This window comes from Bacteroidota bacterium (genome assembly GCA_016718825.1).
Classification (GTDB): Bacteria; Bacteroidota; Bacteroidia; order J057; family JADKCL01; genus JADKCL01.
This window is the reverse complement of record JADKCL010000065.1, coordinates 173,015-230,685: the sequence shown is the minus strand read 5'-3', so window position 1 is coordinate 230,685 and position 57,671 is coordinate 173,015. Positions and strand designations below refer to the sequence as shown.

Annotated in this window: 54 protein-coding genes and 1 pseudogene (2 of these 55 running past the window's edge); 25 read left to right on the top strand and 30 right to left on the bottom strand. The window is 50.0% G+C overall.

Features of this window, described 5'->3' with window-relative positions; translation table 11 throughout:
- The 6 genes in view from IPN95_29985 to IPN95_29960 are tightly spaced (at most 53 nt apart) and all read right to left on the bottom strand, a layout consistent with a single transcriptional unit that may run on beyond the window.
- Window positions 1-443, bottom strand: the 5' portion of a protein-coding gene (locus tag IPN95_29985) for a hypothetical protein (GenBank protein ID MBK9453543.1). 430 nt of this gene lie to the left of the window's left edge; 443 of the gene's 873 nt are visible here — the first part of the coding sequence; it begins with the start codon at window positions 441-443; its stop codon lies off the left edge, out of view.
- A gap of 1 nt (window position 444) precedes the next feature.
- Window positions 445-2,169, bottom strand: coding sequence for a hypothetical protein (locus tag IPN95_29980; GenBank protein ID MBK9453542.1), 1,725 nt, complete (start codon window positions 2,167-2,169; stop codon window positions 445-447).
- Between the two features lie 33 nt (window positions 2,170-2,202).
- Entirely contained in the window at window positions 2,203-2,556 is a 354-nt protein-coding gene (locus tag IPN95_29975; GenBank protein MBK9453541.1) for a hypothetical protein, read from the bottom strand.
- A gap of 46 nt (window positions 2,557-2,602) precedes the next feature.
- Entirely contained in the window at window positions 2,603-2,839 is a 237-nt protein-coding gene (locus IPN95_29970) for a hypothetical protein (protein ID MBK9453540.1), read from the bottom strand.
- Window positions 2,840-2,892: 53 nt separating this feature from the next.
- The gene (locus tag IPN95_29965) at window positions 2,893-3,540 is read right to left on the bottom strand and encodes a hypothetical protein (GenBank protein ID MBK9453539.1); all 648 of its coding nucleotides are present in this window, start codon (window positions 3,538-3,540) and stop codon (window positions 2,893-2,895) included.
- 1 nt (window position 3,541) lies between these two features.
- Window positions 3,542-4,231 (bottom strand): hypothetical protein, encoded by a 690-nt coding sequence (locus tag IPN95_29960; GenBank protein ID MBK9453538.1) that lies wholly within the window; start codon window positions 4,229-4,231, stop codon window positions 3,542-3,544.
- Between the two features lie 515 nt (window positions 4,232-4,746).
- Between IPN95_29960 and IPN95_29955 the strand changes: the two genes are divergently transcribed.
- Window positions 4,747-4,950 carry a hypothetical protein gene (locus IPN95_29955; GenBank protein ID MBK9453537.1) on the top strand — a complete coding sequence of 68 codons (204 nt, stop codon included), beginning with the start codon at window positions 4,747-4,749 and terminating at the stop codon, window positions 4,948-4,950.
- Window positions 4,951-5,671: 721 nt separating this feature from the next.
- On the opposite strand, the gene IPN95_29950 is transcribed toward IPN95_29955, so the two are convergent.
- From IPN95_29950 to IPN95_29905, 10 genes are all read right to left on the bottom strand, one after another.
- Window positions 5,672-6,223: a hypothetical protein gene (locus tag IPN95_29950; protein ID MBK9453536.1), complete on the bottom strand. Its 552-nt coding sequence runs from the start codon at window positions 6,221-6,223 to the stop codon at window positions 5,672-5,674.
- Between the two features lie 209 nt (window positions 6,224-6,432).
- Window positions 6,433-6,738, bottom strand: a complete 306-nt coding sequence (locus IPN95_29945) for a hypothetical protein (protein MBK9453535.1) — start codon at window positions 6,736-6,738, stop codon at window positions 6,433-6,435.
- Between the two features lie 198 nt (window positions 6,739-6,936).
- The gene (locus tag IPN95_29940) at window positions 6,937-7,266 is read right to left on the bottom strand and encodes a hypothetical protein (GenBank protein ID MBK9453534.1); all 330 of its coding nucleotides are present in this window, start codon (window positions 7,264-7,266) and stop codon (window positions 6,937-6,939) included.
- 1,230 nt (window positions 7,267-8,496) lie between these two features.
- A complete protein-coding gene (locus IPN95_29935) occupies window positions 8,497-8,895 on the bottom strand; it encodes a hypothetical protein (protein MBK9453533.1) in 399 nt (132 codons plus the stop codon).
- Window positions 8,896-9,319: 424 nt separating this feature from the next.
- The gene (locus IPN95_29930; GenBank protein MBK9453532.1) at window positions 9,320-9,808 is read right to left on the bottom strand and encodes a hypothetical protein; all 489 of its coding nucleotides are present in this window, start codon (window positions 9,806-9,808) and stop codon (window positions 9,320-9,322) included.
- On the bottom strand, window positions 9,798-11,270 hold the full coding sequence (locus tag IPN95_29925) for a hypothetical protein (GenBank protein MBK9453531.1): 1,473 nt from the start codon (window positions 11,268-11,270) through the stop codon (window positions 9,798-9,800). Before IPN95_29925 ends, IPN95_29930 begins: the two co-directional genes overlap by 11 nt.
- A 33-nt stretch (window positions 11,271-11,303) precedes the next feature.
- Window positions 11,304-11,522 carry a hypothetical protein gene (locus IPN95_29920; protein MBK9453530.1) on the bottom strand — a complete coding sequence of 73 codons (219 nt, stop codon included), beginning with the start codon at window positions 11,520-11,522 and terminating at the stop codon, window positions 11,304-11,306.
- Between the two features lie 771 nt (window positions 11,523-12,293).
- On the bottom strand, window positions 12,294-12,803 hold the full coding sequence (locus IPN95_29915; protein MBK9453529.1) for a hypothetical protein: 510 nt from the start codon (window positions 12,801-12,803) through the stop codon (window positions 12,294-12,296).
- Between the two features lie 184 nt (window positions 12,804-12,987).
- The gene (locus IPN95_29910; GenBank protein ID MBK9453528.1) at window positions 12,988-13,251 is read right to left on the bottom strand and encodes a hypothetical protein; all 264 of its coding nucleotides are present in this window, start codon (window positions 13,249-13,251) and stop codon (window positions 12,988-12,990) included.
- Window positions 13,252-13,307: 56 nt separating this feature from the next.
- On the bottom strand, window positions 13,308-13,445 hold the full coding sequence (locus tag IPN95_29905; GenBank protein MBK9453527.1) for a hypothetical protein: 138 nt from the start codon (window positions 13,443-13,445) through the stop codon (window positions 13,308-13,310).
- 66 nt (window positions 13,446-13,511) lie between these two features.
- Between IPN95_29905 and IPN95_29900 the strand changes: the two genes are divergently transcribed.
- Both IPN95_29900 and IPN95_29895 read left to right on the top strand, forming a co-directional pair.
- Window positions 13,512-14,273 (top strand): metallophosphoesterase, encoded by a 762-nt coding sequence (locus IPN95_29900; GenBank protein ID MBK9453526.1) that lies wholly within the window; start codon window positions 13,512-13,514, stop codon window positions 14,271-14,273.
- Window positions 14,273-14,494: a hypothetical protein gene (locus IPN95_29895; GenBank protein MBK9453525.1), complete on the top strand. Its 222-nt coding sequence runs from the start codon at window positions 14,273-14,275 to the stop codon at window positions 14,492-14,494. The genes IPN95_29900 and IPN95_29895 overlap by 1 nt, the downstream gene beginning before the upstream one ends.
- Window positions 14,495-14,499: 5 nt before the next feature.
- Here the strand turns inward: IPN95_29895 and IPN95_29890 are convergent, their stop codons facing one another.
- On the bottom strand, window positions 14,500-14,742 hold the full coding sequence (locus tag IPN95_29890; GenBank protein ID MBK9453524.1) for a hypothetical protein: 243 nt from the start codon (window positions 14,740-14,742) through the stop codon (window positions 14,500-14,502).
- Between the two features lie 103 nt (window positions 14,743-14,845).
- Here IPN95_29890 and pfkA point away from each other — a divergent pair.
- Window positions 14,846-15,825 (top strand): annotated as a pseudogene (pfkA, locus tag IPN95_29885) (6-phosphofructokinase).
- Here the strand turns inward: pfkA and IPN95_29880 are convergent.
- From IPN95_29880 to IPN95_29865, 4 genes are all read right to left on the bottom strand, one after another.
- The gene (locus tag IPN95_29880) at window positions 15,822-16,268 is read right to left on the bottom strand and encodes an SRPBCC domain-containing protein (protein MBK9453523.1); all 447 of its coding nucleotides are present in this window, start codon (window positions 16,266-16,268) and stop codon (window positions 15,822-15,824) included. The pseudogene pfkA and the gene IPN95_29880 sit on opposite strands and share 4 nt — an antisense overlap.
- Before the next feature lie 229 nt (window positions 16,269-16,497).
- Window positions 16,498-16,791 (bottom strand): hypothetical protein, encoded by a 294-nt coding sequence (locus tag IPN95_29875; protein MBK9453522.1) that lies wholly within the window; start codon window positions 16,789-16,791, stop codon window positions 16,498-16,500.
- A gap of 18 nt (window positions 16,792-16,809) precedes the next feature.
- Window positions 16,810-17,016: a hypothetical protein gene (locus tag IPN95_29870; protein MBK9453521.1), complete on the bottom strand. Its 207-nt coding sequence runs from the start codon at window positions 17,014-17,016 to the stop codon at window positions 16,810-16,812.
- A 113-nt stretch (window positions 17,017-17,129) separates the two neighbouring features.
- Window positions 17,130-17,819, bottom strand: coding sequence for a hypothetical protein (locus IPN95_29865; GenBank protein MBK9453520.1), 690 nt, complete (start codon window positions 17,817-17,819; stop codon window positions 17,130-17,132).
- 220 nt (window positions 17,820-18,039) lie between these two features.
- Here IPN95_29865 and IPN95_29860 point away from each other — a divergent pair, with 220 nt between their 5' ends.
- Both IPN95_29860 and IPN95_29855 read left to right on the top strand, forming a co-directional pair.
- Window positions 18,040-18,699 carry a hypothetical protein gene (locus tag IPN95_29860; protein ID MBK9453519.1) on the top strand — a complete coding sequence of 220 codons (660 nt, stop codon included), beginning with the start codon at window positions 18,040-18,042 and terminating at the stop codon, window positions 18,697-18,699.
- Window positions 18,700-18,773: 74 nt separating this feature from the next.
- A complete protein-coding gene (locus tag IPN95_29855) occupies window positions 18,774-20,747 on the top strand; it encodes a peptidylprolyl isomerase (GenBank protein MBK9453518.1) in 1,974 nt (657 codons plus the stop codon).
- 134 nt (window positions 20,748-20,881) lie between these two features.
- On the opposite strand, the gene IPN95_29850 is transcribed toward IPN95_29855, so the two are convergent.
- Both IPN95_29850 and IPN95_29845 read right to left on the bottom strand, forming a co-directional pair.
- Complete coding sequence (locus IPN95_29850; protein MBK9453517.1) at window positions 20,882-21,757, bottom strand: CHAD domain-containing protein; 876 nt, start codon at window positions 21,755-21,757, stop codon at window positions 20,882-20,884.
- Between the two features lie 266 nt (window positions 21,758-22,023).
- Window positions 22,024-23,232: a sterol desaturase family protein gene (locus tag IPN95_29845; protein ID MBK9453516.1), complete on the bottom strand. Its 1,209-nt coding sequence runs from the start codon at window positions 23,230-23,232 to the stop codon at window positions 22,024-22,026.
- A gap of 93 nt (window positions 23,233-23,325) precedes the next feature.
- On the opposite strand from IPN95_29845, the gene IPN95_29840 reads away from it, so the two are divergent.
- From IPN95_29840 to IPN95_29825, 4 genes are all read left to right on the top strand, one after another.
- On the top strand, window positions 23,326-25,143 hold the full coding sequence (locus tag IPN95_29840; GenBank protein MBK9453515.1) for a T9SS type A sorting domain-containing protein: 1,818 nt from the start codon (window positions 23,326-23,328) through the stop codon (window positions 25,141-25,143).
- A complete protein-coding gene (locus IPN95_29835) occupies window positions 25,140-26,285 on the top strand; it encodes a hypothetical protein (GenBank protein MBK9453514.1) in 1,146 nt (381 codons plus the stop codon). The genes IPN95_29840 and IPN95_29835 overlap by 4 nt, the downstream gene beginning before the upstream one ends.
- 70 nt (window positions 26,286-26,355) lie before the next feature.
- Window positions 26,356-28,605: a hypothetical protein gene (locus IPN95_29830; protein ID MBK9453513.1), complete on the top strand. Its 2,250-nt coding sequence runs from the start codon at window positions 26,356-26,358 to the stop codon at window positions 28,603-28,605.
- Window positions 28,606-29,751, top strand: a complete 1,146-nt coding sequence (locus tag IPN95_29825) for a glycosyltransferase family 4 protein (protein ID MBK9453512.1) — start codon at window positions 28,606-28,608, stop codon at window positions 29,749-29,751. It begins immediately after the preceding gene.
- 209 nt (window positions 29,752-29,960) lie between these two features.
- On the opposite strand, the gene IPN95_29820 is transcribed toward IPN95_29825, so the two are convergent.
- Both IPN95_29820 and pckA read right to left on the bottom strand, forming a co-directional pair.
- Window positions 29,961-30,434: a demethoxyubiquinone hydroxylase family protein gene (locus IPN95_29820; GenBank protein ID MBK9453511.1), complete on the bottom strand. Its 474-nt coding sequence runs from the start codon at window positions 30,432-30,434 to the stop codon at window positions 29,961-29,963.
- A 136-nt stretch (window positions 30,435-30,570) separates the two neighbouring features.
- Window positions 30,571-32,178, bottom strand: a complete 1,608-nt coding sequence (pckA, locus tag IPN95_29815) for a phosphoenolpyruvate carboxykinase (ATP) (protein MBK9453510.1) — start codon at window positions 32,176-32,178, stop codon at window positions 30,571-30,573.
- Between the two features lie 98 nt (window positions 32,179-32,276).
- Between pckA and IPN95_29810 the strand changes: the two genes are divergently transcribed.
- Window positions 32,277-32,984, top strand: a complete 708-nt coding sequence (locus IPN95_29810) for a 16S rRNA (uracil(1498)-N(3))-methyltransferase (protein MBK9453509.1) — start codon at window positions 32,277-32,279, stop codon at window positions 32,982-32,984.
- Window positions 32,985-33,740: 756 nt separating this feature from the next.
- On the top strand, window positions 33,741-34,052 hold the full coding sequence (locus IPN95_29805; GenBank protein ID MBK9453508.1) for a hypothetical protein: 312 nt from the start codon (window positions 33,741-33,743) through the stop codon (window positions 34,050-34,052).
- Between the two features lie 3 nt (window positions 34,053-34,055).
- Here IPN95_29805 and IPN95_29800 read toward each other — a convergent pair whose 3' ends face one another.
- Both IPN95_29800 and ndk read right to left on the bottom strand, forming a co-directional pair.
- The gene (locus IPN95_29800) at window positions 34,056-35,612 is read right to left on the bottom strand and encodes a hypothetical protein (GenBank protein MBK9453507.1); all 1,557 of its coding nucleotides are present in this window, start codon (window positions 35,610-35,612) and stop codon (window positions 34,056-34,058) included.
- 439 nt (window positions 35,613-36,051) lie between these two features.
- Window positions 36,052-36,471, bottom strand: a complete 420-nt coding sequence (ndk, locus tag IPN95_29795; GenBank protein MBK9453506.1) for a nucleoside-diphosphate kinase — start codon at window positions 36,469-36,471, stop codon at window positions 36,052-36,054.
- 210 nt (window positions 36,472-36,681) lie between these two features.
- Between ndk and IPN95_29790 the strand changes: the two genes are divergently transcribed.
- The 8 genes from IPN95_29790 (at window position 36,682) to IPN95_29755 (ending at window position 45,564) form a co-directional block, all read left to right on the top strand.
- Window positions 36,682-37,725 carry a bifunctional oligoribonuclease/PAP phosphatase NrnA gene (locus tag IPN95_29790; GenBank protein MBK9453505.1) on the top strand — a complete coding sequence of 348 codons (1,044 nt, stop codon included), beginning with the start codon at window positions 36,682-36,684 and terminating at the stop codon, window positions 37,723-37,725.
- Between the two features lie 4 nt (window positions 37,726-37,729).
- A complete protein-coding gene (locus IPN95_29785; GenBank protein MBK9453504.1) occupies window positions 37,730-38,230 on the top strand; it encodes an FKBP-type peptidyl-prolyl cis-trans isomerase in 501 nt (166 codons plus the stop codon).
- Between the two features lie 45 nt (window positions 38,231-38,275).
- Entirely contained in the window at window positions 38,276-38,998 is a 723-nt protein-coding gene (locus tag IPN95_29780) for a hypothetical protein (GenBank protein ID MBK9453503.1), read from the top strand.
- Between the two features lie 4 nt (window positions 38,999-39,002).
- Window positions 39,003-39,878 (top strand): lipoyl synthase, encoded by an 876-nt coding sequence (gene lipA, locus IPN95_29775; protein MBK9453502.1) that lies wholly within the window; start codon window positions 39,003-39,005, stop codon window positions 39,876-39,878.
- Window positions 39,879-40,171: 293 nt separating this feature from the next.
- The gene (locus tag IPN95_29770; protein ID MBK9453501.1) at window positions 40,172-42,886 is read left to right on the top strand and encodes a T9SS type A sorting domain-containing protein; all 2,715 of its coding nucleotides are present in this window, start codon (window positions 40,172-40,174) and stop codon (window positions 42,884-42,886) included.
- Window positions 42,887-42,997: 111 nt separating this feature from the next.
- Window positions 42,998-43,489 (top strand): histidine phosphatase family protein, encoded by a 492-nt coding sequence (locus IPN95_29765; GenBank protein ID MBK9453500.1) that lies wholly within the window; start codon window positions 42,998-43,000, stop codon window positions 43,487-43,489.
- Window positions 43,490-43,531: 42 nt separating this feature from the next.
- Window positions 43,532-44,542 (top strand): NAD-dependent epimerase/dehydratase family protein, encoded by a 1,011-nt coding sequence (locus tag IPN95_29760; GenBank protein MBK9453499.1) that lies wholly within the window; start codon window positions 43,532-43,534, stop codon window positions 44,540-44,542.
- Window positions 44,543-44,682: 140 nt separating this feature from the next.
- Window positions 44,683-45,564, top strand: a complete 882-nt coding sequence (locus IPN95_29755) for an SDR family NAD(P)-dependent oxidoreductase (GenBank protein ID MBK9453498.1) — start codon at window positions 44,683-44,685, stop codon at window positions 45,562-45,564.
- Between the two features lie 130 nt (window positions 45,565-45,694).
- Here the strand turns inward: IPN95_29755 and IPN95_29750 are convergent, their stop codons facing one another.
- Window positions 45,695-51,517 (bottom strand): lamin tail domain-containing protein, encoded by a 5,823-nt coding sequence (locus IPN95_29750; GenBank protein MBK9453497.1) that lies wholly within the window; start codon window positions 51,515-51,517, stop codon window positions 45,695-45,697.
- Between the two features lie 72 nt (window positions 51,518-51,589).
- On the opposite strand from IPN95_29750, the gene IPN95_29745 reads away from it, so the two are divergent.
- From IPN95_29745 to IPN95_29725, 5 genes are all read left to right on the top strand, one after another.
- A complete protein-coding gene (locus IPN95_29745) occupies window positions 51,590-52,597 on the top strand; it encodes an aspartate-semialdehyde dehydrogenase (protein ID MBK9453496.1) in 1,008 nt (335 codons plus the stop codon).
- A 92-nt stretch (window positions 52,598-52,689) separates the two neighbouring features.
- Window positions 52,690-52,923 carry a cytochrome b5 gene (locus IPN95_29740; GenBank protein ID MBK9453495.1) on the top strand — a complete coding sequence of 78 codons (234 nt, stop codon included), beginning with the start codon at window positions 52,690-52,692 and terminating at the stop codon, window positions 52,921-52,923.
- 198 nt (window positions 52,924-53,121) lie between these two features.
- Window positions 53,122-53,772, top strand: a complete 651-nt coding sequence (locus IPN95_29735; protein ID MBK9453494.1) for an NUDIX domain-containing protein — start codon at window positions 53,122-53,124, stop codon at window positions 53,770-53,772.
- Window positions 53,773-53,819: 47 nt separating this feature from the next.
- Window positions 53,820-54,452, top strand: coding sequence for a hypothetical protein (locus IPN95_29730; protein ID MBK9453493.1), 633 nt, complete (start codon window positions 53,820-53,822; stop codon window positions 54,450-54,452).
- Window positions 54,453-54,547: 95 nt separating this feature from the next.
- Window positions 54,548-55,177: a hypothetical protein gene (locus IPN95_29725; GenBank protein ID MBK9453492.1), complete on the top strand. Its 630-nt coding sequence runs from the start codon at window positions 54,548-54,550 to the stop codon at window positions 55,175-55,177.
- 8 nt (window positions 55,178-55,185) lie between these two features.
- On the opposite strand, the gene IPN95_29720 is transcribed toward IPN95_29725, so the two are convergent.
- On the bottom strand, window positions 55,186-56,676 hold the full coding sequence (locus IPN95_29720; GenBank protein ID MBK9453491.1) for a TolC family protein: 1,491 nt from the start codon (window positions 56,674-56,676) through the stop codon (window positions 55,186-55,188).
- Between the two features lie 11 nt (window positions 56,677-56,687).
- Window positions 56,688-57,671, bottom strand: the 3' portion of a protein-coding gene (locus IPN95_29715) for an ABC transporter permease (protein ID MBK9453490.1). Its footprint extends 372 nt past the window's final position; 984 of the gene's 1,356 nt are visible here — the last part of the coding sequence; the start codon falls outside the window, past its right edge; its stop codon occupies window positions 56,688-56,690.

The window sequence follows — 57,671 nt, the reverse complement described above, 5'->3', positions numbered from 1 at the left end:
TATACCATGAGACATGAACCATTGTTGGCGATGGCGATTGTGCGACAATAGACCGCAGAAAAAGTATATTGGAGGTCGCGCTTTCCATTAGACAGAAAGGTGTTTACGGTAAACTTTTTTGTGTTACCAATGGTGTCTTTTTGTGTGACAAAGGCAAACCGCTTCCCATCATCACTGATGCAGAAATTACCTAGCAAATACCTTCCAGTCATGCTGAAAATCGAATCAAATCGCAAGATTCCATCTAGGCCAACGGTAAACATGCGCACTTTGAGGTGCTTTTCATCTCTTTCCAGCTGCTGAATCGCTACAACACCATCATCAATGACTCCAAAATCAGTGGATTTAGCATTCGATGACAGGTCAAGACGCCAATTTGATTGGCCGTACAATGGGCAAAGCGCTATGACCCAGACGAAGAATGCGATAAATTTGACAGCCATGTTATCCGAGATTTGGAGGCCAGACAGCTTGGCCTTGATAATCATAGAGTTCTGGCCAAGGATATTCATAAGCTGGGCTGGGAAATGTGGATCGAACTGGTTTAGGAATTCTAACGCGAGATCGATAAGGTTTGCCATTTTCGATCATGCGATCAAAGGCCATTTTTTTCTCAAAAAGTCCACAACCAGCATTGATGATATTTGAAAATCGTTTCAGAATCGAATTTGCTTCTGTTGAAGCTGCCGATCCAGTACTTGGGTTAATAGGAAGAGGGGGCGTAAGCACTTCAATTCCGTCAATTGACGTGAAGACATTGTCTGCCGGAAAGATGCAGCCTTGTGCGGCAGCGGTTCGTGGACTGCCGGGGCCAGCCCCAAAAATTGAAACGGTACGTGTAGAAAATGTGCTAAAAACTAACGATGTGCTTTGCAATCTTACAAAGTTGATATTGACAGTTCCGGAATTTGTATTGCACGAATAGGAATAATTGGTACCCGTGCTTGGGTTGGTGGTAGAGTTGAAATTAAAGTATGTTCCGAATTGCCATTTACCAGTTGCTAAAGTGTCTTCCGAAATTTGTGGGTTGGTTGCATTTTCGTAAAAAAGTACTTTTTGAAGATGCTCCCACACTTCTTTTGGGGTGGCGACGTCAAGATCAAGTAGCCCAGGCATTTGGGGTAAAGCTGTATCGCCAACTTGGATCGTATCAAATGAGTTTGCAGATGAATTAGATGCTGGTGTTGTTCCGAGTAGTTTTTGATATGGTTTTCTTTGATCGGTTGCATCCAGGAAAATAATATCCTCATTGCTAGTTCCAAAATTGACTAAGCTACTGTTTTGCCAAAAATTCTGTTGGACGGTAATATGTGTATTCAATATATCCAGCAACAACGTTGACGCTTGTTCAGAAAGTCTCGGGTTCTTGGGATTCTCTTTTTGGGCCTTCTTCATTAAATATTGAAGTATCGGCCTCTTGGTAATCTCTTCTGCCACCCCAACGAGCATGGGAATGGACCGATGGAATTCGGAATCCATAGGTGAATGAGAAATTTTTGACGCTAGTGCGGCATGCATTATAAACATCTCTCCATCTGCATTGTCAAACTCCACCTGTTGCCCAGACCAAGCCAACTGATGTAAAGCACGGTTCAATGGTTCCTCCCCTTGCTGTGCAGCATTTTGAAGCACCCTAACCGAATCAGGTTGCAAAAACGGCTTTAGAATTGCCGCAACGCCCAAGCCTGCCATCAAGCTTGTGCCTGCAGCGCCTGCGCCAGCCGCAGCACCAGCTCCAGCAGGCGCTAGGGGAGCAGCGAGAGGGGCAGCTAAGGTCGTATCGACAAGTGTTGGGAGAAGGCTGCCTTGTCCCGCCATAGCGCTAAGGCCTGCCTCAGCAGATGTTCCCATGCCAGTACCCACACCTCCGCCAATGCCGCCGCCAGCTCCAAGGCTACCGCCTGCTGACCCTGCACCACTGCCAATGCTTCCGCCTGCACCTGCACCCGCACCTCCTCCAGCGCCCACAATTGCAGGTGCAACCAAAACAGCTGCCAAAATCGCTAGCTGCAACATGGCCTCCTTCTGGATTTGCTCCTTGGTCTTGGGGTGAAAAAATTCATTGCCGTGCCCCCAACCATAGCTGTGGCCTGCCTCTGCCCAAGGCAACCTAGAGGCCATTTGACCTCCAGGTGCCCAAGGATTATTGATTCCGTCGAAGAGTCCCATGTTCTCTAAAGATATAAAAATAGTGCGAGTAAATCAAGGTGCTGGATTCAGGATCAAGTTCAACTCATCCATGGAGCAGCAGGAACCAAACATCTTTTTGTAGGCGTCGGCTTGCAAAACAGGGTCTGTGATCGCGGCAATCGTTGCAAGTGCAGCTGTGATCTTGGCGGCTTCCTGACTCGTTTCGGCCTCATAACGGCTATTGCGCAGTTCAGCAGCACGGGATGCCTCCTCTTGCAAGCGCATATTGTAACAATCCAAGGCTTCTCCTTGACCGAGCAATGCGTCAACGATCACTGAATCAGTTTTCAGGATGTGGCTCTGAACCGAAGTGATAATTCCAGGAACCGTGATCACCAATCCACCAGAAGTATAGCTGTCAACCAAGTCTTTGCGTTTCCGCCAATATACAATGGAGGGGATTGAGGTTGCATCAGCACAGTCCGTAATGGTTTTCTGTGATTTTTTCTGCAAACGGCATCACCGTGCCTTGGTAATTGGCAATGTTGCAGAAGTGAAGAAGGATGGCCTTGCGCACTTCGTCCTTTTGAGCAGCAGTGTTGAATACTTCGCTGAGGAAAATCTCGAGTTCAGAGAGCCTGACAACCCGTTGGCCACCGGGGAAACCGTTCGTGAAAACAATGGAGGCATCGTTGATCCATGTGACCACAACATATTCTTGGAGAAGTTGTCGGAATACGGAAATTGAGAACCCGGCTCCAGTTAATGTTTTGACAGCTCTCGAATCGTGACGGTCTCTTCTCCAGCTTTGATCATGATTTGCTCTTGCTGCGAAACCGACGTGGTGGTGTTCGAGGCCCCGCATTGCCGCCTCTGGTTGGAAGTATTGCCTGTGGTGGTATTGATTTCTACATCTCGGTAATTAGCCGTTTGATTGACATGCGAAGAAAGCGCGGAATTGAGCGTGTTCATGTGGTTTTCTCGATAGGAATTCGATGAACCACCGTTGGAGACTGTCGTGTTGGCACCGCCCCCTGCTTCCCAGTGAAACAAGCCAAACAAATTCACACCACCCTGTGCCCCAAATCCTTCATTGTTTTCATTGAGAACCGAACTTTCATTGTTCGTTCCACTATTTGATCCGGTTTGGGATTCGATGAGGCTTTGCAGTTCGTTGGCGCTGCTTTGTGAGTAGCCATCCAAGATATTTTCTGACTTTTCTGAATAGCTTGAGGCATCGTCTGCATAGTAAGTTGATGTGTACTCATTGGTTGTCGTGGACGACGATTTCATGTATGAACTCGTTTTGTCTTTGTAGCTTTTGACGGTGATGCTGGTTCGTTCACCTGGTAGTAAGGTAAAAGTCTTCACCGTTTTGCCTGCGCCGTAGTCACCGAGAAAAGCACACATTTTAGAATGTTCTACAATCATTATTTGTGGCTTCGGACTTGGTAGAGAATTGAACTTGCAAACAACTTTGTTTCCAAAATTTGACCACAAGCTCTGGTATCAAACCATCGGCAATTTGCGCTGCGATATACGCCAATGTGTAGCCTGCTACTTGAATACGTTCAGCTGGCAGACTCGGAATCGAGGTGAGGTGGTTAATTCTTGGGTTGCCTCCTGCAGGTCTTCCTTGACTCTGTGGTGAAGGTGAACTGCCGAAACCTCCTGTTCCAGGAATTGGCTGCATCCGCAAATTTGAATCATGTACAATATAAGTCTCCGGCTTGAGGTCCTGAACGACATGTTTGATACCCGTTTCCGTCAAAAATCGAATTAAATCTTTACGTTTAGATAAGATTGATGCATTTTGGAAGAGTACGGGCTTGTTTCCGCCCATGATGTCTGATTTAAGTGTTGTAATGATTTGTTCCAAGCTCATCGCAGCCGCAAGCGACCATGGGTTGTTGGATGGAACCGACATCACCGAGGCTTTAAAAAAGCCCTCTGGAACGTAAACGGGAAAGAAAGTGTTGACATCATAACATGTCTTCTGTGGGAGATTGTAGTTAAGGATAGGAGCATTGCTGCCATTTCCAAGACCAATAAAGGGACTGCCTGCCTTGCAGGAAGTGGATGAGCTATTGTTTAAAGCCATTTGTGAATTGATTAAGAGTTTAAATTGGAATTCTAGATTTGAGGAGAATACCCACTTTGTTGCGGGTAGGATTCAGTTGCAGCGAAAACAGACTCGATAATCAGAGTCTTTAGAGGTTCTTTTTAGTTTTGTGTTTTCAGGTTCTTCAAGGTTTCAAAAAAAATAGTAGGTAAGAGGGTGGATGAAAAATTAGATTACCTCACAACGTTAGAAATACCCGCCCCGATTTCCTAACGATTGTTATGAACATGTGATTTAAGTTATCCACATTTAACTCAATCGTGATATTTATTTGTTTCTCGATGACATTGAACGTGAAAAAAACGGATATCCGAGCAAATCAGACGGAATGCCAAATCTTTACTGTATGTTTTGTCAATTCAAAGGCTGCCGCTAGGTTACATTGATACTTGCACCCATGAAATCTAGCCTCGGCCGTAACGTATATGTTGTGAGGCATTTTAGGGTCGTGCGAGATTGATTTACATTCAATTTATCTTACCTAGATTCGCAAAATGAAAGGTATTTATGTATTACTTGCCTGTTGGATGCTGCTCGCAGGATGCACCACCCCACGCCCTTGGTACAACCGCAGCTATGACCGGCAATTGTTGCAGCCCCCCACTCCTCCCCTCCCAACCGCGCCGGGCACATTCACATTGTTCAGGGTCCGTGATCGCGGCGATGGCAGCCAAAACCGCAGCAACCTTGCCGATTGACGATTTTCTACTTTCATACCCCTCGAAGCTACAAAAGAAACTATTCCCTATTGCAGGCATGATTAAATGAGCTACAAATTACATTGCTTCAGTGATGTTACGCTTCGTCCAACATCGAGGAATACTATCGATTCCGCCAATCATCTGCTGCCGACTTGGATCTTTGCTGTTCAACCTTGTCGGCATTGAGGCTCGTGTGACACACGGCGGCTTGATGATAACAGTCACCCGTTTAATCAGAGATCGAATCCGGGGCTTGACTGACTGCAGGATGCCCTCGCCTTGCGCTGTCTGATTGACCACCTGTCTCAGGCTTCCTGGACCGTTGGGCGAATGCTCTTTTTTGCTTTCAAAAAGCAAAGAATGATCTCAATGAATCTCAGGCAGCCCATTGTCCAGGGCTGCGGGCATTTCGTTAAGTCCAAGTAACCGCTTGACTCCGGTTCCCCGATCACCTCTAGACCCCTAAGATGAATAATCTACCATGCCAAAAAGGGGGTACAAGTGCTATTTCAGCCTTCAATTCTACCACTCAAAGGGACGAAGACCTACCAGATTACTCCATTTCGTACCTCTTTGGTACCCCCCTAAATAAAAACACACTGATTATCAACACTTATCATATCCTGCATCAGTAGCAAATCCCACGCTACCCACTTCACAAAAAAAACACAGCCCACCGAACGATGGGCTGTGTTGAGATTTCCTTCTGAATGTCCGATTACGCAGCGACAGAATTGCCGTCTTGGCCTTTGTCGCCGAGAGTCGGGCCGTTGTCGTTGCCGGATGCGGCGGACCCTTCATTGTCCTTTTCGGATTCTTCGGTGGAGTTGATACGGGTGAAGTGTTTCGCGAGATCTTTGTAGATGAGCTCGGTACCGGGGACGCCGCCTTCGGAGGCTTTGCCGACCGAGTCATAAAAAACCAAGGCAAAAGCAAATGCATTGGAGCCAATCTGCTTCAAGGTGTCATTCAGACCTTCCTGAAGGGTATTGACACGGTCGAGTACCCGTTGCAATTCCTCGAAATCAAATACCACGCGGTCGAAATCTTGGATGCTACGGTAGGGCGGCAAAAGATCGGCGTGACGCTGCGCATACCGATGGCTTTTGTCCAGAAAGCTGATGCGGCGATCGCCGACCGTGATCATCCCCTGACGCTGTTGGGGTGTCAACTTGATCCGGAATCGAACTTGGGCCTCCAACTGATCGATCAAGGAATGGAGGTTGACTACCGCTCCGGTGTTCATACCTGTTACAATGTTTTGGTACATAAAAAAGGAACATTGAAATGTTGTTGTTGACGAGCAGCGACGTGCACCCGTCCTGAACCGGCGGATTGTCTGCCGCTTGTTCATACCCAAGATTACGCGCCACTTTTGTCGAGTAGAGCAGAAGTGAAAAATAATTCACTCCCACCCTCTCACAGAACCGTACTTGAACCTCTCGACTCATACGGCTCTTCCTTTTCGTAACCTCTGGCTTACATGGGTCGGGGTGAAGCCTGCTGTCCAATGGGCAAACAATCGCGGGTTTTCGACATAGCGTCTTTAGAACCAGTTTGCAGCGCGCTTGAGAGCCGTGCAACCGCTGGGCGGTTGCGGGCCCATCCTAGCAGCCGATTTTCCAGATTGTACAAGATCGGCCTCACGTCGTGCTTGCGGTAGAGCGTGAAGTAGTTCAGCCATCCGCGCAGCATGGGATTTATCCTGTCGGCCAGTGATTGCAAGGTCGAACCCGTCCGCCGATGTATCCCGATCTCCTTGATCTTGGCATTCATCTTGGACATTGCTCCCTTGCCACCGATGGCCTGAACCCTAGGCTCGTGCGCCCGTCCTGGTTTTCACCTTGGGGCTTGAACGTAACCTAGGAAGTCAAAGCTCACGACTGGGTAATCCTCCACGCGATTGTTGCCTTGCAATGGACGATGCGCGTCTTGTCTGGGTGCAGCACGAGTCGGCAGGTCGCATCCTCGCCCGTATGAGGGCTAGGGTTTGCTCGGCCTGTTCCGCGTGTTGCAGTGGACGATGATGTCGTCGGCGTAACGCTCGAAAGGCAGTTCAGGGCATTCTTGTTCCATCCACTTGCTCAACGCATAGTGTAGGGAACAGGTTGGCCAGAACGGACTGATTACGCCACCTTGCGGTGTACCCTTGTCACGCGCTGTCCTTGTCCCGTCGGCTTCTTCCATTTCCGCCTTTAACCATCGCCCAACATACAGCAACATCCACTTCTCGCTCACATGCCGTTCCAATGCCTTGAACAGCAACTCGTGGTCCAGCTCGTCAAAGAACGCCCTGATGTCAAGGTCGATCACCCATCCGAACTTCCAGCAGTTCCGGCCTCACTTGCTCCAGCGCATCTTTTGCCCTTTGCGTGGTCGGTAGCCGAATGAACTTGGGTGAAAGACCGCTTCCAGCCTTTGGTTCCAAGATTTGCTTCACAACCATTTGGCCACCCTGTCGGCAACGGTCGGCACACCCAATACCCTCACTTTCCCCTGCCTTTGGTATCGGCACGGCTTTCACCGCAGGTGGGAAGTAACTCCCGAGGTCAGGCGGTTCCAGATCTTGTACAGGTTGTCCTTCAGGTTCGCCTCGGAACATCTCGAGGCTTTCGCCGCGTCACCCTGCACTGCCCCTGTTCGCCTTCACCCGCTTGTAAGCCTCCATCACCATCATTCTGGTGATTGGAATCGGTCTGGTCACTTCCATCCTGATCCTCCTGCTTTTGCAGTTGTCAGGCTTTGAGACCGAAAAGGCCGCACCCCTTCGCTCCACCAAGTTTCCCAAGGCTTCAACGCTACTACGATGCAGTCCGCCACAGCCATGCACAGTCGGTACTACGGCCTCTCTTTCTGGGATCGCGCCTTTTCCCTTGGCATTGCAAGGCTGTTTCTCCTGTTTTCCATACACGCCCGCATAGTGTTCACGCCACCTAAACGCCGGACACCGCACTGCCAGTAAACAGGTTCCCGCAGTACTCATCGGGGAGCTGATGTCAAGCCCCCCGTTTTGATGTCATCTGTTGACACTTTCGACGCTTCATCAGTGGTTCATTCACATTCGTCTCCACTACGCACACCTTCACCCAAGCCGGGTGTTTTTCCTTGACGCTCACGACAAGGGCTTTTGACCAATGCCGCCCAAGGTGGTTTCGGGCAGCTCCTGCAAGCCGCCCCAAAGGGCCAAGTTCTATTTCAAAAACTTCCTTCATCATGTATGAAACTTATCAGGACACACGACAGCTTGTGTCAAAAATTCGATGCGATTTTTAGGGTGGTCGATTGTCGTGGATCGGCTTGTCATTTGTCCTATCGCGAGCTTTGGCAACCAGCCACGTTGCTTCAAAGTCCAGCCGTGCGATGCAATTCTTGCCTTCGAATGGGTCCCAAATCCTCCAATGGCCCGCTGAAAACCTAAAAAGCCGAATTCGACCCGTTGCACACAAGCGCCGTTGTAGATCAACCTCCTTGCCGATGTTCCACAACCCGAAAATCCATGGTCCACAACATGAAAATTCAATTCCTCCAGCATGAACGGCAAAGTCATCCAACATGGGCGTAGAAGTCCTCAAACGTGAGCGTACAATTCCTCCAACGTGGGCGTACAAGTCCTCCAACGTAGGCGCACAATTCCTCCAACGTGGGCGTCCAAGTCCTCCAACGTAAGCGTACAAGTCCTCCAACGTAAGCGTACAAGTCCTCCAACGTGGGCGTACAAGTCCTCCAACGTGAGCGTACAATTCCTCCAACGTAAGCGTACAAGTCCTCCAACGTAAGCGTACAAGTCCTCCAACGTAGGCGTACAATTCCTCCAACGTAGGCGTACAATTCCTCCAACGTAGGCGTACAATTCCTCCAACGTAGCGGCACATGTCCTTCAACGTGGTCGTAGAAGTCCTCCAACTTGGTGGTAGAGGTCCCACAACATCTTGCATGTTGCAAAAACCACGAAAATGGCCCCCAGTTGCTGGAAACGCAATATTTTAGCGTTTTGTGGGGTAGGAAAACAAAGGAATCGCCCTCGGAGTACGCGCGGCAATAGAACCAAGAATATCACATCTCAAGCAAGATTACAGAATGGGCAGGAACTTCCTCAAGGGGGACCAAGGGGACGTGATCAACCTGCTCATGGCCGCAACGGCGTGGAACCTCAGACTCTGGATTAGGAGTCTTTCCATGCGATTTTCGCTTCTGCACGGCCTAATGTGGTTACTAATGGCCGGTAAGAAGGCCATCCAAGCGCTGCAACGGGGCAAAAACCTCTCAGAGGGTCTCACTTTGGTACGCTTGATGCAACAATTCTTCACAATCTCAGCCAGCGGTACCGGCCAGTTTTGGCGATTGGGGCTTGGTTTTTAAGGGACGACTATTGAGGTTTTGCCAATATTTTCGCACTGGGCAACTTTGATTCTTGCAGAAACGCTCGCCAAAAGATAACATCCTCTTTTCGGTCTAATTTTTCCCAAGATTCTTTTGATACCACATTTAACAAGGTTGCATCCTTCTCATTCAAAGCATACAGTAAGCAATTGGTAATGTAACTTGTTCTCTTTCTCACTAAATGTGACTTCCATTGTCTCGCACCCCATGAATCCAATTCGGTTATTTGATCTTGGCGAAGCTGGAATCCGATCACAGTCATTCCCGGCGAAACAACCCACCTTCCTGATGAGTCTGTTTCCAAAATATCCATAGCAGTCCTACCAATCATTATATGCAACGAATCGTGGCTTAACCATTGTGGATGTTGTGCAAAAATTGTGGAAATGGGGCAACAAAGTGCTAAAAAAACAAATAAGCATCTCGATATTGAGAACTTTTTTTGCTCCATCTTCATCCACGCTTTAATTTCCATTCTCCCTCAAAAATCGAGTTCTTATACGTTCGCCCATTAATTTATAATGCTCTAAAGCAGGTAGTCCAGTATCCTTTATAATAGCATTCTCAATCGCTTCTCTGATGTAATTGACCACTTCATTCTCAGAAATTGAACCATTACCATAATAATCCACCAATCTTTGTACAGATTCATATGGAATCTTCAACTCAGAAGCAACAACGATCTTGTTCACAATACCATTTAGCTCAATGCCAATTATCCCATGTGAATAATCATCAAATGAAATCTCGCCTTTGGATACAGAGTCGTCCAGAGCATCAAGCACTCGACTATATTTACGATTTGTTAGTTCATGAGTTATTGCTAAAATGTCATAGCCATTACCACGAATGTGAATTTCTATATAATCATCGGTTCCACTCCAATATCTGGTTTGAGTGCCAATTTTAAACTTTTCGGAATAATTATTCAAATCGAATTCATTTTCATCCCAAAGTGACCTAAATCGAGGTGATTTCAACCCTTTCTCAATGGCTTCCCTTATTGGGTCCTGCTGTATTGAAAATGAATTGGATTCAAATAAGTTGTTCGATTTCCAAATATTCTCAAATAACGCAATCTGTTCTTTCATTATTTTCTGAAGCAGAACACTCAAATCTCCAGAAATTATTGGATTACAAGGATTCTCAAGTAGAGCTTTTCTGATCGCCTGTTGCATTCCTAGACTTTTCCCAATTTCTTTTGCAACACCCAAAATCATCGGCACAGCATTATGCAATTTGGATGTGTCCCTCATGGAAGGTGTCCTCGGATTGATCCGCTCAACAGCTGGTCGCCATTTCGGGGATTGCAGACCTTGTTGATGTTCTAACTCCACCTGTTGTACAGACCAATCCAGCTGATGCAAAGTGCTATTCAGATGCGCTTCTCCCATCATCGCAGACTGCTGCAAGATTTGCATGGAGTCTGGCTGCAAAAATGGTTCTAGAATTGCCGCAACGCCCAACCCTCCCAATAGACTCGTGCCCGCTACACCTGCTCCTGCTCCTGCTCCTGCACCTGCAGCAGGCACCATAGGCGCTGCCATCAAAGTCGAGTCCACCAAGCCAGACACTGCCTCCGCTTGCGTGAGTATGCTACCGGCCGCCTCCGCAGATGTTCCCATGCCTGCACCTAAACTTCCTCCGATGCCGCCGCCAGCTCCTAGGCTACCGCCTGCTGACCCAGCGCCACTTCCAAGGCTTCCACCAGCGCCTGCGCCCCCGCCAGCACCCACCAACGCGGGCGCCACCAAAACCACAGCCAGCACCGCCAATTGCATCAAGGCCTCCTCCTGGATTTGCTCCTTGGTCTTGGGGTGGAAGAACTCATTTCCATGTCCCCAGCCATAGTTCAGGCCAGGCTGCGCCCAAGGCATCCAGGGAGACATCTGCCCCCCTGGAGACCATGGATTTTGGATGTCCTCAAAGTATCCCATGTTGTTTAAAGTTAGATCTTTGGGATGAAAGAATCAAATGGTTGCCGGGTTCAGAATGAGGCTCAGCTCCTCGGTAGTAGAGCAGCAGGTCCCAAACATCTTTTTGTAGGCGTCGGCTTGTGCCACGGGATCGGTGATGGCGGCGATGGCAGCCAAAGCCGCAGTGACCTTGTCGGCCTCTTGGCTCGTCTCTTGCTCATAGCGCGTATTCCGAAGTTCTGCGGCACGTGATGCCTCTTCTTGCAATCGCATATTGTAGCAATCCAAAGCCTCGCCTCGGCGAAGTATTGCACCGCCATTCAGGAGTGATTCTTTTCTAGTGGATTTGTGGCCTGTTCCGTTTTAAGTACCGTTTCCAATATCGAATGTCTTGTGCTTTTCCGTGTTTTCGCCAACCTAATGGCATACGTTCTTTCAAAAGAGTTGCATCCTTTTGGGTTATCCAATAAAGAATCAGATTGGTCGAAAAATCGCTTGTTTCAGTCCGCAGATTCCTCAGCCACTCCTGCCTACTCCATGTATTAACTTCACTTTTGTAAACATCCGGAAATTCAATCTTCACAATGTACCTAGTAGGCTCCATTTGCCAATTTCCGTTTACGTCCTTTTCTTCAATCTTCCAAACACGCGACCAAAAGGATACCTTCAACGAATCAATATGCATCCAAGGATGATTTTGCCCCAGAACGTTACTAAACAACAACAGCACATTTATCAAGACGATTGCAAGAACGCAACTCAATGGATGCGCAAATGAAGAGACTCTGTGTTTCGACATAGGTTCCATATTTATTCTTCTTTCAAATAATCTCTGCGCTTCTGCTCTGCAATCTTAGGTTTTGGGGTGAAAAAATTCATTTCCGTGCCCCCAGCCATAGCTTCGGCCTGCCTGCGCCCATGGCAGCCTGGTGGCCATTTGACCTCCGGGTACCCAAGCATGATTGATTCCGTCGAAGAGTGCCATAAACAAATCGTATTAAATGTAGTTGCCGCGGTGAAAGCGCTGATATAACTGAGATTGAATTAATCAATTCTCTTCGTGATTTCCTTTTTCCAATATGCCCAATCATCAGCTTTGCCTAAAACGCGCCATTCATTTGGGGTGGAATTCATAATTAGATAGGCATCGCGTCCAAAGTAGGAATACAAGGTAATGTTGAATCCCCAATCATACTCCAAATTCTGAAAATTGTCGACCATGAATTTAATTCTGGTCTGATCCAAAGAATCGATACAATCATTTGATCTTACCACGTATCGATATTTTGAAGGTGTTACCGTGTTGTTCTGTTGCAACTGAAGACTGGTTCGTACGATTTCGAATTCGATCGTACGATTTGAAATGCAACGGAAATCATTGAACGACCACTGAGAGAATGTCATTTGCCACATCAAAATCATGACTATGAACGAGCAGAATTTCCTTAGAGTGGATTTTTTCGCCACCTTCTTAGCACTCGCACCCGCACCTCCTCCCGCATCTACAATTGCAGGTGCAACCAAAACCGCTGCCAAAATCGCTAGCTGCAACATGGCCTCTTTCTGGATTTGCTCCTTGGTCTTAGGGTGGAAAAATTCATTGCCATGGCCCCAACCATAGCTGTGGCCCCTTGTGCCAAGGCAACCTAGAGGCCATTTGACCTCCAGGTGCCCAAGGATTATTGATTCCGTCGAAGAGTCCCATGCTGTCTAAAGATATAAAAATATTGGGCGTAAATCAAGGTGCTGGATTCAGGATCAAGTTCAACTCATCCATGGAGCAGCAGGAACCAAACATCTTTTTGTGGGCGTCGGCTTGCAAAACAGGGTCCGTGATCGCGGCAATCGTTGCAAGTGCAGCTGTGATCTTGGCGGCTTCCTGACTCGTTTCGGCCTCATAACGGCTGTTGCGCAGTTCGGCAGCACGGGACGCCTCCTCTTGCAATCGCATATTGTAGCAATCCAATGCCTCTCCTTGACCGAGCAAGGCGTCAACAATCACTGAATCAGTTTTCAGAATGTGGCTCTGAACCGAAGTGATAATTCCAGGAACAGAAATCACAAGGCGCTCGTATCCGCAAGAAAGCGGATCAAGTCCTTGCGCTTGCTCAAAATCTTTGCGTTTTGGATCAGCACAGGCTTTTTGCTCCCCATGATATCTGCCTTGAGGGTCGAAACGATCTCTTCCAGGCTCATTGCAGGAGTAATCGACGGTCGCGCGAGATTGATTTACATTCAATTTATCTTACCTAGATTCGCAAAATGAAAGGGATTTATGTAATACTTGCCTGTTGGTTGCATCTCGCAGGCTGCACCACGCCACGCCCTTGGTACAACCAAAGCTATAACCAACAGCTGCTGGAAACGGCTACCCCTCCCCTCCCGACTGCGCCCGGCACCTTCACCTTGTTCATGATCGGCGATTGCGGAAAATCCGCTGCCGACAAACCTTCGCCTGCCTTCGCCGAATTGAAAAAACAACTTTCGGAAGCGGGTCCCAACAGTGCAGTGATTTATTTGGGCGACAATATCTACGAATATGGCCTTCCCGCTGATTCAGCCCCCGACCGCAAGGAAATGGAGCGCCGGATGACCACACAGTTGGAACCTGCGAACGGTTTTCAGGGAAAAACCATCGTGATCCCCGGCAACCACGACTGGGCGCAAGGCAAGCCCGAGGGTTATGCGGCACGCTTGCGCGAAGAACAATTCGTGGAAAAGCACCTGAATCAGGGCAATACCTACCTTCCCGACGACGGCTGTCCGGGTCCATTCGAATTGCCCCTGAATGAACGCATTACGCTGTTGGCCTACGATTCCCAATGGTGGTTGCACGCCCACGAGAAACCCGGGAAAGCCGAAGGTTGTGCCACCGATACCGATGCCGAATTTATCGCGGCCTTCAAAGCTGCCTTGAACGCAACAAGGACAAACAAATCATCGTCGCCGCCCACCATCCGTTTCACAGCTATGGGGCACACGGAGGCCATTACCATCCGAAATTCCATCTGTTTCCCCTGTTGATGTTCAAGAAAAACCTCTGGATTCCGATGCCGGTTTTGGGTTCGGTCGCCATTTGGTACCGCAAGTATGTCGGCAACATCCAAGACATCCCCAACAAACGCTACAAAGCCCTCAAAACGGAACTTGAGGCAGTTTTTGCACAATACCCAGAGCTGATTTATGTCACCGGTCACGACCACAACCTTCAATACCTTCCATTGATGGCCGGCATTATATCGTGAGCGGTTCAGGCTGCAAAAGCAACTATGTCGGTCACGGCAAAAAGCGCTGTATACGGATGCTGGAATCGGATTTGGAAGGTTGATTTTTGATGAAAATGGCAAGGAGCGGTTGGAGTTTTTCGTCGCGGAACCTGAGAAAACGCATACTCGGTTTGTGAAGGAATGGTAGGTCGGAAGCCATCATGAACCCTCTCAATAATTTTTTCTTTGAATTCTGCAAGCCATGCAGCGGCTTTGAGGTGCCACATTCAACATGCTTGGAAACTCAGCATGGTCTTTCGGAATTAGTTTCCCGTTCGTGAAGCAAAGGTTGATCGTTTACAAATCTCCAATCCTCCTTATATTTGGCACATGACGAAAATAAAAACGATCGGCGTGTTCAGTTCGGGTGGTGACTCGCCGGGGATGAATGCCTGTATCCGTGCGGTGGTGCGCACTGCGATTTTTGAAGGGCTGCGCGTCGTCGGGATCATGCGGGGTTATGAAGGCATGATCGACGGCGAATTTGTGGAAATGAATTCGGGTTCGGTCAGCGACATCATTCACCGTGGCGGAACGATTTTGAAAACAGCGCGCAGCGCCCGCTTCCGCACCGTCGAAGGTCGTGTCAAAGCAGCCGAAAACCTCCGGAAATTCGGGATCGATGGCGTCGTGGCGATTGGCGGTGACGGAACGACAACTGGCGCAAGGATTTTCTACGAAGAGCATGGAATCCCATTCGTCGCTACGCCCGGAACCATTGACAATGACCTTTTTGGCACCGACTATACAATTGGCTATGACACCGCGCTCAACACCGCGGTGAATGCCATCGACAAGATTCGCGACACGGCAGCTTCGCACAACCGCCTGTTTTTTGTGGAAGTCATGGGCCGTGATGCCGGATTTATCGCGTTGAATGCAGGAATCGCAGGCGGCGCAGAGGCAGTGCTCATTCCCGAGACCAAAACGGATGTCGAAGAATTGATCCAATTGTTGGAGACGGGCTGGAACCGCAAGAAAACGAGCAGCATCATCGTGGTATCCGAGGCGACGAAGCTGGTGGCGCCTTTGCGATTGCCGACAAAGTGAAGGCGCGTTTGAGCCATTTCGATACGCGCGTGACCGTGCTCGGGCACATTCAGCGCGGAGGTACGCCCACGTGCATGGACCGCGTGCAAGCAAGCGAACTCGGCCATGCCGCCGTGAAAGGCCTGCTCGCCGGAAAATTCAACATCATGTATGGCAAAATGAAGGGCGAAATCAGCGAAACCCCCTTCGAACAGGCGATCAAGCAACACAATGCCATGAATCCCAACCTGTTGGAATTGGTGAAGGTGTTGTCGATTTAACCTACTGCAGACTCACAAAGTCGCTTGATTTCCGCCATTGCAAGTGGAAATTTGGCTTGTAAATAAGCTTCAAATTCCGGCACTGTATCGTGGCTGACGGTGAGCGTCGTGATGCCATTGGATTCGGCAAGCGTATAGTTTTCGGTGCCACCTGCCCAGCTTTCCGTCTTTTCATTTGGCGGAACCTCCTTAAAATCAATCAGCTCGCCATGATGCACAAACGACATGAACGTGTTGGGAATCAGTTTGCCAATCGTGCTGTACATTCCCCTTCCGTCCGGCGTGAGAAAATGGATTGGGCTTCCTTCGTTCCAATCGCTCACGGCGTAGGAGCCTTCGTGAAATACCTTTGTCCAAGCGCGGTAGGTCACGTCATCCCACAGAAAATTCCAGACTTTTTCCTTTGGAGCGTGGATATCGATACAGTAATCTAGCTTTTTCATGAAAGTTGGATAGAGAAGATAATTTTGGCGGTACTACACGGTACAATGTACACCGGACGCACCACAAAATTAACAGGCCCATCAAAGTTCAAGATGTACAATCGCGACAAAATGCGGCGGAAAATCCGACAAAGCAGCAATGAATCAACGCTTCAAATGAAAAATCGGCCAACAAATTGTCTAGCGCTCCTGGCGAATGAATGCTCTGACACAGCACATTCGGAGATAGTCAATACTTATAAATCACCGACATCGGTTTGGCACCTTGTGCGATCAAATCGATCTTGACTTCGTTCAGGCCTTGATACCGCAGCGGCTTCAAGTCGAATGCCTTTTTTGCGGAAACCATCATTTTGCATTCGTCGCCGAAAGCATTGTGTGAAATGTAGATTTTGGTGACAGGCGGAACGGTTTCGGCCCAGTTGCCCGTCCAATACAAGTCGATCGCGTGGTCTTTGCATCCGCCGGTGTATTCGTAGTTCAGGTTGATGCAGTCGCCTTCTATTTTTCGATTCCAAGCCAAACAGCATATCCGTGTATTTCACCGGACCTGGTTGATGATGGCGCAGGCAGGAGATTGGTCGGCAGGTTTGTCCACGGGTTTATCGGCAGGATTGACCTCAGGCTGTGGTTTGGTAACGACATCAGTGGAGCCATTGGTCGGCTGACTCGAAACCTCTTTGGGTTTGCAGCCTGTGGCGAAGAAGCTGATGGTCAGAAGTAGAAAAGCAATTGTTTTAGCGTTCATAAGGACAAGAATTTGGATGGAAAGTTAAGCATTTCCTGGCGTTCATTCCTGACGGATATCATATTCTGCCGATGACATTGCCACGAATCGATCCCTGGCATTCGACGGCCGAATCAATTCAGTCCCCGATGCAACGACACAATTTCTTTTCTTCCAGGCCATTCAGAATCCACCTCCCGCAGCAGGCCCATTTCCAAGAGCTTCGTCATGATGCGAAGGCCGTCGTCATAATCTTGAAAAATCACCAACGGAAGTGGTCGATAGGCAGCCGTGGATTCGATGTACTGTGTAAAAAAATAAGGATCCAAAGCTCCGAACTCCTGCCCACTGACGATGGAGGCCTCCACCACTTGTTCGGTTTTCCTATGAAAGAAACTGCAATGAAATCCATGGATATTGTACCGCCATTCACCAACTTGACCGTTGCGGTTCACACGATGCAATTGACTAAATAGGTTACCTGCCAGTACGTCAATTTTCAAATGCTGCCCGAGCAAAGACATCAAATCAGTCGCCAAAAAATGAAAATCAATGGCGCATTGGGCTAAAAAGTGACCGTTTGGAAGAATCTCTGCATCTGAAATCAGCCGCTGAATCCGGATTTTGGGTTCCGAGACATGAATTCCGACCTTGAAGTCTTTGAGCGCGGCGATCCATTGTTCTCCAAACCACTTTCGAAGGTGCGCGATGTCGGAACCAAAAACTACAATCAACTCGATGTCACGAGGCAATAGCTTCAATTCAGCCGCGGTAGGAAGCTGCTGTTCGATGTTACAATTCAGAATTCTTGTTTCAACAGCCATTCCTGCTCCTTTTACGTTTCATAAGGGAGAGATCCTGTCCAAATTTCGGTCGAAGACACAGCAAGATAGCCATTTCCATTGGATTGGTGACCATTCCGATTCCTGAACTCCGGAGACCTCGTCTTGGATACGTTGCGTGGATTGGCCAAAGCAGGATCGAATGTGGATTGCTCCCGTTGCGGCAGTTAGGGGGAGATGGTATGTTTGCATTATGCAGTGGATGAAACAAGGTTTGCTCTGGCGAATGTTGGCGGGAATGGCCCTCGCTTGGATGGTCGGTTGCGGCGGCAACAACACATCTGTCCAATCACCGGACGATGGCGTCTTGGCTTTCCCGGATACCACGGGAGGAAAATCCCTTGCAGCCTTCGAAGCACATGTTTTGGCACGCGCAGAAGGGACTGACACCGCATTGGCTGACCACAAAACCCTTTTGGCTGTGCTCACGGACACAATTCCCGGCTACAAATTGGAATTCCGGGAGTCCAATCGCTTCAAGGCGCCGTTGTTTTCATTCACCGAAGCCAACAAAGTCTTCTACAATTCCAAGGAAGACTATATCGAACTCACTTTGGGCGACTATTGGGAGAATCCGGACTTTTTCCGCGTCAACCTTCAGCGTTTCAACCTTGCTTCCGGGGTCGAAATCAGCGGTGTGAAGGACGAAAAACGAAAAGTAGCTGGTTTTGAGCCTTCGAATGTCAAGGATTTCTTCTCTTGGTCGAGTCATAACAGCCGCAAGCACCTGTCTTGGGTTTTTATCGGCGTCAATGAGCGGTATTTCCTCACGATCGAAGCAACTGGACAGCCCGACTTCCTCGATTTGGCCATGGTCAAAGGCTGGTTGAACTGGTCCGTCCTGCTGGGAAGCAATTCCTAACCACTCATTCGCATCAGCACAATTGTGGCTTTGTGTCTTCGTGTCTTCGCAAATTTCTAGCTAAATTGCCTTCTATGAAATTCCGCATTCACCCCGTTTTTCTCCTCGGATTGCTTGTTTTGGCAGTCGGTTGTTCCAAATCGAATGAAACGGCTACGGTGACCTCGCCGCCATTGCCGCTCAACAAGTTTGACGATCCGGTTATGGTCCGCATTTATGACCTTGCCGATCGCCGTTTGGGGGATTCCCTCCTCCCCTTTCTGAGCCATGAATCTCCCCGATACCGCCTCGCGGCAGCACAAGTGATGGGTTCGGTGCAAGACACCAACGCTGGCAAAGCCCTCCTCGGATTGCTGGACGACCCGTCTGGAGAAATCTCACAAGCAGCAGCTTGGGCAATCGGACAAATCGGGGATTCGAGCTTGGCAGACGGACTTTGGGCAAAATTCAAGGCGGAAAAGAAGGATGCGAATCAGGTCCGAATTGCAGAAGCGCTCGGGAAAACCAGCTCCAAATCGCAAATTCAGGGGATATTCAAGGAAGCTCGTGCACTTCCGCCGACAGCTGCACAGCGCACGGCGCTCATGCACATGCTCTACCGCGCAGGCCTGCGTAAAATTGTCCCGGACAGCGCTGCGGTTTTTGCGATGGAATGCCTGTCTCCCGATTTTCCAACAGCGCAGCTCCATGCCGCAGCATTCCTCGGTCGCGTCCCCGAATCCGGGCCGATCCAAAATCCGGTCCTGCTGATCGAACGCTTCCACCAAAGTGTCGATGACGAAGTCAAGCAACACCTCGTCAAAGCATTGCGCCGCTGCAACGCACCCGAATGCAGGCAAGAGCTCCGATCCATTATCCTCGATGCACGACAATCCACGGCCACCCGTGTCAATGCCATCCGCGCAGCCGGAAGCGTGCATCCGATCGCGGAGGAGGCCATGAAGGCAGTCCTCGATCCCAATCAGCAAGTTGCAGTCACGGCTGCGGAGCATATCCGCGACAATGTCAAGCAGAATTTTGAAACGACGCTGACGACCTGTCGCCAAGTAAAGGCTTGGCGCCCAAGGGCGATCCTGCTTTCGGCGGCCATGGCCGACGCTGTTGGGCAAGGCAATGCTGCCGGCACGGCCAAACTTGTCGCTTACGCCGATTCGCTCTACAACAATGCCCAAGCCTACGAAAAAGGCGCCATCCTGCTCGTTTTGGGCCGGATCCCCGAGCAACACGAACGGCTGCTTGCCACCGCGCTGAAATTGGAAAAGGTCGTCTCGACGTATGCCACAGAGGCCTTGGTGGCCTACCACGACAACAACCTGGGCCGAGACAACAAGCTATGGATCAACCAAGTGCAGCAACTGATGCGCACCGGCGACCCCGGATTGATCGCGATGACTGCCGAGCATCTCGCTGCAGAAAATCCAGCTGCGAAGGCTGTGCAATCCCAAATCAAGGATGTCTTGTTCCTCGATTCCGCGTTGCGTGTATTGCGGCTTCCGGCCGACATCGAGGCCTACAACGCCGTCGAAAAGGCCATCGCGGCCATTCAGAAAAAGGAATTCAAACCCACAAAACTGGAGCATGAGTTCGCGATTGATTGGGACTTGGTGAAGCGTATTCCTACGGCACAAGCGGCTGAAATCTACACCAACAAGGGCAAAATTGTGATTCAACTGAAAGTCGAAGACACCCCCGGCTCGGTCGCCAACTTTGTCAAATTGGTGCAACAAGGCTTTTACAACGGGAAGTTTTTTCACCGCATCGTGCCGGCATTTGTGGCGCAAGGCGGTTGCCCGCGCGGCGACGGTTGGGGCAGTTCGCCGGAAACCATTCGCTCCGAATGGCCGGCTTTGCATTATTCGCGTGGCCAAGTCGGAATGGCCTCTGCAGGCAAGGACACCGAAAGCTGTCAATGGTTCATCACCCACAACGACATTCCGCATCTCGATGGCCGCTATACCATTTTTGCATCCGTCGTTGCAGGGATGGAATTCGTGGATCAATTGGAAATCGGTGACCGGATCGACAAAATCACGCTCCCGGGGTTGTAGATTGAGGTTAAGCTCAAGGTTTTTAGCGAAGGCGGCGCTCACTACTTGTTTTGGGTAGCGCCGCCTTTGCTGTTTGTATCCGCCAAGACGCTACTTCTGCTACCTGCAATATTGCCTGAAAACGAGGAAACCGCCTATTCAGCCGATTCCACCTCTGTTGCGGCCGCGTGCAACTTGTGCAAACCAGCCAAGGCCTTTCTGAATCCGACGACTTGATTCCGCGTCTGCACGTGCAAGTCTTGCATCAGCAGGCGATAATCAGCCTCTTTTCCCATCAAAGCTGCGCCTGGACGCAGCTGGATTTGGAGCCATTCGTAGAAAACTTCACGGTCATGCCAGTCTCCGGCCACCTCGGCAGCTGCCTTTGCTCCGTCCAACAATCCAGATTGCAATTCGTCCGCGTAGCCGGATTGCGTGACCAACCCGATCAAATACATGGCCTCCTTCAGGTAAATTCTTGCTTTGTGCACGCGTTCCGGGTCGTAAGTTCTCGGCATCACTTCGTGCATTTGTGCGAGCCGAATCTTCACCAATTCCAGGGTCTTGGCCAGCAAATCCTCCTCCGGAATTTGATCCAGGATACGAATCAGTTTTTTTCCAGGCTTGCGCAGGCATTCACCGTCAAACACCTTGCGTTCAGCTTCATACAGGGGCTGTGCGGACTTGCGCTCGGCGGCAAGTTGCTTGGACAATTGCCGGTAAAAGGCACAATGCAGGTCCTCAAACAGCCATAAGACACCTTCATCGACCTGCAATTCGCGTAGCACACCGGCAGCGCGAAACAGCGTTCTCAAGCCCGCAATCTGCTTTTTTGTCTTGAATTGATCGGGCGCAATAAATTCCACCAACCTGAAAACGGTTCGGATTTTCTTCGTTGCGACGCGTAAATCATGGATGGCATCCTCCTGATCGGGCCCGCGTTTCACCTTGATTTTGGCCATCACGAGGTCCCTGTTGGTCTCAAACAGCGTCAAAATCGCGTTGCGAAGCGTGTTTTCGGATGGAATCATGTTGCAAAGGTAAGATTTTTTGTGCCCTTGGAAGTGTCCTTGTTACTCGGATCGGTATGGTCACTCAGAGTCCTATTGTCACGCAGAGCGAAGCGAAGCGTCTTCGGTGCGGATACACCCGATACTGTCCACCGTTGCTTGCTACCCTGCTTGCAGATGCTTCGCTTCGCTCTGCATGACCAAGGGGAGCAGCTCTGCATGACCAAGGGGAGCAGCTCTGCATGACCGGGGGCACCGCTCTGCATTACAGGTGGGACATTCATCCACTACCCAATCTTTTTCAAATAATCGATGGTTTGAGGCGGATTCCAATACACAGAGCCCAACAAGATTTTGAGCTTCACGCGCAAACCAGCGTTGTGACGCAATTCATACCAAATCCTGGCCGGACCGCCAAAAACGACGCGCAACGGATTGTGATGAATGTCTGGATTTCCCGTCCAACCGACTGAAGGTGTCTCGGTCGGTGGTTCTTCAAACGTCCCGAAAATCCGATCCCATAGCATCCAAATCCCTGGGCCGAAGTTGACCATTTGGTGGTTTTCCGCACTGGAATGATGCAAATAGTGATAAGCGCCTTGCCCGCCACCCAAACGTGTAAAAAAGCGCAAAATCTTGCTCTTGGCCACGATTTTATAATGCACCGTGGAATGGTTGAATATCTCCAAAAAGTAATTCGCCATGGCAAACAAGGCCGTTTCCAGCAGCATCGGTTCGGCGTAAACGAGTTTTGTAAGCACGGTCCAGGAAACAATGCGAAGGGGAATGAAAAACAATTCGAAGGAATAGGCCAAAGGCGCCCCGAGAGGGTGCAACGTGTCGGGCAAATGATGCGGACCATGCACCACATGCCAGAGAAACCTGTTTTTGTGGCTGATCCAATGGTCAAAATAGCCGATCAAGCTCCCGATCAGCACAGCAGCCAAGCCTGCCATCCATTTTTCGGGTAGTGCAATCAGCGTTGGAATATGTGCACCGATCCATTCCCTGAGATTCGCGCCGGTTGCCAAAATGAATGCCAAGCCATCCGCAAAGCTGTATCCGAAGGCCATCAAGATCAATCCGACCAAGGACGCAATCAAAAAATGAAAGCCCAACGTCATCACCGACGCCGGATTGTACAACAGGAGATTTCGCCAGAATTGACCTTGGTCGAGGCCTTTTCTGCGGTTGAAAAAATACCCTTCGAGGCCAAAAAATATTCTAAACGCCACATTCAGCACCATCAAGCTGATAAAAAGCCAAGGAAAAATCTGGATGGTCAAGGAGTAAGATGTCGGTTCGGCAAATCCCTTTTCGCTAAGCTCAAAATAGGTGGAAAGGCCGATCACCGTCGCCGGCGCCAACAAAACGACTTCGAGCAACACATAGCCCACCATGGTCACGATGGCCCAAGCGGGAACCCAGCGCTGCTTGAGTGCCACCTGCGGGGTGATTTCGTAGTCCCAAAGTCGTCGCAGCATCGAGGAAGCCATTGTCTGCGAAGTTAAAAAACGGAATTTCCAAAGCCAGCGTTCATCCAAATTGGCGGGTTCAAATTTTCCAAAACCTCCTTATCTTCATGGTCGATGAAATCGGTATTGCTCCTTATCCTTGGCCTTCTGCTTGCGACCGCGGTGCAAGCACAGCTGGTATGGGAAAAAAACTGGGGCGGGCCGTATGACGACGGCTGCGAGGTGCGCAATACCCGCGATGGCGGCATGGTCGTGATGGCCACGAGCGGCATTCATTCCTGGTTGATGCGGTTGGATGCCAATGGCGACACGGTTTGGACGCGCGAATTGCGGATTCCGTACGATTTTTGTTCCGTGACGGAAACCTTCGATGGCGGATTTCTGGCCTCAGGCGTGACGCGGTATGCCAATCGGGACTTGGTTGCGATGAAATTTGATCATCGGGGCGATTCCCTTTGGTTGCGCATTTATCCTGATTCCCTGCATACTGAAGGCACATATTCTGTTTTCCCGCAGCCGGATTCCACCTTTTTGCTCACCGGTTATACAAGTGCAAATAGCTATGACATGCTCGTGGTGCGCATTGATTCCTTGGGAAATCAAATTTGGCGCAAAACCTATGGGAGTGCTGGTTTTGAGGGTGGTACGCAGGCGGCATTGACGACAGATGGCGGAAGTATTCTTACCACCACGACCGGCAACCTCAACACCTATATATATGTGTCCAAAATCGATGTGAACGGCGACACTGTTTGGACGCGCAACATTTCAGAATCCTATGACACGGGCGGTCCGATCCCAATGGTGGATGCGGCAGGCAGAATTTGGGTGATCGGTTGGATCAACCACGGCGACTACAACAACTACATTTTTTGTCTGGACAGCAACGGGAATCGCCTGTGGAGCAGGGAATATCCAGGAATCGGCTTTGAATCGCGCACTGCGCGTGGCATCATCGCGGACCGCTTTGGCGGCTACAGCTTTACAAGCTCCATCGACCATGCCTACGGACCCGTCGCCGGCCATGACATCGCCCTGATTCGGATCGACAGCTTGGGAAATATCCTCCGAATGCACCGTGTGGGGCATCCTGGAGACGAATTGCCGCGCTATTTTGAGCAGGCAGGAAATGGCGACTACCTATTTGTGGGTTATTCGTCGTCGTTTGTGCCTTTGGGAACGCAAACGTATCTCGCGCGGCTCAATCCGGCGGGTTGCGGCGAATTTCTCTATGATTTGAACGTCAATTTGTTGCAGGAATCTTGCCCGGGCGATACGATTTGGCTGGACGCTGGTGCTGGTTTTACCCACTACCTTTGGAGCGATGGCGATTCGAATCAGATTAGACCGGTTTTGCAGACCGATACCTTTTTTGTCCAAGCGACGGACAGTGCGGGTTGTTTGAATTATTCGAATGCGGTTTTTGTCGAAGTGCATCCTTTGCCCGGGTTTGTCTGGTCCTACTCCGGAACCTATACGCTTGATTTTGATGGGACTGTGGAGCAAGGGAGTACCTTCGAATGGGATTTTGGAGATGGGACGACCGATAGTCTGCTCGATCCGCAGCATACCTTCCCCGGGCCGGGGGACTATTTGGTTTGCCTGACGGTCAGCATTGATACCTGCGGACCGATTCAGCGCTGTGATTCGATTCATCTTTTGGCGGCCACTGGGCTGGAGGATGATCGGGCCTTGTATTTTCAGGCAATCCCGAATCCCGCGTCGGCGGAGGTGGTTTTCATCAATAAAAGCTTGGAGCCGGTCAGCTTCAGCCTCATCGACGGTTTGGGAAAGCTCATGTTTGAAGGTGACCTGACACCGGAAAGGTCAAAGCTTTGGGAACTCAGTGAATTCCCATCCGGCATCTACTTTGTGCGCTGGCAAACAGAAAATGGCCGCGTTTTCAGCCAAAAGCTGGTAATTTCGCATTGAATGCGATTTCTATTGATCAGAAACTTTGCGGAGTTTTGCCACCAAGGCACCAAGACACAAAGGAAAACTTGGTGTCTTGGGTGCCTTGGTGGCGGGATTTCAGCATTCAACTTGGTGTCTTCGTGCCTTCGTGGCGAGCTTTCGATTTGACGATTTCGCTTGTGAGCGCGTGCAGCAACAACAACAAAGTCAGCCGCTCCTTTTACCATTGGAAAACCCGATTCGCCCCTACTCCGTTTGAAAAGCAGCGCCTCCAAGATCTCGGCGTAACAAAGCTGTATATCAAGTACTTCGACGTTGATTTCCTGCCTGAATCCTCCGAAGCCATGCCACAAGCCAAGGTTGAATTCGCCGAAATGCCGGAAATGGAGGTCATTCCGACGATTTTCATCACCAACCGCACGCTCCAAAAGGTCGACCAAAAAGACTGCCCTGCCTTGGCAGACAAAATTCACCGGCTGATTTTCAAGCTGCATCCAAAAGAATTGCCTGCTCCGAAGGAAATCCAGATCGACTGCGACTGGTCCCAAAATTCGAAAGAAGCTTATTTCAGTTTGCTGAAACGGCTCCAACAACGTTTGGACAGCGCCGATATCCAACTTTCGGCTACGATTCGCCTTCATCAATTGAAGTACCCCAAACAGACGGGCATCCCTCCTGTGGACCGTGGAGCGTTGATGTTTTACAACATGGGCGACCTCGACAATCCCAATGAGGACAATTCGATCCTGAACATCGCCCAAGGCGCGCAGTATCTTGACAATGCAACGGAATATTCCATGCCTTTGGATGTAGCCTTGCCCATTTTTGCTTGGGGCGTGCTGATTCGAAGAGGTCAACCCATCCGATTGCTCAACAACCTGCGTATGGAATCCGTCAAGGACATTGTTTGGATCACCGAAACCGCTGCCAACAAGGTCCGAATTGATACAAACCACTACTTTGCCGGCCAATATCTCTACGCAGGCGATGAAATTCGGATGGAAGACGTGTCTTCAACATCGCTTTTGGAGGCCGCAAGCTTGCTGGCTGGCAAAATGAAGGCAGAAACGCGAAGCGTGATGCTTTACCACCTCGATTCGCTGACGCTTTCGCATTATTCAAAGGCAAATCTAGACAGTACCTTCACCGCCTTCGAATAAAATCCGCCTTAAAAGACTTTTCAGTCTTCACTTCTCACTTTTCACTCTTCCCTTGTGTAAGTTTGCGCCTATGAATTGGAATGCCAGAATTCTTGGATTGTTGTTGGTGAGCACATTGCTTGCACCATTTTCGAAGTCGTTTGCCTGTGCGTGGTCGGAGGACTGGGAATACGATTTCTACCGGTTTTATGAGCCCGAATATGCGGAGCTGAAGGATTTCAAGCCCTTTCACTTCACCTTTGACCGGCTTTATGACTACGAATTGCTCGAGGACAGCACAAGTGCTACGGCAAATTTGGCCGAGTGGCAGCGGTTCCTTGGAACTTCGATCAAAAAGGCGGATTTACAAAAACTCGTTTACGGCGTGAATGCCGACCAACTTTCGGCAATTCAATCCAATCCATCAGGAAAAACCGCAAATGAGTTGATGCCCAACACTTTGGTTGCCGAATGGAAAGCAGGTCGACGCCTTGAAGTGCTCGACTACCTGATTTTGGCCCACAAGGCCGAACCATTTTGTACGTACGTCGATCCCTGGGGCGAGGAAGACCGGCAGGTCGAAGGCATTGAGCAAGTCATTGAATTGGCCAAAAAAGGCTATAAATCCGTTAACGATCCGTTTCTGAAACTCCGTTACGCTTATCAGGCTGTGCGTTTGGAGCAATATGCCGGCACCCCCGAAATGGCCATCGAAACCTACCGGCAATTGGCCATACCGCATCTTTCTGCGGATCCGTTGATCAGTGCTTGGACCACATGCCATTATGCCGGCTGCCTGCGCGCCACCGAAATGGAAGCCGAGGCAGCCTACAATTTTAGCCGGGTATTTGAAAGCTGCCCATCCCGCCGTATTCAAGCTTGGTATGGCTGGCGCATTTTGAGCGACGAAATCTGGGAGTCCGTTCAAGCCAAATGCAAAAACAACCATGAAATGGCGACGGTATTTTTCCTGCGTGGCTACGCCTCTATGGCTGATCCCTTGGAAGATATGAAACAGATGCAGGAGCTCGATCCTGGCACAAAAATGATCGAAGTGTTGCTGCTTCGGGAGGTCAACAAGCTGGAAGAAAACCTATTAGGATTTCCATTTGCTGGTGAAATGAACTTCAGCAAACGGCTCGGATCAGAAAATGCTGCCGCTGACTTGCAGGACTTTGTGGCCGGAGTGCTCGCATCCGGTAAGATGCATGACCGCAACGTTTGGCAACTCGCCCATACTTATTTGCACTTTCTCAAAGGTGACATCGCCAAGGCGAGCAGCGAATTGGCCGCAAAACAAACGAGCCTCTCTGCTGAAGGCCAATTGAAGGCAAAATTGATGGATTTGGTCTTCCGGATTGCCGATACGAAGGCCATTGATCGGTCGGTAGAGAACACGATTCTCAAAGACTTCACCAACCTCAGCCCAAAATTGTCTGAAACCAAGGTCGAACAACTTCGCCGTTTCAGGGACGAAGCATTTGGATGGCTGTATGAAGCGCAGGATGAAAACGCAAAGGCCCTGCTTGCCCGTGGCCGCGGGTACCATCTCTACGACACGCCCATCAACCTTGATCTCGTCAATGAAATGATTGCCTTCAATGCCAAGGAAGATAAAACCCTGTATGAAAAGGAGTTACTGAAGCGATTGGGCGACGGCGACCACAAGGATGAATTGTTGCACATCAAAGGGACCGGCCTGCTTGCACGGAACTTGCTCCCTGAGGCAATCAAGGTTTTCCAGCAAATTTCCGAAGGCTACCGCAGTTCAAGCGAGTCGTTTCAGCTGGATGCGGATCCGTTTCGTTTGGTGACGAGAGACATCATCAACTGCGAAGAATGCGGAGCAGGGAAATACAACAAACTTACATTCGCAGAGGCGCTCCTTGATTTGCAAAAGAAGGCCATCTCCGAACCAAACAAAGCAGCCGAATACAACCTGCTGATTGGCAATGCCTACTACAATACCACCTATTTTGGCGCAGCTTGGAATGCCAAAGATTTTTACCGCAGTGGTAGCAGTTGGTACTCCTTGGGAGAGCGCAGCGAATGGTATACCTTCAGTGTAGAGACGTTTGACGAGGTCGTGGACATGGGCTTGGCCAAGGATCACTTCAGGAAGGCTCTTGCCGCAAGCAAGGACAAGGAAACAGCCGCCTTGGCGGCCTTCATGATCGCAAAATGCGAGCAGAATGAGCTCTACATGAATCCTGACGGTCCCTATGTCGACTACATTTCAGGTCTGGAGCTCTTGAAAAGCGCCTATCGCAAGACGCAGGTAGGCAAAGACCTGATCAAGGAATGCAAGTACCTCCGTGACTTTGTGAACGCGAAGGGCTAAATGCGCATCGTAGGCACCAACCACGGCGGCTATGCCAACGAGCGGAACATCACCCATTTGCCTTTTCGGCAATACCGTGTCGTACGTTGTCGCAACCTCTACCGCGGGCCAAACTATCTCTATTTCAAGCTCAAAGGGAAGATGCATCCGACATGGCCCTACCTTCATTGGGATGGAGGACTGGCCAATTACGATCTGCTCCATTTATTCAATGGCATCAGTCTTGGCAAAAAACCCTGGTTGAGTACGTTTGAAACCTATTTGCCAAGATGGGCCGCCTACGGCGCAGGCCGCATCGAATGGGGATTGGAAAAGATGGCTTCCGTTCCCTGCAAGCGGCTCATCGCCCTCTCAGCGTGTACCCGTAGCATTCAATCCCAATTTCTGGCGGATTATCCTCAGTTTTCTGAGGCGATCATGGCAAAAGTAAGTGTCTTGCATCCCCCGCAAGCGGCGCTGATCAGCGATCAAGATTTGCTGTCCAAAGAAAATGAACGCCAGAAATCCGGAAAGTTGAAACTCGTGTTTGTGGGCGCCGACTTCTTCCGAAAGGGAGGAATGGAGACGCTTCAGATGGCGAACCATTTGCTTTCAAAGGGATTCCCGCTTTATCTGGATATCGTTTCGGCGATGAATTTTGGCGATTATGCAAGCCAAACGACTCAAGCAGACCTTGATGCGGCTCTGGCGATCGTTGGCCGGTATCCTCAAGCCATCACGTTGCACAAGCACCTTCCCAACCGAAATGTCCTTGAGCTGCTGCGCAAGGCAGACATCGGTTTGTTGCCGACTTGGGCAGACACGTATGGCTATTCGGTGCTCGAGGCGATGGCGAGCGGCTGTCCTGTAGTCAGTACCGATATTCGCGCATTGCCTGAAATCAATGGCCCTGCAACCGGATGGCTCATCCCGACAGAAAAAGACAGCTGGGGAAATGCGCTTCTTGCCACGGAAATGCAACGCAAATCATTTTCCAAGCACCTGGAAGAAAGGCTTGTGGAGACATTTGAAGGAATTTTCAACGACCCGCAACAAATCTTGCCCAAAAGTCAGGCTGCCCTCGCGCACATTCGTAGCCAACATAACCCCGTCGACGCAGCCGCGACATTGGAAGGTTGGTACGATCAAGTGAAAAGTGATAAGTGAAAAGTGAAAAGTCTATGGACGGCTTGTGGGTTCCGTGGGCGTTGTGCCTAGACTTGAAATATTTTTGAGTTAACGAGGGTTTCCCTATTCGCTTCGATCATGTACTCAGTGCAGTTGTTTGGGGGTCGGTCTTCGTGATGTACTCAGCGTTGTCTATTTTCAAAGGTCTTTGACGTGCTTCGCAGTTCTCCAGTCCCCATTCACGTCGTTCAATTCCCCATTCCCAATTGCTTATTTTCCTCTTCGAGAATGATCTCTTCGAGAAGGCGCATCACATCGGGACCAGGTTCATTGTGCCCCATGCGCTTGAGCTGCATGGCTTCAATCATCGACCGGAGGTTGAGATCGAGGTGCATTTTCTTGAAATACTCGCGGTAGCGCATCAAAATCCACCATTCCAAGGTGCGCTCAATCTTGGCGACCCACTTTTCGGGAAAAAATGCAGAAAAGAAGCCGAAGATGTTGCCTGCAATGTAGAATGGTCTGGCATACCATGCGGGATTGATTCCCCGACGACGGAGCAAATCCTTCAAAAAGGCGGCGTGTTTGGCTTTGCGTTCGCGCAGGTATTGCAATTGCTCTTCCTCCACGCCCCATTGCCGGTACCACCCCAACCGCATTGACTCGCGGGCATGGAGGTCCTTGATGAAAAATTCCGTACGCTTTTTAAGATCAATGGCCATAACGCGAGTGCTAAATTATGGAATTTTACGATTCCGCACAGAAGCACATTAGAATAACCTTGGAATCTTGAAGAAGTTTGGACGAAAAAAAACCGCCTCCCGGGAAGAGAAGCGGTTTTGATTTTATGCAGTCACCTCAACCTTGCATTACCTTGGGAGCGGCGGCAGCCATTTCGGGATCGGCAAACTCGCTGTACTTGTGGAAGTTGGCGTTGAACTTGGTGGCAAGTTCGTTGGCCTTGGCATCATAAGCAGCTTTGTCGACCCAAGTGTTGCGTGGGATCAAGACGTCAGTCGGCACACCTGGAACTGCGGTCGGGATCGAGAATCCGAAAAGCGGATCCTGAACGTAGGTGGCGTTGTCCAGCTTGCCTTCCAGTGCAGCCGTGATCATGGCGCGGGTGAAAGGAAGTTGCATCCTTGATCCTACGCCGTAAGGGCCGCCTGACCAACCTGTGTTGATCAACCAAACGTTGACTTTGTGCTTGGTGAGCAATTCGCCGAGCAACTTGGCATACTTGGTCGGGTGCAAAGGCAAAAATGCCTGACCGTAGCAAGGGGAGAAAGTTGCCTGTGGCTCCTTCACACCGGCCTCTGTACCAGCGACTTTGGCGGTGTAGCCAGAGATGAACTGATACTTGGCCTGCCCTGGGTTCAGCTTGGAGATCGGAGGCAATACCCCGAATGCATCTGCAGTCAGGAAGAAGATGTTCTTTGGAATGCCACCGACACTCGGCTCGACCGAGTTGTTGATGTAGTACAGTGGATAAGCCACACGGGTATTTTCGGTGACGGAAATGTCCTCGAAATTGATCGTGCGGGTTCCGGGATGGAAATTTGTGTTTTCGACGAGGGAACCAAATTTCACTGCCTCCCAGATTTGTGGCTCTTTCTCTTGGGAAAGGTCCACGCATTTTGCGTAGCAACCACCTTCGAAGTTGAACACGCCGTCGTTGGTCCAACCGTGCTCGTCGTCGCCGATGAGGTTACGGTTTGGATCGGAGCTCAACGTGGTCTTGCCTGTTCCGGAAAGGCCGAAGAATACCGCTGTGTCACCGTCTTTACCAATGTTGGCGGAGCAGTGCATGGAGAGGAATCCCTTCAACGGCAACAAATAGTTCATGACAGTGAAGATGCCCTTCTTGATTTCGCCCGTGTAGGCGCTGCCACCGATCAAGATGGTGCGCTCAGAGAAATCAATGATGGTGAAATTGTGCTGACGGGTACCGTCGACTGCTGGATCGGCTTTGAAGCTCGGCGCACAGAAGATGGTCCAATCAGGCGTAAACACCTCAAGTTCAGCTGCGGATGGGCGGATGAAGAGGTTGTTGACAAAAACGCTTTGCCAAGGAAACTCATTGACAACGCGTACACCGATACGATGGTTGGTATCGGCACCTGCGTAGCAATCGCGCACCCACAATTCACGCGTGGCCAAGTGATTGACCACTTTGCTCTTCAGTTTGAGGAAATTTTCGCGCGAAAACGGGTTGTTCACTTCGCCCCACCAAACGACATCTTCGGTATCGGCATCTTTCACTGCGAATTTGTCTTTAGGCGAGCGGCCGGTGAACTCACCGGTACGTACGCAAAGGGAGCCGTTGTCGGCCAAAACACCTTCGCCCCTTTTGAGGGTTTGCTCCACCAACTCTGCGACCGGCAGGTTCCAATAAACGGTGGCGGTATTTTGAACTCCGGTTTCTACAAGACCAAAAACCTTAGACTTAACACCAAACTCATTCATAAGCAATCAATTGAGTCTTAGAATATTAATTTGAATTTAGCGGCAAAGTTAGGAAGTTTGGTACGTTAATGAAATAAATTTGTCCAAAATCAGGTTCCATGACCCCATTTTATGTAGAACGTTTGGCAGGCGACATTGCCCATCTATCCGGCGAAGAAGCCCATCATTGTATCAAGGTGATGCGCAAAAAGGTCGGCGAAGACATCGTAGCCATTGATGGTCAGGGGCACATGTTGGTTTGTCGTATCACCGCGCTGGGAAAAGACAGTTTGGAAATGAGGATCGTGGAGCGCCATACGGGCTGGGGTGAAAAAGAACAACAGATCGCCTTGCTCATTTCTCCGCTCCACAAACCCGATCGGTTTGAATGGCTGATGGAAAAATCTGTCGAACTCGGCGTTACGGACATTTACCCCTATGTCGGCAAGCATACCGTCAAAACGGGGATCAGAAAGGACCGGATGGAAAGGATCATGATCGCTGCACTCAAGCAATGCATGCGGTCCAAATTACCGACCATCCATGAATCCGAATCCTTGAAGAAAACCATTCTGGCCGTGAAAGGGGACATCAAACTGATCGCACACGCCGATTTGGGGAAACCGTTGCAGACTCTTGGATGCAATTGGGAGGCGGCAAAATCGGTGGTTATTTTGATCGGTCCCGAAGGTGATTTTTCGCAGGAAGAACTCGATGATGCGCTTTCAAAGGGCTTTCTGGGCGTCTCCTTGGGCAAAAATCGGCTGAGATCGGAAACCGCTGCCATTCATCTTCTTGGCTTGGTCAAAAATTTCGCTTTGTATTAACGATTTTGATTATTTTTGTTTCGTCGAAGGATTGAACGAATTGGAAGGGGTGGTTGGAATATTCATCGAAACCTTACCCGAAATTGTTTACCGCTTCGTAGAATTGTACCGTTCTGGGCTTGTGACATCGGCCTGGTACCATTAAAAAGAACAAAGAGTATTTCCATAGTTTGGTTTAGTTGGTTGCAAATCCCGCAGAGTTGGCGGGATTTGCGTTTCTAGACACTTGTTCAAACGATAAACGAATCATTTGCCAAGGGTCAGAATTTGATCAAAACTGCCGATCCGCCTTTGCTAATTTTTACTTCTGGCTTTTCGCTCGTCGATCGCAGGGCTCCAAACCCCAAGAAGGCTGCAACTATTGACCGAAATCAAACATCATTTTACAGCGATAAAGAGAGATTTTCCGAAATTTTCCCTGCATTTTGACGTAAGGATTTCCCCATGTTTTCAACAGTGGCAGCAATTACCCCGCAGAGCGCCCTCAGAAATGCAACAAATTCCCCATTATTAGCAAGACAAACCATGGCAATCAATCGCAGAAACCAAAGGATATTTGCACCAACGACTACCCATCCCCAACCAAAATACATTTACATATAACTATTTATCAAGTATTTAAGATAAAAAACAACACATTTTCGTGTACAAGTTACTTGACGATTCAAAAATGACTTGTTGATAGACAGGCTAGGGACATCAAAATACCTTAGGAAATTAGCAGCGGGATTTGTTGAATTAAAACGATTAAATTTTATGTTGAATTCTATCTTGCTAGTCGCAGCCATGCTGCTGCATGGTCCATCCATGCCTGTCACACATACCACTGTCGAGCCAATCGAGATTTCGGCTTCAGTGCGCACGGTGCAAATGACCCTCAACTATGACCTGGAAAAAATCCTCTTGGAGGAATATGCCGCACCCTATTGGAACCTAACCTTTGAGAAGGCATGGGAATACTACGGGGATCGCAGGATTCGCATCGACGAGATCACTCCTAACGTTTTCTACAAACTCCACTTTGACGGTGGGTTGCTGGAAGTTGTGTTGGAAGGTGCTGGAATCTGAGGACTATCGGGGCGGACGGATGTTCGCCCCATTTTCCCCTCCTGCGGCGTGCACGGCATCTCCATGCTCTATTTGCCACATCGTTTTCCCATTGAGCTGTGCGTCAATCCAAACAAGTGGATCAAACAGCTTAAGACCTTGACGCTCAAAAGGATCCTCTACCACCTTTTCGACTTCCTTCTTGAAGTCACGTAGCAAACCCTGGCGATTTTCATTGGGACCGAGCATTGCCAAGCTGCGCACATACTTCAGAATTGTGCGCTCCAAAACAAACAACCGGTCGCGGTTAGAGAGAAAACGTGCCACTGATTTCACCTCGTACTCGAGAAATTCAAAATTTCCGAGGTGGTAGTGCAGCACGAGGTGCACAATGCGCGCCATCGCTTGGATATCCGTGCGCAACTCTGTGCGCGGCTCATTGAGTACACGATGGATGGATTCCAGCCCCTTTTCAGGTTCACCTATATAAAGGTAAAAGTACCCGATCATGTAGAAGATGCTCAATTCTACGGCTTTCATGATCGTACCTTCCCTGCCGGGAAATTCCAATTCGAAGTCTGCAATCACAGACCTTGCCTCCGGAATATCGCCAATTTCAATGCACAAGCCAAGTTTGAAGTGAAAGTACTTCTCAAAAACGTGGATTTCCTCCTCTTCCGAAGCGACAGGAATGGCGCGCAATTTTGCCAAAGCGGCCAATGAGCTCTCTTTGTCGCCAACCATATAGTTTACCACACCAAGATTGCTGACAGCATTGATGTAGGAAAGCGCCTTTTCCGTGCGAATCTCCGGATGCGCATCGTATGTCGCAACGGAGAGCTTCAGATTTTCAAGCATTTGCGGCAACTCGCCCCGCAAACGGTGGGCATCCACGAGGACATCGTAACGCCGGAGCTTGGCCCTGATCGACAAGGCTTTTTCGGCATCGACCATCAGCGGATTGGCAAGGATAAGCCCAACCTTTGACTTCAATTCAGGATCTCTCGCGGCAATGGAACGCTTGATAAACCGGTGAATCTGGTCATAAAAATGCGTATAGGCCTGATAATTGGCGATTTTCGCAACAGTTTGTTCCTCTTCTTGCTGGATTGCATCGATAAATGCTTCAAACTCCTTGGACTGCTCGCGTTTCTGCATGAGCGAGCGTTCGGTTTCCAAAATGAACAGCATCTCGGGGAATCGCTCCTGCCGCTCCGCCATATGCTTGGCTTTGCGCAAATGCTTCTGCGCCTGTTCCAGCAGGTTCTTGCCCATCAAGATTTGCACCTGATGCAGCAACGCATTCAATTCCGTCTTCGGATCCTTGCGGAAAATATGAAGCGTCTTGAGAATGTAGTTGTACAGGTAGTTTTTCGCAACGGAAAACTGATTCGTAAACTTCTCACCCTCAAATTGTTTCAGGAGCTTGGGTTCATCGTATTCCGATTGCTTGTCGATCGCATCAAATAAACGAATGTACTGTTTGTCTCCATCCTGCAGACCGGCATATAGTTTGAAATTCCGACGATCCCCTTTGCTCAAAGCCTTGATCAGCCGAAACAAATAGTCTGTGCTTCTCATCCAAAAATCCGATTTCCAATACCCAAATATTCCTAAAATCGGCTCAATTTAAGGATTCTTGGGGTAAAAAACGACATTAAAACGGAATTTTTCGTCGCTATCTTTCTAAGGATGTGCAAGGATGGAACGATTGGATGGTGGAAATTCGTTTCTTTTGGACAGACAATTTGGTCGCTTGAATGAATAAAAGGCTCCATTCGTCAAAAAAACGAAGGGTTTCCTTACAATTCTTCCGTCACTGCAGCCCGACCAACCCTTCTAAAAAAGTCCACTTACTGGCAAGGTCCCGCTTTTCCGCTTCGTCGGGGTCTACATGAGATCGAATTGGAGGGGTTCCTCCCCCATTTCCGCGGCTTGGGTGTTTTTGCACATTCACCACCAAAGAAAACGGGCGGTTGAAAAGCCGCCCGTTTTTCATTGACAATCAAGAAATTATGCCTCAGAACGTCTCCATTGACGCAAAGAAGAAACTACCTTCACGCAGCGCGTTTTCGTCGCTGTCGGATCCATGGATGGCATTTGCATCAATCGACTTGGCAAATCGGTTACGGATGGTTCCGGGAGCAGCATTTGCAGGATTCGTCGCTCCGATCAGGGTGCGAAAGTCCTCAACTGCATTGTCTTTCTCCAAAATCATCGGAATACAAGGTCCGCTCGTCATGAAATCGACCAACTCTTTGAAGAATGACCGCTCACGGTGAATGTCATAGAAGTCACCTGCGGTCTTGTCGCTCAACCAAACCATCTTCATGGCGCGCACTTTGAAGCCGCCTTCGATGATTTGATCAATGATTTTGCCTGCATGCCCGTTGCGAACTGCGTCGGGCTTGATGATGGTAAATGTGAGTTTTCCGCTCATTGTTGCTTCTCAATTTTGTGAGCGGCAAAATTAGTCTGACAAGTTTTCCTATTCCAAACTTTTTTCGTCTAAAATGTGCCAAAAACCGCTTTCCATCAAAAAATGCCCCGAAGCGCATCAAAATCCATCCACTTTGCCAATTGCCCAAGCCTCGGGAAGGCGCATCACTATTCTCCCTGCCTACCTCAAAAATTGTTAGTTTTGCAGGATATGTTGACTGAAATCAGCTCACGGTTGGCTCTGTACACCACAGACTCCGTGGCACGCCTGTCGCAAAGGCTTCAAAATTGTGGCTCCATCGTGATCACCACGCACCCCAACCCTGATGGCGATGCCATGGGGTCGTCTCTCGCACTTTGGAGAGTGCTGAAAAAAATGGGCAAGGAGGCAACCGTTGTTGTACCCAATGCCTACGATCAATACCTGTCTTGGCTCGACGGATCCAATGAAGTGATCGATGCAAGCACGAAACCTGCCGAAGCCGCAGCTTTGTTTACTGCTGCAGACTTGATATTCTGCCTCGATTACAACGCCCTCCGACGCGTTGGCGAGCTCGAAGCCATGATCCGCAGTTCCACTGCCGAGATTGTCCTCATCGATCACCACCTTGATCCTGAAGATTTTGCGCATTACAACTTTCACGTGGCCGGACTCTCCTCCACAGCGGAGTTGGTTTATCGCCTGTTGCTACAGCTCGGAACCGCTCCCTTGATCGACAAAGCGGTCGCCGAAAACATCTACGTGGGGCTGATGACCGATACCGGATCCTTTCGATTCTCCACGACCACCCCCGAGGTGCACCTGATTGCTGCCGACCTTTTGCAAGCCGGCATCGATGTCGGCCATATCCACAACCTTATTTATGACAACTTCAGCGAAAAGCGCACCCGTTTCCTGGGATTCATGCTTTACAAGAAGCTGAAGGTTCTCCCTGAATACAATACCGCCTACATGGCCGTTTCCCGCGCCGAAGGTGCTCGTTTTGATTTGGGCGCAGGCGACACAGAGGGACTTGTCAACTATTGCTTGAGTCTCAAAGGCATCAATTTCGGCGTACTCCTCAAGGCATCTGACCGCGGTACCAAGCTCAGCTTCAGGAGTATCGGCAAATTTGCCTGTAACGAATTTGCCGCTCATTTCGGCGGGGGTGGACATTACAATGCCTCCGGTGGAAAAGTTGATTTGAACATTGAGGCAACAGAAGAGAAGTTTTTGAAGTTGTTGGAGCAATACAAGGATGCGCTCAAATACTAGAAATATGTACCGTTTACTTTTCAGCCTGTTGGGTTGCGCGATTTTCACGATGCTTGTGGCGGGTTGCGGCAAAAGCGGAAAACATCCGATGGATGCACAGAACGGCACATTTGAGCCCTATGTGGTTCTAGACAGTTCGAAAATCAAAATTTACCCGGATGGCATCGGGATCTACGTGGTAAAAGCTGGAACCGGCGATATTCCGCAGAATGGCGAACATGTTTCCATGCATTATCAAGGAATTTTGGATGATGGAACCGTTTTTGATGACTCCTACACCCGAGGCACCCCGCTCGATTTTACAATTGGTTCGGGAAAAGTTATCCCTGGAATCGAATCTGCTGCAAGAAAGCTTCGGTTGGGTACCAAGGCGATCGTGACCATTCCACCCGCACTCGGATACGGTGATGGCAAGGATGCCAACGGGAAAGATGTCAAGTTGCCCCCCAAAATTCCAGCGAATGCACGTTTGACATTTCACATTGACCTCGTAGGCAGCTTTTGAGTGCACCATGCTTGAATCAGAATCATAGAATCCTTATTTTTAACCATGCGACAGCGGCTGCTTCTCACATTGCTTTTGTTGGTTCCCCTTCTTACTTGGGCGCAACCTGAGGTCAAACCTGCCTCCGCAGGATTGGCATTCGGTGTGATGGCCCATTCTTTTGGGATAGGCTTTGATGTGCAATACCTTGTTTTGCGGGGCGAATGGGATTATTCGATCGGGTTGTCATTGAGTTCCTACAAGAATCCGAAGGAACTGAAGATCGAAAGTGCCTACAAGGATCAAGGTGGGAAGGACTATGTCTATGACAAACTGAACTATTGCTACGTCTTGGCGCCGATGTTTGGGGTCTCAAGGAAGTTGATTTCCAAGGGCGTCTTTAATCGCATTGGTCTGAAGGGCCATTTCTCTGCAGGGCCACTTCTTGCACTGATGAAACCGTATTATTTGGAGGTAGCCGTGCCCTTCAACGGCAATCAAGCCTTCAAGGAGATCCACAAATATGACCACACCAAATACAACTACTCCAATATATATGGTGTAGGCGACTACTTTTTGGGGATGAATGAAATTTTCATGATCCCGGGAGCGCGGATCAAGGCCGCCACCTCGGTGGATTTTTCATCTGGAACGGCTTATATTCGCAGCATCGAATTGGGGATGTTTGCCGACATTTTCGCGAAAAAGCTGCCAATGTTTGGTTTTACGGCCAATCGGCAGGGATTTATCGGCGGATCCATTGAACTATTGATTGGAAACACTTGGTAATCAAATGATTGAGCTACCTGTCATCAGCCAAAACATGCCTGGCAACGGAAAACGTCCTGACTGGCTCAGGGTAAAACTTCCGTATGGAAAAACTTTCACCGATGTGCGTGGCATCATCGACGAGCACAAGCTCCATACCGTCTGCGAAAGTGCGCGTTGCCCCAACATGGGCGAATGCTGGGGCGCTGGAACGGCGACTTTTATGATTTTGGGCAATGTTTGTACCCGCTCCTGTGGATTTTGTGCGGTGGCTACAGGTCGTCCTACCGAGCTCGATTTGGACGAACCCCTACGGGTTGCGGAAGCGATCAAACTCATGGGGGTCAAACATGCTGTGATCACCTCTGTCAATCGCGATGAGTTGAACGACCGTGGAATGCAGATTTGGGCCGAAACGGTGAAAGAAGTGCGGCGATTGAGCCCAGGCACCACGCTTGAGACCTTGATTCCAGACGTAAAAGGCAATTGGGAGGCTTTGCAGCTCATGTTGGATGTTGCGCCGGAGATCATTTCTCACAACATGGAAACCGTGAAGCGGCTGTACCGCAAGGTGCGTCCACAAGCGAAGTACGAGCGGAGCTTGGAGCAGATTCAGCGAACAAAAGCTGCTGGAATTCGGACAAAATCGGGTGTGATGGTTGGCTTGGGCGAATCGGTTGAGGAAATGTATGAAATCATGCAAGACCTCGTGAACCACGGTTGCGATGTCTTGACGATCGGGCAATACCTTCAACCGACCAAAATGCACCTTCCGGTTCAGGAATTCATCCATCCAGACTTATTTTCTCATTACCGCGAAAAGGGAATCGAGATGGGATTCAAATTTGTTGAAAGCGGTCCATTGGTGCGTTCGAGCTACCATGCCGAACGTCACATCTGAGTCAAATCTGTTTTTTTTTGAGTCATCTCTTGCACCAACTGCGCAACAGCGGGAGCAGCATTTTCATTGATTTTCATCAATTGAAGTGGATAATGATGCGATCGCAAGATCGCTACTATGTAATCGAATCCATTTCAAACAATTGGAAAAATAGGGCGCATCCACTACCTTAGCTGTGTACTTCAGGTCATGGACAATGGCTGTTGGGCCAAAAAATCCCAGCCAATGTTTGTATGCCTCATATTAAATTGCTTTTTTTGACAGTTTTTGTAGGCAAAAATTTACTGGGAATTATGAGAAGATCGACCATTTTATTCGCTTTGGCGATGTCATTGCTGTTTTTTGGCAACAACGTCGCTGTAGCACAACTAAACCTTGCTTGGGAAGAAATCGGCCCAAACAACACCGGTAACCACGTTCGTGCCATTGTTGTGGACGGCAGCGGCAACGTTTGGGCTGGATCCGTTGGTGGCGGACTCTGGAAATCGACCGATAGTGGCTCCTCTTGGAGCATGGTCAGCGGTTTGGCTGAGAACCTTGCGGTTTCATGTATCGCAGTCGACGGAAGTAATATTTATGTCGGAACAGGCGAAGCTTACTACTTCCGACCTGAATCCACTTGGGGTGGCACTTGGGGCGTTGACTCCATTCGTACCCTGAAAAATGGATTTCTCAAGGCTTCAAGTCAGCCTGGCGAGGGCGTTTTCTCTTCCAACGACGGTGGCGCTACTTGGAGCCACAACAATGGAACTTGGAACAACAGCTCAGTGCGCTACAGCGGCGACTTTATGTCCATCCAAACCGTTGCGACCAAAGGTGGTCGCACGCTCGTAGGCTCCCTCAAGGGCCTGTATTGGAGCGACAATGCCGATCTTGGCACGGTGACCAAAGCAACCGGCACCACTTACTTCATGAACAACATCATCACAGAGGCAAAATTTGCCAATAACAACGTGGTGTATGCAGCAACAAAAGACTCGCTCTACCGCTCTACTGATGGTGGACAGACTTTTGGATCTGCCATCAATTCCACGTTTCCAGTGGGCACAGCCGCTCCTAACAATCGCATCGGTGGCTATCGTATTGCCGTTGCCGTTGCACCTTCCAACCCTGATATCATCTACCTGACCGGTGCCAATGACGTTACAGGTAACTGCACTGGCGTTTGGAAGTCGGTGGACAATGGCTATACCTGGATTGGAATTTCGCCTTATGAGTCGGCGATTTTCAAGCCATTCCAAAACAAAGGACTTTATTCCATGTTCCTTGCTGTTCCGCCAGTCGATCCAAACGTGGTCTTCATCGGTGGCACAAAAATGTACCGTTACAGCAATGTAGATGGCTGGATCGACGCTGCATCACATAGCTTTGTCCCAGGCTTTAGCACCCGTTACGTGCCATTGGGCCAACTTGCCATGGCATTTGATCCCAACGCTGACTCGGTGATGTATGTCGGTACCGACCACGAAATCGTGCGTTCAGGTGACTTGGGAGACTCCTATTCCTTCCGTACCAAAGGTTTTAACAATGCCCACCTGTACGGCATCAGCCCATCCCCAAGCTTCAAAGTCCTTGTTTCCGACCGCTTCCACGGAATCTCCGCACACAACAACGGGTCATCAGCACCAGAAAATCAGCAATACAACGACATCCACTCAGCTTCGTTGACCGGTGGCGGTTTGGCACGCTGGTCTACCATTATGCCAGAGAACTTCGTCGTTGCCAAGGCTGAAGATCGTGGTGTGCAACGTTCGCTCACACAGGGCGCAACGTTTGAAGACTTTTATGGATTCCCGGTTGACTCTGTCAATTCCTGCTGGGGCGTCGCTCCTGACTCGATGATCATCGACCGCGCAACGCTATCCGTCGGTGGTGGCGGTATATATGATCGTTCCACAGCACCTATCATGCCTTTCTGCTTTGATGAATACATCCCTGCCGGCAGCTTGAGCAACGATACTTCGATCCTCAATACGCCAATGTACGTGTTCTTGGCCTCTGGCAACTTTATTTGGATGTGCCAAAATCCATTTGGCGGCATTGACTCCGTTCCTACCTGGAACAGGGTTTCCGATGACTTGATCACGCAGAATCTTCCCGGCGGTAAAAGGAAGTATTTCACTGCGATCACTTCCTCCAATGATGCCGAGCACAATACCTATGTTGCCACCAACAATGGTGATGTTTTTAGACTTGTCGGTGCACACCGTCCTGAGAGCTTCTGCGTCACGACCGACGTAGTACGCATCGATGGCGGCACGCTTCCTCGCCGTTGGATCACCGACATTGAAGTCGATCCGACCAACAGCAACAACGTGATCGTCACCTTCGGTGGCTTTGCAAACGGGGATGACCGTGTTTACATCACCAATGATGCAAAGGCAATTGCGCCGACATGGCGTAGCCTCCAAGGTAACTTGGAAGCCAACCTTCCTGTGCATTCTGCCGCATTCCACCCTGATGCCAGCAACAGGGCGATTTTGCTCGGCACCGAAGAAGGGATCTACTCCACCACGAGCGACTACGAAAACGGAAGCGTAAGCTGGACCTTCGAAGGAAGCGCAATCGGCAACGTTCCTGTGACCGACATCGTCATTCGCAAATGGTACATGGAATTTACCGATATCAACAATTATCGCTATTCTCCTGATAACACGGTATTTATCTCAACCTACGGTCGCGGTGCATGGAAGTCCTCGACCATCGTAGCGAAGCCGGAAGAAGTCGTAGCAGGCAGCGGAATCAAGCTTCAGGCTGTTCCAAATCCTGCCGTTGCCTCGACATCGATCAAGTTTGACTTGCCACAAGCTACCCGCGTCACCCTCAATGCCTACAGCATCGACGGACGTCCGGTCGCACAGTTGACCAACTCCCAGTTTGGCGCTGGTCAAGGCGAGGTCGAATTCAACACCCAGGCACTTCCAGCCGGAATCTACCTGGTGAAGGCTAACTTCACCAATGCACAAGGCAGCTATCAGAGCCACTTGCGTGTCGTGGTGGTAAAATAATTTGGACTTCAGTCCACTTAAAAAGAAAGCCCGGCAAATGCCGGGCTTTCTTTTTTATATTTGGCTGATCAATCGCAGGAGCCGCCAATCGGCCAAAAGGAGAATAAGACCATGAAAACTATAGTAATCGCCCGCCATGCCAAAAGTGATTGGGCTACCGGCTTGTCAGACCATGATCGGCCGCTGAATTCGAGAGGCAAACTGGATGCCCCGCGCATGGGACAGGCCTTGAATGAGCTCGAATTTCAGCCCGACCTGATCCTTTCATCTTCTGCTGTGCGTGCGCGTACAACCGCAGAGGCGGTCGCAAGGGAAATCAATTTCCATCAACCCATTCGTGTGGAGACAAAACTCTATGAAGCAGGCCATGGGCTCATTATGAGCATGTTGCAAGCCCTTCCGGAGAATGTTGGAAGCGTGATGATTTTTGGACACAATCCGATTCTCGAGCAATTGACGGTTTACCTCCTTCAAATGCAGGCAAACATCGTGATTCCAACGTCAGGCATGGTTTGCCTCGAGGCAAATATTCAGAACTGGGCGCAACTGCAACCCGGGGCAACAAATCTGAAATGGTTTTTGATACCGAAATTGTTGGCCTAGATTTGCAGGAGGAATGAGGTTTATTGATTTTGCAGGGCTACAATGAAGGTATTGATCACGGGAGCCAATGGATTTCTTGGCGTAAGGTTAGCAAGGCGATTGGCCGACGAGCAACACGAAGTAAGGGCACTCGTGCGTAGAATGGGCGAAAACCCGGATTTGCAATACCCAGGAATTGTGGAAGTCAAAGGGGATGTCAGAGATTCCAGCTCCCTGAGCGCGGCGATGGCTGGCATTGACCAAGTTTATCACCTTGCGGCGCTTTCCACCGACTGGGCAGCTGACTTTCGTGACTTTTACACGGTCAATGTCGTTGGCACCGTGAATGTGTTCAAAGCAGCCAAGGAGGCTGGGGTTTCCAAAGTCCTCAATACCTCATCAGCAGGTCCGATCGGCCCACCCGATCAAGACAACATACACCCTGTAAATGAGGACCATATCCGCACGGTCGACTACTTTATTGCTTATGAAAGTTCGAAGGCCATGGCCGACGAACGGGCATTGCGGTTTGTTTTGGACGGCATGCACATTGTAACGGTCAATCCGACAAGGGTTTATGGCCCTGGCCCGCTCGAGCGGAAAAATGGCTATCTTATGCTCATCCATCAATACCTTACCAAAAAGATTGCTGTTTACCCCGGCTTCAAGAAGCAGCTCGCAAATTTTGTCCACATCGACGACATCGTGGATGGTATGCTGCTGGCAATGGAGAAGGGGAAAAGTGGCCAAAGTTACCTTCTCGGAGGCGCAAATGTGACCTTTCTGGACCTATTTGCCGCACTTGAAAAGGTGACCGGCAAGCATACGACCACCCTTGCCATCCCCCATTGGTTGCTTGGATTTTTGGCTGGAATTGCCGCTTTGGTTTCAAAGTTGAATGGAAAAGCACCGATCCTCACGCGGGCTTGGTTGCGCAAGGCAAGTTATTCCTGGCCTGTTTCCAGCGATAAGGCTATCCAAGAACTTGGCTATGCCCCGATGGACTACGAAACGGGCATTCGGAAGACCGTTGAATGGCTGGAAGCGGAACGCAAAGCCGGTCGCATCAAATAAAACCTGAAAAAGGTCATACTTGCATTCGAATTCTGCTGGAAATGATAATTTTGATGTGGATGCGTTGGGTCGTCGTCCACTTTTGGAAATCAACCGGTCAATTTGCTGGAATTCAGCGAATTTGATCCAAATAGGTAGAAATGGAGCGAAAGCAAAAAGGTTATGCTTTGATCACAGGCGCGAGTCGCGGGATCGGAAAGGCATTTGCCGATGAATTGGGAAGGCAGGGCTACAACCTTGCGTTGGTTTCTTTGGCTGGCGAAGATTTGCCGGAATTGGCAATGGAACTTGCTGGAAAACACCATGTGGAAGTTCGCACGCTGGAAATCAACCTGGCAGATTCCGATGCGGTAGATGAGGTGATGGATTGGGTGGAAAAGCAAGGATTGAACGTGTCCATGCTGGTCAACAATGCCGGCTTGGGTTCCGTGGGCCCGTTTCATGAAACGGATATGCACAAGCACCGTGCGATGCTGAACCTGAACATGCTCACGCCCTACTACCTGATGCGCAGGTTGATGCCGATGTTGCAACGGCAACCGCAGGCTTATGTGATCAATATTTCGAGTCAAGCGAGCTTTTTTCCTGTGCCCTTTAAAGGAACCTATTCGGCTTCCAAGGCATTTCTGACCTATATTTCACTTTCCTCTGAATGGGAATTGCGTGGCAGCAATGTCCATGTTTGCGTCGTTTGTCCCAGCGGGGTCAAAACCAGCCCTGCGATCAGGGAAAGGATTGAAACGGCAGGGCCCTTGGCAAGAATTGTCGCCCTCGAACCTGAAGAAGTCGTAGCCATCACGTTGAAAAAAGCATTCAAAAAGAAGCGATTTATCGTTCCGGGTGCACTCAATCGGCTCAGCTATTACCTTACACAGCTCACTCCAGATTTCATTCGAATGGCCTTTATCGCCAAGAAAATGAAGAAAAACCCATTCGATGCGCCGGAAGCAACTCCGGAAAAGGAACTGAGAATGGAGAACTGCGAAGCAATCGACGAAGTCAAACCCGAAGGGTTCGCGTAAGCAATTGAAAATGGAGATCCTCCGCAGGTGGACAGCGTTGCCAATTGAATTTTGGATGTAAGTAGCATCAGGCAAAGCCGTCAAACCAGCCCATCAGCCTCCGCAAACCTGCGTATTATTCAGCTCCTTTTCAGAGCTTCGCAGCCAATACGCAACCGAGCTTGAACTTCTTCTTCTCGCCACCGCTGGGATTCATGGCTTCAAACAGGATCACGTAGACACCGACATCGGCCTTGTGGAACCCATCTGTCGTGCCGTCCCAAGTGAAGGTACCTTGATCCGTGCCGATGAGCGTGTTTTCCTGCAAGATTCGCACGGGGCGACCTTTGTTGTCAAACACCGTCACGCGCACATTCCAACCTGGCGTCGTGAAGTGATAGTTGATGCTGATCAAATCCTCGAATCCGTCTTGATCGGGGCTGAAGGTTTCTGGCTGCAACCAGACCTCGGCATCGCCCTCAGGTACCAATATCTCCGAATTTTTGTAGCCCGGTGTCGCGTAGAGTGCCGTGCTCGCCGCCGAATGCCAGTTGTTGCGATCCTGCGTCGGTCGATCAAAATCCAATCGCTCCAGTGAAACGCCATTTTTGTCGTCGAGATTGGGGAAAGCCCAATCATCGAGATAGGCAAAACGGTCCAAAACCTCATTCGAATCGGTGTAGATCACGCATTCGCCCTCGGTATCGTCATAGCTTGGGAAACTCGCCATCTCAAAAATCGTGCTCGGGTCGCTCGGCAAATAGGTCATCACCTGACTGTCCTTGTCGCCTGTCAAGCAAATATAAGACCGCGGCAGGATGATCTTTGGCATTGTGCTCGCCTGTTTGCCGTTGAAAATCGAATCGGTTTCAGGATAAATTTCACCAATGTAAACCGTCGAAATGTCGATGATCTTGTCACTGTTGTTGTACAATTCGACAAAGTCGCTACCGCCGGTGTAGGGGTTGTAGAGAATCTCGTTGATGATCAAATCACCCACGGCGACTTCGTCCGCAATGCCAAAACAGGTCGAATTCGGGGTCAAAATGGTATTCCCAGGGCAATCTTCAACTGCGGTAACGCTCAGGCAATAAACTGTATTGGTATCCATCAGCACGCCGAAGGCAAGATCCACGGAAAACGGCAGGCTGCCGTTCACAGTCACGGCCGTCGCGACACCAATTCCGTTGTCGATCGTGTAGTTGGCGGGATTGTTCAAGGAAGCGGCATCCATCAATTCGGAGAAGAATACGCGCACCGTTGAACGACTTGTCGTCTGCACACTCAGTACCGAAGGCGCCTCAACATCGCTGAAGGTTCCCATTTGACTGTTGACAGTGCCGGGAGTTGCGCCGTTGGCATCGGTGCTCGCGCGCCAGTTGTCGCCATTGGTACACGGATAGGCAGGATCCACACGCTCCATCGACCATCCGCCATCTTCCTTGGATGGATCATGGTACCATCCCAAGTCATAGTAAGCGAGGTCCATCAGTTGCCCGGTGGCATCATACAGCTCCAGACTGTCTCCTGAATTGTTCAATCCCGGCATGCCCGATACCGCAATCGCATCTCCAAAGACTTCGAAATCAGCGACATTGCTACTGCTGCACAAAATCACATGCCCGCCGGGAAACAGGTTGAATGCAGGCAAAGTGCCCGTATCGTTGCGGTCCGTAACGGTCCAACCTGCAAGCGAAACGACATTCGGGCCATTGTTGTACAGCTCGACAAATTCACCTTCCGGCAGCGAACCGATGACCGGCGTTTCATCTGGATAAATTTCGTTGAACACAATTTGATAGCGGTTGGCATTGCCGCCGAGGACAAACTGCCCCGTCAATGGACCAGCCAAATTGCCTTTGCAATCCCTGATATTCGTCACCGTGACGGTGTAAATCACCCCTGTATCGATCACTTCGGGCAACAGCAAAGTGACGCATGCATTGCCGATTCCGGAAACGGTTGCCGATAACGGGAAATGCGCGGCCATCGAATCCACATAATAATTGGCTGTGTTTTGAAGCGCCGACACATCCATCGTTTCGTCAAAGCAGAGTTCGACGTGGTTGCTGTCGATGACCGTCACCGATAACAATGTCGGCGGAGTGGTATCGGGCGAATTGTTGTACACACTGTTCAGGCGCCCCGGCGTGCCACCCGAGGTGTCATTCGAAGCGATCCAATTGCCCAACTGCGCACAGCTATCCGTCGGATTGATCAATTCCAATGACCATCCGCCGTCGTCTTTGTTGGGATCTTGGTACCAGGAAATGTCGTAGGCAACGGTGTCGACAAGGTTGCCATAGTTGTCGCGCAGACCCAATTGATCACCGCCATTGGTCAATCCAGGCCAACTCGCCACCGCGACATAAGGAATGCCGGCAAATGCTGCGGTGTCGGCATCGTCACACAGCACGACATAACCACCTGGATTCAATACATAGCTGCCGATCACGCGGCGACCACCATTGTGGATGGACCATCCGCTCAAGTCCCATGCCGTGGCGGAGGGGTTGTGCAATTCAAGGAATTCATTCGGCGGCAAGCCGATTTGTGGCGATTCATCGGCAAAAATCTCGTTGAACAACAACGCACGGAACGGCGCAGGACCATTCACCACAAAATTTCCGTTCGTCGGAGCGTTGTTGCCGATGCAATCCTCGACACCCGTCGCAGTCAAGGTATAAATCGTACCGGTATCGATCGGGAGAATGAAGGTCAAATTGACGCAGGTATTTCCTGGCGTGATCAACGTGGCAGTTGCGGCGGTTCCCAAGCCATTGTTGACCACATAATTGCCGGCCATGTTGGCCGTGGCGATGTCCAGTCCTTCGTCAAAACAGACTTGCACCGAATTCGTCCCGGTAACCGTCACCGACAGGATTTGTGGTGCTGTCAGATCAGGTGCCGTGCTGAAAATCGAATTAATCGCACCCGGTGTACCGCCATCGGGGTCATTGCTCGCGGCCCAATTGGTGACGGTATTGCAAGAATCGTCGGGATTGATCAATTCGATGCTCCATCCGCCCCCGTCTTTGTTGCTGTCATGGTACCAAAGGGGCGCGCGGTATTGCACGCTGTCCACCAAATTTCCGGCTTGGTCGCGCAATCCCAAATTGTCCCCACCGTCATTCAGCGAAGGCCAGGAAGAAAGTCCCAAATAAGGGATGCCGGTGTAGGCGGCAGTATCACTTTCCTTGCAAAGGATCACGTAGTCGCCAGGCGCAAGTACATAGCCGGTGAGGGTCTTGGTCGAACTCGAATCCCTGAATTTCCAGTTTCCGAGGTCAAATGGCGTGCTACTGCGGTTGTACAATTCGACATATTCCACCGCTGGCAAATTCGTTACGGTCGTATCAAAATCGAAGAAGATCTCATTGATAATGACCGACCGCCAATTCGCTTCGCCCGAAATGAGGAATGTTCCGGTGTTGGTGGTGGAGTTTCCGGCGCAATCCTCGATGCCGGTTGCGGTCAAGGTATAAACGGTTCCGGTATCGATCGGTGATGCAAAGACCAAGGTCACGCACATATTTCCTGTGCCACCCACAAATGCATTCGAAGGCGTACCCAAACCGTTGTTCGCGGAATAATTTCCCAAAGTTCCAGCAGAAACGGGATCCAAAGACTGATCAAAACAGGCCGTCACGGAATTCGGTCCGGCAACGGTAACGGACATCAAATGCGGAGGATCTGTATCAGGAACCGTCGAAAACACAGAGTTGACAGCACCTGGAGTTCCGCCATCCGGATCAACGGAAGCAGCCCAATTGGACATTGCATTGCAAGTATCGCCCGGATTGATCAGCTCGATCGACCAGCCACCAGCCGATTTGTTGGGGTCATTGTACCAGGTGTCCAAATATTCGACACTGTCGACGAGGCTGCCATAGCTGTCGCGTAACCCTAGATTATCGCCCGTATTGTTGAGCGAAGGCCAAGTGAGCAAGCCCAGATAAGGAAGTCCCGAATAGGATGCGGTATCCGCCAAATCGCAGAGAATCACATAGCTTCCGGGTAACAACAAATAATTCCCCAGCGTCTGTGGCGTCCCCGAGTCCCGGAATTTCCATCCGGCCAAGTCGAAGGCATCGGCACTCCGGTTGTACAATTCCACGTACTCGACGTTGGGCAAGTTGGTGGCATTGATGTCCGGATCAAAGAATATCTCATTGATGATCACGTCATTGGCAGCAGCAGTACCAGAAATCATGAAAGTTCCGGAAGTGGGCGCATTGTTGCCATTGCAATCGGCGATATTGGTTGCCGTGAGGGTGTAAACGATACCTGTATCGATCGGCGAAGCGAAAAGCAAGGTCACGCAATTGAACGATGGCGGAGCTGCAATCGCAGAAATGGGCTGTCCCAGGCCGTTGTTCACGAAATAATTCGTCGGAATATTGGCGATGGCAGGCACTACCGGTTCGCTAAAACAAACCAACAAATTGCTCGCACCCATCACCGAAATCGAGGTGATCACGGGATCAGATGTGTCCGGAATCGTGGAGAAAACCGAATTTTGCAGGCCCGGCGTCCCGCCACAGGCGTCATTGCTGGCAATCCAATTGGAATTCGTGGAACAAGTATCATTCGGATTGATCAGCTCCAATGACCATCCGCCATCGTCCTTGATCGCATCCTGATACCAAGAAAGCAGATATTCCACGGAATCCACCAAAACGCCCGCATTGCTGCGCAAACCCAGGTTGTCACCGGTATTGTTCAGCAATGTCGAGGAAAGTCCGGTCACAGGAATCACATTGTTGTACCCCGTGAAATTGGCTGTTGGCGCACAAAGAATGGCATATTCACCTGGACAGAGCGGATAGCTTGTGTTGATGATCGTGATGCCGGGACCGAGATCGGAGATTTTCCAGCCATTGAGGTCAACCGGGAAATTGCTGCGGTTGTGAATCTCGATGAATTCGAATGCAGGAAGGCAGTTGGGCGTCGGTGATGGGTCCGCCATGATTTCGGAGATCACTACGGATTTCCAAACTGCCGTTCCCGGCAAAAAATAGGTCGAATTGAGTGTGTCGGGCACCATGATGTTGCCCGCCCTGTCTGCAACGTTGGCAATTGTGACGAAGTCGATCCCACAACTGGACAGACTATTCGCTCCCAAATCCAAGTCCACTTTTGTCGAATCCCCTACCCGAATGGTCGCCGTTGCAGGATTAAACAAATAGTTAAACAGGTAATTGGATGCATTTTCTGCTGTCGCCAAACCGACCCTTTCTGAAAATGTCACCGTGACGTTTGTCGCCGAATTTGGAACCACGGTGAGGACTGTTGGGGGAATCAGATCTGGACAAGTCGTCGCTGTCACCGAAATGTCGTCCACAAAACACCAAGTATTTCTGGGGGCGGTCGCGTAGGTGGTCAATACGCCAAAAAAGGAAGAGGTAGTCGAAAGTGTGTGAGTGGTTGTACCTTCGGTAATGGGATTTGTGCCTCCGGGGCTCGTGTCGATCACCAAGGTCCAAAGTCCGGCACAGTCGCGTGTCACCGTCACCTTTACATGCGGATTGGTAACTGCAATTCGATTATCCGCCCCATCAATGATTTTCGAATTCGCCCCAGAATTCGAATAGAACAATGAAATTTCATCCAATGCATCTCCGATCCGCACAAAGTAACCCGTGGCGGTGTTGGATTCGATATTGGCTTGGTCTGAAGTCAAAAACACCTCCACGAAACTCCCGCCTGCAGTTGTACCCACAAGATCCACGGTAAATTCCCAAGTGGTATTTTCAATCGCCGTCGAAGGCGTACTCAGGTGGGAGGTCGTATTGGCAACGGCGGGACCGTTCAAATGGAGGCGCTGCGTGAGCACCTCCCATTCGGTATTGTCCCCACTCCAGACAGGATTGGCCGTAAAGTTGCCATCACTGAAATTGTCAGTGAATTGACCGTATCCGAAACTGGACAGACAGCAGAGCAACCAAGGCAGTACAAAGCGCAGACGCAGCATTAATTTCCGTATATTTACGCCTTGAATTTACGAATAAGAAACGGAAGTTCGAGGCTACGAAAACCTTAAATCATGAAAGTTGCAGTTGTTGGCGCCACCGGCTTGGTGGGCAGGGTGATGCTCCAAGTTCTGGAGGAAGAAAAGTTCCCGATTTCCGAATTGATTCCGGTTGCTTCCGAGCGGAGCATCGGGCAAAAAATCCAATTCGCAGGCAAGGAATATGCCGTTGTGGGCATGGAAACCGCGATTTCCAAACGTCCGGACATCGCGTTGTTTTCGGCAGGTGGCAGCACGAGCAAGGAATTTGCACCTCAATTTGCAGCAGTGGGCACAGTGGTGATTGACAATTCTTCTGCCTGGCGAATGGATCCCAACGTGCCATTGGTGGTTCCCGAAATCAATTCCCAAGCCATCGGCGACGCCAAAATCATCGCCAATCCCAATTGTTCGACCATCCAAATGGTCATGGCTTTGGCACCCTTGCACAAGGCTTACGGCATTCGCAGGATCGTCGTGAGCACATATCAAAGTGTGACCGGCACCGGAAAAGCCGCTTTGGAACAGATGATGAACGAACGCCATGGCGTCGATGGCGCCAAAGTTTATCCGGCCCAAATCGACTTCAATGTCTTGCCGCATTGCGATGTCTTTCTGGAGAACGACTACACGCGCGAGGAGATGAAAATGGTCCACGAGACCCGCAAAATCCTCGGTGACCCCAAAATTGCCGTCACTGCGACCACGGTTCGGGTACCCGTCAAAGGCGGCCACAGCGAGAGCATCAACGTCGAATTCCATACCGAATTTGACCTGGACGAAGCCAAAAAACTCATTGCAACGATGCCCGGTGTGATTGTGCGGGACGATCCGAAGACAGCCCTCTACCCTACCCCGCTGCATGCCGAAGGGAAAAACGAGGTCTTCGTGGGCCGCATCCGAAGGGATGAGAGTCAGCCTAAAACACTGAACCTCTGGGTCGTCGCCGACAACCTGCGTAAAGGTGCGGCCACCAATGCGGTGCAAATCGCGCAATACGTTGTTTTGAAGATTAGAAATGAGAAATTAGAAATGAGAAATTAGCAGTTAGCGGTTAGAAGTTTCCCTATCCCAACTGCTAACTGCTACTTTCTAACTACTCCCTTCCCGATGTCATTTCTCATTTCTCATTTCCCGTGGAACTACCGATCTACACGCGCTCACAACTCGGCTTGCGCAATGGCCAAGACCGCGACGAAATCTGGGTCGCCTACCAAGGCGTGATCTATGACGTAACGGAGAGCCGCATGTGGCGCAACGGCAAACACTACGAGCACTGGGCCGGCCAAGATCTCACCGACGAATTACCCGATGCTCCTCACAACGAGCGTGTTTTCGAAAAATTCAAGGCGATTGGAAGGTTGGTTTGAACCGGAATTCACGAACCGAAGTCGCCCAATTCAGAGGATTGGGTAGCACTAAAAAGTGAATGGCAATTTCCAGGAGATACAGTCATTCTCCATTTTCAATTAGCCGCGCTGAACCCTTCGGGTTTATTGACGTGATATGCTTCGCAATTCTCCATTTTCAATTTTCAATTCTCCATTCTAAATTCCTAATTTCCCCCCATGCAAGATCTCAAGGATAGCCTCAAATACCGGACTTGGTCCGCAGACCTCGAAGCCAACGGCGTTTCCCTCCACGGACTGGAGGAACTCAGCACCATCCGCAAGCGCAACGGAGAAATCCTGTTTTCGCTGGTCAAAATGGATGCAAAAGCCCCCGAAGGCAATCCATTGTTGCCGATCGTCATGCTGCGCGGAAATTTCGTCTCGGTACTCACCTGCCTGATCGACCGCGAAACACGCGAGGAATTCCAACTCCTTGTCTGTCAGCGACGTGTCGCCAATGGCGCCTTATTTTACGAGCATCCTGCCGGGATGTGTGACAGCCATGCCGACCCCTATGACGTGGCTTTGATCGAAGTCAGCGAAGAAACAGGAATGACCATTCAAAAGGAATGGCTCACCCTCCACAATCCCGAAAGGCTTTACTCGTCCCCGGGCTTGCTCGATGAGGCGGGCTACTTTTTCTCCTGCGAAATCGAAATGGACCGCGCCGAAATCGATGCCTATCACATGCAAAAGGGCGGTCATTATGGCGAAGGTGAGTTCATCCACACCTACGTTGCCCGCCCTGACGAAGCCAAACGCCTCATCAAAAACGTCAGCGGATTGTTGGCGATCTACCTTTTTGAAGATTGGCGAGCAAAGAGATAATTCAATAAATTGCGCCTGATTTCCAACCCCGAAGCACTCGTTTTTAGATGAAAAAGTCCTTTTTCCTGTTATCAGCATCCCTTCTCCTTCTGCTTTCGACCTCTTGCAACCCCTTCTCCAAATGCAAGGAATCAGAATGCGGCGAACATGGTGACTGCAAAAAAGGTTCCTGCGAATGCGAGCCGGGATGGGCAAAAGACGTTACCGGCAAATGCGAGCTGGAGGACCTTTGTTACCTCAAAGACTGCGGGCCCAACGGAACTTGCAACGATCCCAACGGAAATTGTGATTGCAACGAAAACTATCAAGTCGGCCCAAGTGGCAAATGTGACAAGCTGTGGCGGGATTCCTTCATCGGGACTTGGTACGGTTCGCATCTGGACGGCAATGTGAACCATGGCCCCTATTCCTTTACCATTTCGGCCAACTCGGCATCGATTATGCGGATCACGATCGATAATTTCTGTGATTGGGACTGTGCGACTTTCAACGCGCCACTTTCAGTGATTGCTACCGTGTTCGCCCCTGGAGAAGTTTTCGAGATGACATCTACCTGCAGCGCATACGACGTGACTGGAAATGCCCGCTTGATCGACAACGACAATCTATTTTTGGAGGCACAAGTTTATATCAACACTTCGGGCTACCATCCCATCAGTGGGAATTTCCAAAGACAATGAATCCGATTAGATCAATTATTTCTCTGATTCACAGGCTAATGAAATGAATAAAACAAATTATCTTTAGCCAAGTCATCAGTATCAAATTCCGCGAAATGGTGAAAAAAGCATTGCCAATCTTGTTTCTGGGCACCATCCTATTGCTGGGTTTCAGCAGTTGTCGCAAAACCCTGTGCAAAAATGTGGATTGCGGACATGGCGTTTGCGCCTATGGGATCTGCGAATGTGAGGAGGGGTGGGGTATTGGCGCTGATGGAAAATGCACGAAGGAGCAACTTTGTTTTGGCGTAGACTGTGGCCATGGCACTTGCGACGTTACTGATGGTAGCTGTCTTTGTGATCTGGATTATGAACTCGACACAAACGGTAAATGCAATCGCCTCTGGCGCGAAAAATTTTTAGGCACATGGACCGGTTCACATATCGACGACAACAATGACACGGTCGGGCCTTATACCATGATCGTAACAGCAGTATCGAGCGATATTCAAAAAGTACAAATCAGCAATTTTGTCAATTATCCCTGCGGCTTTACGGGTACAGGACTCGTTGTGAATGGACGCGTGACCTTCGAGGAGCGAATGGCTTACTTTGACTCGTTTTGTGCTGGCGTATCTACTTCGGGCAGCATCACCTCGCTCGATGAAAGTCATTTTTCCACTTCCATTTGGCTTGCCCTCGGAAGTGGCAATACCCATTCCGAAGGCCTTTTTGTCAAGCAATAAGCTGATCCTTAAAACTCCATTTCCGGCATCGTGACCTTTTCGGCCTTGACAAAGTCGTAAAGTGAAGCACGGCGCAGTTGGTAATACGCCACCCAATATTGCCGCAGAGCCTGAAAATAGCTCAATCGAGCCATGTCCTTTTCGTTTTGGGCAATTTGGAAATTGGTGATGTCAATTTTCCCGATCAGGTAGCGGTTTTTGGCGACTTCGAATCGTCTTTGGGCAATCGTATCGCTTTTGGAGGCGAGCTGTAATTGTTGTTGTGCCTGCAAAAAGTCCATGACCTGAAACCGAAGGTCACGTTCGAATCGCCGCTGATCAAGCCGGATTTGCTCCTGCACCTGATCGCGTTGCAGCGCTGCGGATTGTACATCGGCGCGGGCTTTGCCCCATTGGAAGATCGGAATACCGATGCCGATGCTCGCCGTTTGTTGTTCGGCGAGATTCTGAAACGAACCGGCGATCGTCGTATCGCTGTTGTTGATACCAAAAGTGGCACTCAAGTTCGCATTCAAGCGCGCGTTGGCGCGTGCTTGCGCCACCGAACTCTCAGCCTGCAGGCCACGGGACTCAAAATCGAGCAGGTCGCTGCGGTTTTGCTTGGCCTCATTCAATGCAAATTCCTGGTCAATCTCGATCAAAGGCAATTCTTCGGGTTGTTCCACGGAAATATCCGCGTTGTTGGGCAATCCGAGGCTGATGGCGAGTTCCAGCTTGGCTTTTTGCAGGCTCACCTGTGCCTGCTGCGTTTGCACTTGTGCATTCAAAAACGCCAATTCCGTTTGTAGCAAGTCATTCTCGGCGATTTTTCCGACACGGAAACGACCTTCGGAAATGGTGAAGACGGAATCTGTGATGCTCAGGTTGAATTGGGCATTTTTCAGGCTCATTTCCGCGATGTACACGTCAAAATACTTCCCGGTGATGCTCAGGGCCACATCTTCCAAGGCTTCGAGGTAGCGGCGCTCGGCAAGTTGGTACTGCACCGGCCTGATTTTTTGCTGCCAACGCAGGGCGTTGAAACTAAATATCGGCTGATTCAGACCCACGAGCAAGGGCGTAGCTTGGTAAAGTCGGTAAGCATTCGTCCCAAACACATCCAATCTTGTGAGTCCGCTGCTGACGAAAATACTTCCGCCAGTGGGTGCGATTTGCTGCGAAATGCTCAAGGTTCCTGACGAAAATGCCTGATTTTGCTGTCTGAAAGCGATTGTTCCGTCATTCTGCGTGACCTGCCGAATTGAACGCAGCAATCCCGGGGTATTAAAATCTGCGCGCACGGCAGGCAACAATCCTGCCCTGAAGGATTTGTAATCCCAATGAATGGAGGCAAGCCCTTTCTTGGCAATCTGTGCCTCAGGACTTTGCGATTGCGCCAAAGCGATGCAGCGGCTAAGCGTGATCGGATCGCGTTGTTGCGCACGGGATTCGAGGAATAAAACGCCAGACAAACACAGCGTCAACAGCAAGGAAATCGAGAAAAACCTTCTTTGAGACATGGTTGTGTGTTTTATTCGTGACGAAGAGAAACCACAGGATCCTGCTTGGCGGCCTTGAGCGCAGGAAAAAATCCAAAAAATACGCCGACCGAAAAGGCCACGGCAAAGGCGATCACAATCGGCGGCCATGACAAGACCGCCGGCACATCAAATTTACTCTTGATGATCAGACTCAATCCGACCCCAAATCCGACGCCAACCAGACCGCCGATGATGCTCAGGATCACGGATTCGCTCAAAAACTGAAAAACGATATCGCGTTTGGTGGCTCCCAAAGCGAGGCGCACACCGATTTCCTTGATCCGTTCCATGACCGATGCAAACATGATGTTCATGATCCCGATCCCCCCGATCAACAATGAAATGGCCGCAATGGAAATCAAAACCAGGTTGAACATGTTGGTGGTGCGCTGCTTTTGGGCGAGCAATTCCTCGGGAATCTTGACTTCGGTGTCGATCACGCCATTGTGACGGCGCGCCAACATCCTCCGAATGATGTCTGCGACCTTGACCATGTCCTGACCATCCTTGATTTGCACGGTCATACGGTCGATTTGGTGGTAATTTTTGGACTCCGGCGTCGCTTGGGTTGCGCCGTCATCGCCCGACATGTTTTGCATCATGGAGGCCTTCTGAAGGTCGCTCGGCGAAATGCGGTTGCGATTCTTGTAGCGCAGCAGCACCGTTTCGACGGGCGCGTAGATGTCCATGTCATAGTCGCGTACGCCCAAATCCATCAAACTCGACTGCGAAAATTTACGTTCATTCGCCACGCCAACCACCCTAAGCCAGTTTTTGCCGACCTTAATCGGCTTACCGATCGGATCTTCCTGCGAAAAAAACTTGGACTTCACGCCGGCACCGATCACGCAAACTTGGGAAGCAAGTTCAAGCTGATCTGGCGAAAACTGTTGTTGCCCTTCATCCATCTTGAACGAAGAATGCTCAAAAAACACATTCGTCACGCCGACCAATTTGCCACTGCGCTTGCGTCC

What these genes read in the sequence shown, in the direction of transcription:
- IPN95_29810 (MBK9453509.1), top strand. Translation starts at nt 32,277, where the DNA reads ATGACCCCATTTTATGTAGAACGTTTGGCAGGCGACATTGCCCATCTA.
- ndk (MBK9453506.1), bottom strand. Translation starts at nt 36,471, where the DNA reads ATGAGCGGAAAACTCACATTTACCATCATCAAGCCCGACGCAGTTCGC.
- IPN95_29780 (MBK9453503.1), top strand. Translation starts at nt 38,276, where the DNA reads ATGCGACAGCGGCTGCTTCTCACATTGCTTTTGTTGGTTCCCCTTCTT.
- IPN95_29820 (MBK9453511.1), bottom strand. Translation starts at nt 30,434, where the DNA reads ATGGCCATTGATCTTAAAAAGCGTACGGAATTTTTCATCAAGGACCTC.
- IPN95_29825 (MBK9453512.1), top strand. Translation starts at nt 28,606, where the DNA reads ATGCGCATCGTAGGCACCAACCACGGCGGCTATGCCAACGAGCGGAAC.
- IPN95_29755 (MBK9453498.1), top strand. Translation starts at nt 44,683, where the DNA reads ATGGAGCGAAAGCAAAAAGGTTATGCTTTGATCACAGGCGCGAGTCGC.
- IPN95_29730 (MBK9453493.1), top strand. Translation starts at nt 53,820, where the DNA reads ATGAAAAAGTCCTTTTTCCTGTTATCAGCATCCCTTCTCCTTCTGCTT.
- IPN95_29980 (MBK9453542.1), bottom strand. Translation starts at nt 2,169, where the DNA reads ATGGGACTCTTCGACGGAATCAATAATCCTTGGGCACCTGGAGGTCAA.
- IPN95_29905 (MBK9453527.1), bottom strand. Translation starts at nt 13,445, where the DNA reads ATGAGCCTGGAAGAGATCGTTTCGACCCTCAAGGCAGATATCATGGGG.
- IPN95_29960 (MBK9453538.1), bottom strand. Translation starts at nt 4,231, where the DNA reads ATGGCTTTAAACAATAGCTCATCCACTTCCTGCAAGGCAGGCAGTCCC.
- IPN95_29850 (MBK9453517.1), bottom strand. Translation starts at nt 21,757, where the DNA reads ATGATTCCATCCGAAAACACGCTTCGCAACGCGATTTTGACGCTGTTT.
- IPN95_29925 (MBK9453531.1), bottom strand. Translation starts at nt 11,270, where the DNA reads ATGGGATACTTTGAGGACATCCAAAATCCATGGTCTCCAGGGGGGCAG.
- IPN95_29900 (MBK9453526.1), top strand. Translation starts at nt 13,512, where the DNA reads ATGAAAGGGATTTATGTAATACTTGCCTGTTGGTTGCATCTCGCAGGC.
- IPN95_29945 (MBK9453535.1), bottom strand. Translation starts at nt 6,738, where the DNA reads ATGTCCAAGATGAATGCCAAGATCAAGGAGATCGGGATACATCGGCGG.
- IPN95_29735 (MBK9453494.1), top strand. Translation starts at nt 53,122, where the DNA reads ATGCAAGATCTCAAGGATAGCCTCAAATACCGGACTTGGTCCGCAGAC.
- IPN95_29785 (MBK9453504.1), top strand. Translation starts at nt 37,730, where the DNA reads ATGTACCGTTTACTTTTCAGCCTGTTGGGTTGCGCGATTTTCACGATG.
- IPN95_29865 (MBK9453520.1), bottom strand. Translation starts at nt 17,819, where the DNA reads ATGGCTGTTGAAACAAGAATTCTGAATTGTAACATCGAACAGCAGCTT.
- IPN95_29770 (MBK9453501.1), top strand. Translation starts at nt 40,172, where the DNA reads ATGAGAAGATCGACCATTTTATTCGCTTTGGCGATGTCATTGCTGTTT.
- IPN95_29895 (MBK9453525.1), top strand. Translation starts at nt 14,273, where the DNA reads ATGTTCAAGAAAAACCTCTGGATTCCGATGCCGGTTTTGGGTTCGGTC.
- IPN95_29890 (MBK9453524.1), bottom strand. Translation starts at nt 14,742, where the DNA reads ATGTGGCACCTCAAAGCCGCTGCATGGCTTGCAGAATTCAAAGAAAAA.
- IPN95_29860 (MBK9453519.1), top strand. Translation starts at nt 18,040, where the DNA reads ATGAAACAAGGTTTGCTCTGGCGAATGTTGGCGGGAATGGCCCTCGCT.
- IPN95_29920 (MBK9453530.1), bottom strand. Translation starts at nt 11,522, where the DNA reads ATGCGATTGCAAGAAGAGGCATCACGTGCCGCAGAACTTCGGAATACG.
- IPN95_29725 (MBK9453492.1), top strand. Translation starts at nt 54,548, where the DNA reads ATGGTGAAAAAAGCATTGCCAATCTTGTTTCTGGGCACCATCCTATTG.
- IPN95_29745 (MBK9453496.1), top strand. Translation starts at nt 51,590, where the DNA reads ATGAAAGTTGCAGTTGTTGGCGCCACCGGCTTGGTGGGCAGGGTGATG.
- IPN95_29800 (MBK9453507.1), bottom strand. Translation starts at nt 35,612, where the DNA reads ATGAGAAGCACAGACTATTTGTTTCGGCTGATCAAGGCTTTGAGCAAA.
- IPN95_29830 (MBK9453513.1), top strand. Translation starts at nt 26,356, where the DNA reads ATGAATTGGAATGCCAGAATTCTTGGATTGTTGTTGGTGAGCACATTG.
- IPN95_29855 (MBK9453518.1), top strand. Translation starts at nt 18,774, where the DNA reads ATGAAATTCCGCATTCACCCCGTTTTTCTCCTCGGATTGCTTGTTTTG.
- IPN95_29870 (MBK9453521.1), bottom strand. Translation starts at nt 17,016, where the DNA reads ATGAACGCTAAAACAATTGCTTTTCTACTTCTGACCATCAGCTTCTTC.
- IPN95_29915 (MBK9453529.1), bottom strand. Translation starts at nt 12,803, where the DNA reads ATGTTGCAGCTAGCGATTTTGGCAGCGGTTTTGGTTGCACCTGCAATT.
- IPN95_29965 (MBK9453539.1), bottom strand. Translation starts at nt 3,540, where the DNA reads ATGTGTGCTTTTCTCGGTGACTACGGCGCAGGCAAAACGGTGAAGACT.
- IPN95_29750 (MBK9453497.1), bottom strand. Translation starts at nt 51,517, where the DNA reads ATGCTGCGTCTGCGCTTTGTACTGCCTTGGTTGCTCTGCTGTCTGTCC.
- IPN95_29880 (MBK9453523.1), bottom strand. Translation starts at nt 16,268, where the DNA reads ATGAAAAAGCTAGATTACTGTATCGATATCCACGCTCCAAAGGAAAAA.
- IPN95_29805 (MBK9453508.1), top strand. Translation starts at nt 33,741, where the DNA reads ATGTTGAATTCTATCTTGCTAGTCGCAGCCATGCTGCTGCATGGTCCA.
- IPN95_29790 (MBK9453505.1), top strand. Translation starts at nt 36,682, where the DNA reads ATGTTGACTGAAATCAGCTCACGGTTGGCTCTGTACACCACAGACTCC.
- IPN95_29955 (MBK9453537.1), top strand. Translation starts at nt 4,747, where the DNA reads ATGAAAGGTATTTATGTATTACTTGCCTGTTGGATGCTGCTCGCAGGA.
- IPN95_29720 (MBK9453491.1), bottom strand. Translation starts at nt 56,676, where the DNA reads ATGTCTCAAAGAAGGTTTTTCTCGATTTCCTTGCTGTTGACGCTGTGT.
- IPN95_29845 (MBK9453516.1), bottom strand. Translation starts at nt 23,232, where the DNA reads ATGGCTTCCTCGATGCTGCGACGACTTTGGGACTACGAAATCACCCCG.
- pckA (MBK9453510.1), bottom strand. Translation starts at nt 32,178, where the DNA reads ATGAATGAGTTTGGTGTTAAGTCTAAGGTTTTTGGTCTTGTAGAAACC.
- IPN95_29760 (MBK9453499.1), top strand. Translation starts at nt 43,532, where the DNA reads ATGAAGGTATTGATCACGGGAGCCAATGGATTTCTTGGCGTAAGGTTA.
- IPN95_29840 (MBK9453515.1), top strand. Translation starts at nt 23,326, where the DNA reads ATGAAATCGGTATTGCTCCTTATCCTTGGCCTTCTGCTTGCGACCGCG.
- lipA (MBK9453502.1), top strand. Translation starts at nt 39,003, where the DNA reads ATGATTGAGCTACCTGTCATCAGCCAAAACATGCCTGGCAACGGAAAA.
- IPN95_29930 (MBK9453532.1), bottom strand. Translation starts at nt 9,808, where the DNA reads ATGGAAATTAAAGCGTGGATGAAGATGGAGCAAAAAAAGTTCTCAATA.
- IPN95_29950 (MBK9453536.1), bottom strand. Translation starts at nt 6,223, where the DNA reads ATGTACCAAAACATTGTAACAGGTATGAACACCGGAGCGGTAGTCAAC.
- IPN95_29765 (MBK9453500.1), top strand. Translation starts at nt 42,998, where the DNA reads ATGAAAACTATAGTAATCGCCCGCCATGCCAAAAGTGATTGGGCTACC.